A 56,070-nucleotide genomic window follows, 5' to 3' on the forward strand; every position below is an offset into this window, starting at 1 on the left:
GGCGAGTCCAGGTACGCGGGCAGCAGGTAGTCGTGCCCCGGGTACATCTCCCAGAGCACCGCCAGCAGCGCCTTGTTCGACAGCAGCAGCTTCCAGGCCGGCTCGATCCAGGTGGTGGGCGTGCCCGGGTCGAGCGCCGGCCGCCCGTACGGCTCGGCCAGCATCCACTCCCAGGGGTAGAGCTTGAAGCAGGTGGTGATCGGCCGGTCGTCGGCGTCGACGAAACGCCGCCCGTCCCAGCCGACCCGCTGGATCGGCATGAGCGTCACGTCCAGCCCGGCCTGGCGGGCCGTCTCGGCCAGGTAGCCGGCGGTGATCTGGTCCTCGCCCGACTCCTCCTCGGAGGACCAGAGCACGTGTGCCCTCGGCTCGTGCAGCCCGGCGCCGATCTTGGCCCACGCGCCGACCAGCCGTTCGTGCAGGCTGTTCCACTGGTCCGCGTCCGGGCGGGTGTGCTCCAGCCAGTACCACTGCACGATGCTCGCCTCGACCAGCGCGGTCGGGGTGTCGGCGTTGTACTCCAGCATCTTCGGCGGCCCGCTGCCGTCGTACCAGAGGTCGAACCGGCCGTAGAGCGTCGGCGGGGACTCCCGCAGCGAGCGGGCGACCGCCTCGGCGGCCCACTCGGGGATGCCGAACTCGGCGTACCGGCGGCGGGCCACCACGTGCTCGGCGGCGGCCACCGACATCCGGTGCAGTTCCTCCGTGGCCTCCTCCAGCCGGAGCACCTCGTCCAGCGTGAAGGAGTACGCCGCAGTCTCGTCCCAGTACGACATGATCTCGCCGTCGGGCAGCTCGGTGTCCACGTACACCAGGCCCTGGGCCCGGATGGTCTCGTCCCAGCCGGGGCGCGGCGTGCTCGCCTCGCGGCGCACGTCAGCCGCCGCAGGAGGCGAGGTGGGTGCCGAAGCCGCCGCGCTCGGGCAGCGCGGCGGTCGGGGCGGGTTCGCCGCGCGCGGCGGTGGCCGGCGCGGGCACGAGCAGGGCGACCGCGACGGTGTCGCCACCTCCGCCGGCCGGCCCGAGCGCGCAGTCGTCATCGTCGTCGTCGTAACCGTTGTTGCAGCCGGAGAGCGCGAGGGCCAGCGCGGTCAGCGCGCCGAGCTGCACGGAGGCCGAGCGGAGCCGGCGCCGGGGGTGTCGTCGATCCACGTGAACGTTGTAGCCGATCCCCGCCAGCCGGGGGTGCCCGGGCCGGTCGGAGGGCGGGAGGGAACGGGCCTCGGACGCACCCGGCGAGGGCCCGGTGGTGAGCGTTACGCTCGGCTCATGCTCCGTTCCGTCATCCTCGCCGCCTCCCGGTCTACCCAGGTGGAGCGGCTCGTCGCGACGGCCCCGTTCACCCGGGACGTCGTCCGCCGGTTCGTCGCCGGCGCCGCCACCGACGACGCGCTGCGCGCAACCCGCGAGCTGGTCGCCGACGGCCAAGCGGTCACCCTCGACTACCTGGGCGAGGACACCACCACCCCGGAACAGGCGAACGCCACCCGGGACGAGTACCTCACGCTGCTGAGCCGCCTCGCCGCCGCCGGGCTCACCCCGGCCGCCGAGGTCAGCGTGAAGCTGTCCGCGCTGGGCCAGATGTTCGACGAGCAGCTCGCGTACGACAACGCGCGGGCGATCTGCGCGGCGGCCGACGCGGCGGGCACCACTGTCACGCTCGACATGGAGGACCACACCACCACCGACTCGACGCTGGACATCCTGGCGAAGCTCCGCAAGGACCACCCGGGTACGGGCGCGGTGCTCCAGGCGTACCTGCGGCGGACCGAGTCGGACTGCCGGGAGCTGGCCTCGGCCGGGTCGCGGGTGCGGCTGTGCAAGGGCGCGTACAAGGAGCCGGAGTCGGTGGCGTACCAGTCTGCCCGCGAGGTGGACAAGTCGTACGTGCGCTGCATGAACGTGCTGATGTCCGGCGACGGCTACCCGATGCTGGCCACGCACGACCCGCGCCTGATCGCGATCGGCGAGGACCGGGCGCGCTGGTTCGACCGCGACCCGGGCCGGTTCGAGTTCCAGATGCTCTACGGCATCCGCCCGGAGGAGCAGCAGCGCCTGGTCGGCGAGGGCTACACGGTGCGGACGTACGTCCCCTACGGCGACCAGTGGTACGGCTACCTGATGCGCCGGCTCGCGGAGCGCCCGGCCAACCTGGCGTTCTTCGGCCGCGCGGTGCTGTCGAAGAAGTGAGTCAGTCGTTCGACCAGGCCCGGGTGCACAGCACGAGGCGGTAGCCGTCCGGGTCGGCGAACGTGACACCCCACCTGTCCCAGTACGGGCCGGCGGAGACCCTGGTCCCGCCGGCCCGTTCCAGTCTCGGGACCAGCTCGTCGTCGGCCGGGCCGTCGAGATAGAGCACTAACAGGTCCTCTCCGGTGGGACGCGGCTCGACCGCGAGCGTCGCGCCGCCGACCAGCTCCAGGTGCCAGCCCGCCCCGGGCAGCCCGAGCATCACCAGGTCGTGCTCGTCCGCGTGACCGCCCTCGCTCCGGTAGAGCACGTCCAGGCCCAGCCCCTGCGTCCAGAACCGTTCGGCGGCGGCGAGGTCGCGGCTCGGGCGGGCGAGGCGTACGTGGGTGTCGGCGGTGATCGGCATGCCCGGGATCGTGCGACCTCATCGGGGGTTGAGGTCAAGCTTGACGGTGGTTGGCTAATGCCATTAGCTTTACGGCTATGAAGGTTAGTCAAGTGGCGCGGGACGGCGGCACGATCGCGTACGAGGTGCACGGGTCGGGACCGCTCGTGGTCCTCTCGCACGGCATGGGGGAGAACCGGGCGGCCTTCCGCCACCTGACGCCCCGGCTGGTCGCGGCCGGTTACCGGGTCGCATCGGTCGACGTACGCGGGCACGGCGACTCCAGCCCGCACTGGCCCACGTACGCCCCCGAGCAGGTCGGCGGCGACCTGCTCGCCGTGGTGCGGGCGCTCGGCGGCGAGCCCGCCACCCTGGTCGGCAGCTCCTCCAGCGCCGCCGCCGTGGTCTTCGCCGCCGCCGAGGCACCGGACCTGGTGAGCGGCATCGTGCAGGTCAGCCCGTTCGTCGGCACGCCGAAGCCGAACCCGCTGATGCGTGTGGCGCAGGCGGCAGTGCTGCGCAGCCCTCGGCTGTTCGGGCTGTTCCACCGCACGCTGTTCCCCTGCGGGCGGCCGGCCGACGACGCCGCGTACCGCAAGGAGCTGGTCGCCAAGCTGCGCGGCCGGATGGCCGCGGTGCGCGGCGTGATCGCACCGGCCGACCCGCACTGGACCGCCCGCGCGCCCGAAGTGCGCCGGCCGGTGCTGGTGCTGATGGGTACGAAGGACCCGGACTTCCCCGACCCGGGCGCCGAGGCGCGGGCCGCGCGCCGGCTGTTCGCCGTCGCCGAGGCGCGCATGGTCGCCGACTCCGGGCACTACCCGCACGCCGACCAGCCCGACGCCACCGCCGCCGACCTGGTCGAGTTCCTGGCGGTGACCGCACGTGCCTAGGGCCGGTCTGACCCCGGCGACTGTCGTGCGGGAGGCCGCCGCGCTCGCCGACGAGGTCGGCTACGAGAAGCTGACCCTGGCCGCGCTCGCCGCCCGGCTCGGCGTCGCGCTGCCGAGCCTCTACAAGCACGTCCGGGGCGCGGACGCGCTGCACCAGAAGCTCGCGGTGCTCGCCACCGCCGAGATCGCCGACGTGCTCACGGCCGCCGCCGCGGGTCGCTCCGGCGGCGACGCGTTGCGCGCCGTCGCCGCCGCCTACCGGGAGTACGCGCGGCAGCACCCCGGCCGCTACCCGGCCGCCCAGCGGGCGCCCGACCCGGCCGACCCCGAACACCTCGCCGCCGGCCAGCGCGCGGTCGGCGCGGTCCGCGCCATCCTGCTCGGGTACGGCCTCGACGGCGACGCCGCGACCGACGCCATCCGGATGTTCCGGGCCGCCGTGCACGGCTTCGTCGCCCTGGAGGCGGCGGGCGGATTCGGGCTGCCCCGCGACACCGACCGTTCCTTCGGCGAACTCGTCGCCGGTCTGGACCGTGCCTACCTCTCCTGGGAGAACCGATGAAGGCGCTGCTGCTCGGCGCGATCTTCCTGCTGGAACTGGCCCTGCTGGGCTCGGCCGGGTACTGGGGCTTCACGCTCGGCACCGGCTGGCCGGTACGCCTGCTGGCCGGGCTCGGCACGCCGCTGGTGATCGCCGTGGTGTGGGGCCTGTTCTGCTCGCCGCGTGCCACAGTGGCGCTGCCCGACCCGGCCAAGCTCGCCGTCCAGGCCGCCTGCTTCCTCACCGGCGGCGTGCTGCTGACCCTGGCCGGCCACGCCGTACCCGGAGTGGCACTGGTGGCCCTGTGGGCAGCCGACAAGACGGCGTTGACGCTGACCGGCACCCCGATCTGAGAGATCTTGGTACGAAACGGCCCCCATCAGGGCGCTTCCGTACCAAGATCTCTCCGCGGGGCGGAACAGTGGCGGGACTCTTTCCCGGAACGCCCGATTGGTCGTACCCTTCGCCGGTGACCGACGGCGACGAGCAGCCTCCCGGCCGGACGACGGACGGCGACGAGCCTCGCCCCACCGTCGACGCCGACCGCGCCGCCGACGCGAGCGCTGCCAACCTCAGCGCCGCCGCCGACGCCAGCGCTGACGACACCCGCGCCGAAAACGCCGCCACTCCCGCCGGCGTGGACGCCGCCGTCGACACCATCGCACCGGCACCGGCACCGGCACCGGATGCGGCGTCGTTGCCGCACCCCGCCGCTGGTACGGCGTCGTACCCCGTACCCCTGGTGCAGCCGGACCCGACGCGGACGGTGCGGCAACGGCGGCGGTGGCCGCTCTGGACCGCGCTCGGACTCGCGCTCGGCCTGGTGGCGGGCGCCGTGCCCGGCGTTCTCCTGCGGGAGTCGGCGCCGGATGCGGCCGGGCGGTCGGCCGCGAACGCCGACCCGGGCACGGCGGCGCAGCGGCGGCTCGGCGAGCGGATGCTCGCGCTGCTGGACCGGCAGGCCGCCGCCCTCGTCGGCGCGGACCGGGCCGGCTTCCTCGCGGTCGTCGAGCCGGCGGCCCGGCCGGCGCTGAGCCGCCGGTACGCGGCGCTGCGGGCGCTGCGGGTCACCGTGTGGCGGCCGGCTGCGGACGGTGTGCCGGAGGCTGTCGAGGGGCGGCCGGGGGAGTGGCGGCAGACGGTGACTGTGGGCTACTGCTTCGTGGTGCCGGACTGTGCGCCGAGCACTGTGGAGCTGGGTGCGCGCTGGCGGCTGGCCGGGGAGGAACCCCGGCTGACCGCGCTGGAACCGTCCGGGGCGGACCCGGCCGGTGTACGGCCGTGGCAGATGAACGACCTGGCCGTGACGGTCGGCAAGCGGGTCGTGGTGGCCACCACGCCGGCCCAGCGGCGCAAGTTGCCCGGCCTGCTCGCCCAGGCCGAGACCGCCGCCCGGGCCGCGGACCGGTACGCGATCGGCGGCCGGCCGCCGGACCGGTACCTCGTCTACTACGCCGGGAAGGGCGAGTGGCAGCGCTGGTACGGAGGCGGGCGGCCGAAGTGGACAGCCGGTTACGCGGTGGGCGTCGGCGGTGGACGCCACGACGTGGTGCTCAACGCCCAGATCGTCACCCCGGCCGGCCTCGACGACCTGCTCCGGCACGAGCTGACCCACGCCGCCTCGCTGCCCGACCGGGGCTACGCCGACCGCGCGGACTGGTGGCTGGTGGAGGGGCTGGCCGAGTACGCCGGTGCCGACGGTCAGCCCGTACACCGCTACGACGGCCTGACCGAGGTGCGGGACCTGCTGCGCGGCGGCTGGTCCGGGCGGCTGGAGGCGGTGGCGCCCGCCGACGACGCGAGCGACGACCGGGTCGGCGGCGCGTACGGCGTCGGCTACCTGGCCGTACGCCATCTGGTCGACAGGTACGGCGAGCAGCGGATGCTGGACTTCTACCGGGCCGTGGTGCACCAGGGACGGACCCCGGAGCAGGCCGCCGACGAGGTGTTCGGCGACCCGTGGTCGATGCTGCACGACGACTGCGTGGCCTACGTGCGGGCCGTCGTCGGCTGAACGTCGACGCCTGTCGACGGGTCGTAGCATGGGCCGGGTGGCCCGCACTCCCTCGCCGCGGCTGCCCGCGGCCCGCCGCCCCCGTCTCGTCACAGCGGTGCTCGCCGTCGTCGCGCTGACCGGCACGACCGCCGCGTCCTGCGGCGACGACGCCCCGGCGGTCACAGTCGCCGAGGTGGGCCGCGCGCCGGTCAGCGAGGTGATCGACGCCCCGGCCACAGTCACCGCGCGGGCCGCCGCCACCCTCACCGCACCCGCCGACGGCACGCTCGCACGTCTGCGGGTGCAGCCGGGGCAGCGGGTGACCCGGGGGCAGGTGCTCGCGGTGATCGACTCGCCGTCGGCCCGGGACCGCCTGGCGAAGGCGCGGGACGCGCTGCGTGCGGCGAAGCGGGCCGGGCGGGGTACCGGCACCGGCGACCTGGGCGGCAGCCGGCGCGGCACCGACCGGGCTGCCGACGAGGCGTTCGCCGCCGCCCGCGCCGCCGCCGGCAAGGTCGGCGACCCGCAGGTACGCGCCGCGCTCCTGCTCCAGGTCCAGTCGGCGCAGCGGCAGTACGAGTCGGCCGCCCGCGCCGCCGACCGGGCCGTGGCCCAGGTGCAGCGCGGGGTCGCCGGCCTGAACAGCGCCGTCGGCGCGCTGTCGTCCGCGCAACGACTCCAGGCCCAGCAGGCGTACGACCTGGCGAAGGCGACAGTGGACGCGTTGACGTTGCGCGCGCCGATCGCCGGTGTGGTGCAGCCGGGCGGCACCCGGTCGGCGGCGCCGGCCGACCTGGCCGGGCTGCTCGGTGCGGCGGGTGGCACGGCGGTGCCCGGTCTCGACCCGTCGGCGCTCGGCACGGGCGGGCAGGGCGGCCCGCCGCCGGGGGTGGACGACGCGATCCCGGCCGGTGGCCGGGTCACCGCCGGCACGCCGGTGCTCACCGTGGTGGACATCGGCCGGCTCGGCCTGCTCGCCGAGGTGGACGAGACCGACGTGCTGCTGGTCCGGGCCGGGGTGCCCGCCTCGGTCGAGCTGGACGCGGTGACCGGCGCGACGTACGAGGCGACTGTGCGGTCGGTGGACGTGCTGCCGACCAGCTCGGCGCGGGGCGGCGTCACCTACCGGGTCCGCCTCGACCTGGGCGCCGGCCGCCTCGGTGAGGCCGAGGCCGCTCCGGCACCCCGCCCTGGCATGAACGCCGTGGTACGGCTGCGGGTGCGGGAGGCCGCCGACGCGGTGGCGGTGCCGGCGTCGGCGGTGTTCTCCACCGACGGGCGGGACGCGGTCTGGGTGCTGCGGGACGGCCGGGCCGACCGGGTGCCGGTGACGGTGGGCGTGCAGGGGCAGGACCTGGTGCAGATCGTCGACGGCGTACGGGCCGGTGACCGGGTGGTGGTGCGCGGCGCCGACCAGGTGCGCGACGGCCAGGAACTCCGGTGACCGTACCGGCGGTCGAGGCGGTCGACGTCTGGCGCACGTACGAGCTGGACGGTGTCTCGGTGTCCGCGCTGCGCGGGGTGTCGCTCACCATCGACCAGGGCGAGTACGTGGCGGTGATCGGGCCGTCCGGCTCGGGCAAGTCGACGCTCATGCACCTGCTCGGCGGGCTGGACCGGCCCAGCGGCGGCCGGCTGGTGATCGGCGGGCGGGACGTGACCACGCTCACCGCGCCGGAGCTGGCGACGCTGCGCAACGAGACCATCGGCTTCGTGTTCCAGGCGTTCCATCTGCTGGCCCGTACGTCGGCAGTGGACAACGTGGCGTTGCCGCTCGTCTACCGGGGTGTCGGGGCGCGGCAGCGGCGGGAGCGGGCGGCGGCGATGCTGGGCCGGGTGGGGCTCGGTCACCGGCTGCACCACCGGCCCAACCAGCTCTCCGGCGGTGAGCAGCAGCGGGTGGCTATCGCCCGGGCGCTGGTCACCGAACCGGCGGTGCTGCTCGCCGACGAGCCGACCGGCAACCTGGACAGCGCCACCGGCGAGGCGGTGCTGGAGCTGCTGGAACAGTTGAACGCCGAGTCCGGGGTGGCGCTGGTGATGGTGACCCACGACCAGGAGGTGGCCGCCCGGGCACACCGGCGCATCGCGGTACGGGACGGACTCATCCGGTCCGACAGCCTTCATGATCGACCGGCGTCGGACGGCTCCGGCGTACCTGCGACACTGGACCCCGCTCCCAGCGCGGAGCCCCGGTCCGCGTCCGGAAGCGGCCCGGGGCACCCGCCCGGTGGCCCCGGTGGCGCCACCGGGGCCACCGGGCGCCTTCCGCGCGCCGCAGGCGGCCGTCAGCGGGGCGACGCCGGATGAGGCTGGCCGAGGCGTGGCGGGTGGCGTCGGACGCGCTGCGGGCCAACCGGATGCGCAGCCTGCTGACCATGCTCGGGGTGATCATCGGGGTGGCCTCGGTGGTGATCCTGGTGGCCATCGGCACCGGCACGAAGCAGCAGGTCGAGCAGCAGGTCGAAGGGCTCGGCTCGAACCTGCTGCTGGTGGTGCCGGGCCGGATCGAGGTGGGCAACGCGCCTGTGGTCTCGCCGCTGGACCTCAGCGACGCCGACGCGGTCTCCCGGGTGGTCGGCGACCCCGGCCGGGTCGCCGTCACGGTGGCCTCCGGCGCTACCGCACGGGCCGGCAACCGGTCCGACTTCACCACTGTGCAGGGCGTCCTGGAGACCACCCCGTCGGTGTTCACCAGGTCGCTGTCGCGGGGCCGCTACCTCACCGGGGCGGACGTGGACACCAGCCGCCGGGTGGCGGTGCTCGGCGACTCGGTGGCCCGCGCGCTCTTCCCCGACCGGGATCCGCTCGGTCAGCAGGTCACGCTGGCCGGGGTGCGGTTCCGGGTGATCGGCGTCTTCGCCCCGCTCGGGCAGAGTCTCGGCGTGGACCGGGACGACGAGGTGCACGTACCGGTGACGGCGGCGCAACGGCTGTGGGGCACCCAGCGCATCGACGGCATCGCGGTGAAGGCGCCGGACCGGGAGCGGATCGACGAGCTCGGCGACCGGATCGTCGCGGAACTGTCCCGCCGGCACCCGGACACCGAGTTCAGCGCCGTCACCCAGCGGCAGATCCTCGGCGTGCTCGGCGACATCCTTGGTGTGCTGACCGGCGTGCTGGCCGCCATCGCGGGCATCTCGCTGCTCGTCGGCGGCGTCGGCGTCTCCAACATCATGCTGGTCTCGGTACGCGAGCGGACCCGCGAGATCGGCCTGCGCAAGGCGGTCGGCGCCCGCCCCCGGGACATCGGCGTGCAGTTCCTGCTGGAGGCGGTGCTGCTCACCTCGGTCGGCGGCCTGACCGGGATGGCGCTGGGCGTCGGCACCGCGCTGCTCGTGGACGCGTTCTCCCCGATCCCGGCGGCGATCACCTGGTGGTCGTTGGCGCTGGCGTTCGGCGTCTCCGCGGCGGTCGGCATCGTCTTCGGCGTGGTGCCGGCGCAGCGGGCCGGACGGCTCGACCCGGTGGTGGCGCTGCGCGCCGAGTAGACGGCGGTCGCCCGGATCGGACGAGACACCCGTCCGGGCGAAAAAGCCCTGGTGGACATCGGGTGAACGGCTGTCTCGCCATGATCAAAGGGTGGAAGGGATCGCGCAGGTCACAGCCGTCCCGCTACCGTACTGGTTACACGCGCGTCGCTCGTCGAGGCGGGAACACCTGCCCGGTGACACGCGCCGGGCACGGGAATGGGTCGGTGAGCCATGGCCGGGTCGCAGTCCGACGCACGGCTGTCGGATGTCAGGTTCCTGACCGTCGCCGAGGTGGCGACGGTCATGCGGGTCTCCAAGATGACCGTCTACCGCCTCGTGCACAGCGGTGAGCTGACCGCGGTACGGGTCGGCAGGTCGTTCCGGGTGCCCGAGCACGCCGTGCACGAATACCTCCGGGGCGCCTTCCAGGAGTCCGCCTGAGCCCTCGGCGCACCGTCCGCCGAGTGCGACGAAAAGGGGCATCGACGGGGGCGCGTTGGTCCTGCTGACGCACTCCGGTTAGGCTGGGCCACGACCGTGACCGCTCTCTGGTGTGCCCTGCCCACCACGCTGGTCCGGTCCGTTGTCCGCAAGCGGTCACGGCGCCACCCGTGGTGGTGCCGTCCGGTCCGCCCCGCACGTTGCATCGAAAGGCTGTCGTATGGGCTCGGTGGTCAAGAAGCGCCGCAAGCGCATGGCTAAGAAGAAGCACCGCAAGCTGCTGCGCAAGACCCGCGTCCAGCGTCGCCGTCTCGGCAAGTGACCGGTGCCGGGCAGCAGCCCGGCACCGGCACCACTTGCCAACTGTCGACCCTCGGAGGCTCAGGTGATCAGGCCGCGGACGTCCCGGCTCGATCCCGCCTGCCGCGCTAGGCGCACGACATGACCCCCGGTGACACCTCCGGTGCCCCGGGGGTCGTCGTCGTCACCGGGGTCGGGCGCTGGCTCGGCGCCCACGTGGCCGCCCGGCTCGCCGCCGACGAGCGGATCGAACGCGTCATCGGGGTCGACCCGGCACCACCCAACCCCGAGCTGACCGACCTGCTCTCCGACGTCGAACGCATCCGCCTGGACCTCGACTCGCTCGGCGGCCTCCTGCACGACCTCGACGTCGACACGGTGGTGCACCTGGCGCTCGTCACCGCCCCCGACCCGCAGCAGGGCGGCCGGGCGGGGATGAAGGAACAGAACGTCATCGGCACCATGCAGCTGCTCGCCGCCGCGCAACGCGCGCCCCGGCTGCGCAAGCTCGTGGTCCGCTCGTCCACCGCCGCGTACGGGGTGTCGTTCCGCGATCCGGCCGTCTTCACCGAGGAGACCGAGCCGCGCGAGGTGCCGCGTGGCGGTTTCGGCCGCGACATCCTCGACATCGAGGGGTACGTCCGCGGGTTCCGCCGCCGTAGGCCCGACGTCACCGCGACGGTGCTGCGCTTCGCGCCGTTCATCGGGTACGCCGCCGACACCACGCTCACCCGCTACTTCTCCCAGCCGGTGGTGCCCACCGTCTTCGGCCGCGATCCGCGCCTGCAGTTCGTGCACTTCGACGACGCGCTGGAGGTGCTGCACCGGTCCGTCGCCGAGGATCACCCGGGCACGTACAACGTCGCCGGGCCGGGGGTGCTGTCGCTGTCGCAGGCGATCCGCCGGGCCGGCCGGGTGGCGGTGCCGGTGCTGGAACCGGGCCTGGCCGGGGTCGCCGCGGTCGCCCGCAGTCTGGGCTTCGGCCGGTACGGCTTGGACCAGGTGGACCTCTTCGTGCACGGTCGGGTGGTGGACACCAGCCGACTGGAGCGGGAGTACGGCTTCACGCCCCGCTCGACAGCCGCCGCGTTCGAGGACTTCATCCGCGCCCACCACGGCGGAGTCGTGGTCACCCGGGACCAGCTCGCCGCCGCCGAGCAGTTGGTGCTGGAGAGCATCCGGCAGGTCCGCTCGACCGTACGGGAGCGTTCGTGAGCAGCCCCGACGAGCGGCGTGACGCGCGTTACGACGTACCGCTGGGTGTGCCGGATCCGGGCGCGGAGCCCGCGCGGCGCAACGGGCACCGCCGGGTGACCGCGCCGTCCGCCCGCCCGGCGGCGCCGCCGGACGAGCCGGACACCTCCGCCGACGAGCCGGGCGCCTCCGCCGACGCGGGCGTTCCGGCCACGCGGCACCAGCCGGCGAAGAAGACAGTGGCCAAGAAGACGGTCGCGAAGAAGGCCGTGGCGAAGAAGGCCGTCGCCAAGAAGGCCGTCGTGCAGCAGGCCCCCGCGGACGAGGCACCGACCGGGAACGCGCCGTCGGGTCCGGCCGTGGCCGACCGTCCGGGGGACCACTGGGACCGCAAGGTGGCCCAGGGGCTGGCGTTTCTGCGGCGGCGGCTCGCCGGTGACTACGAGGTCGACGAGTTCGGCTTCGACCCCGACCTGACCGACGCGGTGGTCCACCCGCTGGTCCGGCTGCTCTACCGGGACTGGTTCCGCACCGAGGTCAGCGGCATCGAGCACGTACCAGACGAGGGCGCCGGTCTCGTCGTCGGCAACCACTCCGGCACCGTGGCGCTCGACGCGCTGATCCTCTCCACCGCGCTGCACGACCGGCACCCGGCGCACCGCTACCTGCGGCTGCTCGGCGCCGACCTGGTCTTCCGGATGCCCGTCGTCTCCGAGATAGCCCGCAAGACCGGCGGCACCGTCGCGTGCAACCCGGACGCGGAGCGGCTGCTCGGCAACGGGGAACTGGTGGGCGTGTTCCCGGAGGGCTTCAAGGGCGTCGGCAAGCTCTACGCCGACCGCTACAAGCTCCAGCGCTTCGGCCGGGGCGGGTTCGTCTCCGCCGCGCTGCGCACCGGTACGCCGATCGTGCCGGTGGCGATCGTCGGCGGCGAGGAGATCTATCCGATGCTCGCCGACATCAAGCCGCTGGCCCGGCTGCTCAAACTGCCGTACTTCCCGGTCACGCCGACGTTCCCCTGGCTGGGGCCGCTGGGCATGGTGCCGCTGCCGAGCAAGTGGCTGATCGAGTTCTGCCCGCCGATCCCGACCGCGCACCTGCGTGACGCGGCGGACGACCCGCTCGTGGTGTTCAACCTCGCCGACCAGGTGCGGGAGACGATCCAGCAGACGCTGCACAAGCTGCTCGAACGCCGGCCGGACCCGTTCGGCCCCTGAGCCGGGCCGCGCCGGTCAGGCGTCGCGGTGGCGGCGCCGGTGCAGCGCCAGACCGGCCGTGACCGCGCCGGCGAGCAGCCCGGCCGCCGCGGTGGAGGGCACGGCGATGCGTACGGCCCGGCGCCCGGTGCGGAAGTCGCGCACGTCCCAGCCCTGCTCGCGGGCCTGCCGCAGCAGCGCCGGGTCGGGGTTGACCGCCACCGCGCGGCCGACCGCGCGGAGCATCGGCAGGTCGTTCGCCGAGTCGCTGTAGGCCGCGCACCGGGCCAGGTCCAGCCCTTCCACGGCGGCGAGCTGGGTGACCGCCTCGGCCTTCGCCGGCCCGTGCATCAGGTCACCGACCAGCCGCCCGGTGTACGCGCCGTCGACCACCTCGGCCACAGTGCCGATCGCGCCGGTCAGGCCGAGCCGGGTCGCGATCACCCGGCCGATCTCCACCGGGGCGGCGCTGACCAGCCAGACCCGCTCGCCCGCGTCGAGGTGGCGCTGCGCCAGGCGACGGGTGCCGGCCCAGATGCGCGGCGCCATCAGCTCGTCGAAGATCTCGTCGGTGAGGCGTTCCATGTCGTCGACCCGCCAGCCCTGGACGAAGGCGAGCGCGGCCTCCTTGGCCTGCGACATGTCGCCCGCGTGCTCGGTGGCGAGCAGCCGGAACCGTGCCTGCTGCCAGGCGAACCGGGCCAGGTCCCCGGTGGTGAAGTACTTCCGGGCGGCCAGCCCGCGGGCGAACCAGTAGATCGACGCGCCCTGCATCATCGTGTTGTCCACGTCGAAGAACGCGGCCGCGGTGGGGTCGGGCGTGACTGTGGTCGCCGGTGCCGAGGGGGTCTCCGACCAGCCCGCGGTGTGCCCGTGCGCGTCGGTGCTGACGGTCACCTTCCGGCTCCCGGCCACGGCGACCTCCCTGCCTCGACGACGGCGTACGCCCTCCTCGTCGAGCGTATCCGGCACGATGTGACGGCCGGGTGTCCGCCGGGAGAAGTGTGGCGCGGTAGGCGTCAGCGGTCGGCCGGGCAGGTGGCCGGAGCGGGCCCGAGCATGTCGCTGGCCTGCGGCGCGGGCAGCCCGCAGGCGATCGCCTCGCGGAGCGCGTCGGCGCGCTTGCCCGCCGCGTCGAGCAGGGACAGCGAGCGGCGGGTGCGGTCCCGGTCGGCGTGGTCGGGCCGGTCGAGCAGGCCGCTGACCACCCGGCGCTGGCCGGCGAGGAACGTGTCCACCGCGTCCAGCGCCGTCGGGTCCGAGCGCTGCGCGGCGACAGTGGTCAGCAGGCGTACGCCCTGGCGGGTGTCCGCGTCCATGTCGTCCAGGACGGCGCTGAAACCGATGCGGTCGTCGCGCACCGAGGCGGCCTCGTCGAGCCGGGTGCGGGCGAAGTCGAGGAAGAGCTGGCCTCGGCTGATGTCCGAGCTGGCGAGCGCGAGCTGGGCGCGCTCGGTGGAGCGCTTCATGCCGTACAGGGCGTCGCCGGGCAGCGCGTTCTCGCTGGCGGCGGAGATACCGGAGAGGGCGACCGCCCCGGCGGCCACGCCGACCAGGATCGCGCCCCGGGCTCGCGCCCGGCGGCCGGTGATGGCGGGGAGCAGCGCACCGCGTACGCCGGAGGTGGCGGTCCTGGCCGGAGCGCCGACGCCCTCGCGTTCGGCGGTGGCCACGAGCATCGCCCGCAGGCCGGTACGGAACTCGGCGTCCACCTCGACGTCGGGCCGCTCGGCGGTGAGCCGGCGGCTCACCTCGACGAGTGCGGTGAGCTCACCGTCCGCCTTGGACCGGACGTGGTGCCGGCGTCCGCCGTTGGCCTCGTCGAGGAGTTGCGCGAAGCGCTCGGCTCGCCGACGGGAGAAGAGGTCGCTGTCCACCGCGGCACCCCCTCTCGCTGGTCACGGCCGGGCGGCCGTCGTCGTCACCAGCGACCGGTGGCAGCGTGTGGCCCAGGGCCGACCGGAACGGCCGACCTGACCCGCCGGACCGGGTGGCCCGGGGGACGCCGGGACAACCACTGGTCGCACCCGGAGAAACGGACCGCGCCGGTCGCCGGTTACGGCTGGGGCGGCGGCGAAATCACCGGGAGTGAGGGGCGGGTGGGGGGTACGTCGGGCATGCGACACCGCCCGGCGTCGTGCGCCGGCCGGGTCGGGACCGTCAGGAGTGGAAGCCGTCGGGCAGCAGCCGGGCCAGCGCCCGGACCGCCCGGTACTGCAGGGCCTTGATGGCGCCCTCGTTCTTGCCCATGGAGCGGGCCGTCTCGGCCACCGAGAAGCCCTGGAGGAACCGCAGCACGATGCACTCCTGCTGCTCCGGGTTGAGCTGCTTGACGGCGGTGAGCAGGGCGACGTTCGTGATGTGCTCCACCACCGCCGCCTCGGGGCTGCCCTCGGGTCCGCGGTCCTCCCGGTCGGCGTCCAGGACGTCACCGGTGGTGACCTCCAGCCGGTAGCGCCCGGACTTGAAGTGGTCGGCGACCAGGTTGCGGGCGATGGTGACCAGCCAGGCGCCGAGGTCGCGCCCCTGCCAGGTGAAGCTGCCGATCCGCTTGAGCGCCCGCAGGAACGTGTCGGAGGTGAGGTCCTCGGCGAGCTGGCGGTTGCCGACGCGGAAGTAGACGAACCGGAAGACGGTGTCGACGTACCTGTCGTAGATCAGCCCGAACGCCTCGGACTCGCCCGCCTGTGCGCGCTCGACCAGCGTCCACACCTCGGTGGCCGGGTCGGACGGGTCGGGGCGGCTGGGGAAGCCGGTGGCGGGCGCGGCGGCCGGCACGGCGGGCAGGACGGCGGTGTCGCCGGTGGTCACCGCCGGCAGGACCGCGGTCTCGGCGGCGGACGGCTCGGCCCCGGTCGCCGCGTCGCCGCGTCGCGCCTGGGCCGGCATGGTCGGGCGGGTCGGACTGCCCAGGCGGCCGGTCGCGGGCTTCGCGTTGCCGCCCGGGGCCGCGGGGCGGGGCGGCGCCTCGTTCGTGTGGTGCGCGCGGCTGCGGACGCGCCGCCCGTCGCCGCGTACCGCGAGCTGGCCGTCGGTGCCCCGGGGGCCGGGGTCCGCGCGCTCGTTGAGCGGGTTGCGCTGGGCCGGGCCGGTGACACCGGCCGGTCGTTCGGCGTAACCGAAGGTGGTCACCGCGCCTCCCCAGGCTGAGCGGACAGTGACCGCGCCGGAGGACCGGGTAACACCCGGTCGGGCACGGCCGGGTCGGGACGTGCCGGCGGGCGGCAGATCCCCTTGAGGTGCTGGTCCAATGCGCTCACGGGCACGGGGGCCTCCTCGGGCTGAGGGGTGTCGACTCACGGCAAATGGGGTGAGCCGACCCGAGTGATGATAGGGCCAACGTCACCCACGCGTGGCAAGTCCGTTACACAGAGCGGAAGTATTTCCCGCCAGGTCGCACACATGGCGGACCCGTTGTCCGTCGTGTGTGGTTGACTTTCGCGCCGGAACCTGGTCCGCAGTGGAAAGTCCTGGTCGGAGCCGATTTTCTTTTCGCTCGGCGTGTCGCGGGAGCGGTGCGGCCGGGTCACGTCCGGCTTCCCGCCCGGGCACCGGTGGAGATCCTCATCCCGTGGCTAGGAATCCCACCGTACGGCAATTGCAGTCCCGTGCGGCGGACCCGGCGCCGTGTTCGGGCATGGCCTGTCGGACACCGCTGTGCCAGACTCAGCCACCGTGCAGGACGCCGCCGAAAGCTCCGCGCCGAACCTCGCCGACCGGCTCCGCCACGCCGCCGCGCAACGGGGCGACCGGGCCGCGCTGCACTGGCGCGACCGGACGCTGCTCTGGTCCGAGCTGGACGACGCGGTCACCGCCACCGCCCGCGCGCTGCTCGCCGACGCGCCACCGGCCGACGGAACCGGCCACCCGCCCCGGGTGGCGATCGCGTTCGGCAACACCCCCGACTTCGTGGTCACCTACCTCGCCGCGCTCCGGGCCGGGCTGGTGGCCGTACCGGTCAACCCGACGCTGACCGCCCGCGAGCTGCGGCACGTCCTCGCCGACTCCGGCGCGACCGTGCTCGTCGGCGCGCCCGAGGTGACCGCTCGGGTGGACCCCGCCGAGCTGCCCGCGCTGCGTGCCGTGCACACCGCGCCGCCGGTGTCCGGCGACGCCGCGCCGGCCCGGTTCCCGGCCCGCTCCGGCGACGACCTCGCCGTCCTGCTCTACACCTCCGGCACCGAGGGCCGGCCCAAGGGCGCGATGCTGTCGCACCGGGCGCTCGCCGCCAACCACGACCAGGTCGACCGCATCGAACCACCTGTGGTCGGCCCCGACGACGTCGTGCTGCTCGCCCTTCCGCTGTTCCACGCGTACGGGCTGAACTCCGCACTCGGCGCCGTCGTGCGGCACGGCGCGACCGGGGTGCTCGTCGACGAGCCCGGCCCGGCCGGCGCGCTGGACGACATCGCCCGGCACCGGGTCACAGTGCTCGTCGGCGTACCGCCGATGTTCCTGACCTGGGCCGAGGCGGAGCGTGACCCGGCCGCGGCGCTCGCCTCGGTACGCGTCGCGGTGTGCGGCGCGGCGCCGCTGCCGCTCGCAGCCGGCGCGCGCTTCACCGAGCTGACCGGGCACCCGGTGCACGTCGGCTACGGGCTCACCGAGACCGCGCCGGTGCTCACCTCGACGCTCGTCGGCGGCGAGCCGAAACCGGGTTCGATCGGCCGCCCGCTGCCCGGCGTCGGGCTGCGCCTCGTCGGGTCCGACGGCACCGAGCTGTGGCGCGACGGGGTGCCCGCCGACGCCCCCGACGAGGACGAGATGGACCTCTCCGACGAGCCGTCCGGCACCGACCCCGGGCAGATCGTGGTACGCGGCCCGAACCTGTTCGCCGGTTACTGGCCGGACGGGCGGGGTGGGCCGGACCCGGACGGCTGGTGGCCCACCGGCGACGTGGCGTACGCCGACGGCGACGGCGACCTGTTCCTGGTCGACCGGCTCGGCGAGCTGATCCTCGTCAACGGCTTCAACGTCTACCCGCACGAGGTGGAGCTGGTGCTCCAGGCGCACCCCGGGGTGGCCGAGTCGGCCGTCCTGGGCGTGCCGCACCCGCGGACCGGCGAGACTGTGCGGGCGTACGTGGTCCGGGCGGCCGGCCCGCCGGTGACGGCGGAGGACCTGCTCGCCCACTGCGCGCGTAACCTGGCCCGGTTCAAGTGCCCGACCGCCGTCGAGTTCGTCGACAGCCTGCCGTACTCGGCGATCGGGAAGGTACGCAAGACCGAGCTGCGCCCGGCGCCCGCGGTGCCGTCCCCGGCGACGCCGACCGAGATCCGCACGGAGGTATCCGATGTCCAGTGACCCGAGGCTCATCCTGATCACCCGGCCCGGCTGCCACCTGTGCGACGACGCCAAGGCCGCGCTCGACCGGGTGGTGGCGGTCACCGGCGACCGGTGGGTGGAGCGGGACGTCACAGGCGACCTGGAGATGGAGCGCGACTACGGCGACCGGCTGCCTGTGGTGCTGCTCGACGGCAAGGAGCACGGCTACTGGCGGGTCGAGGAGGACCGGCTGCTGCGCGATCTGACCACGCCGCAGCTCTAGCACTATGGTGCTCGGGTGACGGGTATGCGACGCCACCTCGTGTGGGACTGGAACGGAACGCTCCTCGACGACCTCGACCTGGTGGTCCAGGCCACTAACGTCGCCTTCGCCAGCGCCGGCGGGCCGGCGGTCACCGCGGCCGAGCACCGGGTCCGGTTCCGGCGGCCGATCGCCGACTACTACGCCGAGATGCTCGGCCGGGCCGTGGACGCCGAGGCGTTCGGGACGCTCGACCGGGTCTTCCACGACGCCTACCGGGCCGGGCTGACCACCTGCGCCCTGGCCGCCGACGCCACCACCGCGATCGAGTCCTGGGAGGGCAGCCAGTCGCTGCTGTCCATGTGGTTCCACGACGAGCTGGTGCCGACCGTGCACACGTACGGCCTGACCCCGCACTTCCGCCGGGTGGACGGGCTGCGCGCCACGGTCGGCGGCGGGCACAAGGCCGAGTGGCTGGAGAAGCACCTGGCCGAACTGGGGCTGGGCGGGCACGAGGTGGTGCTGATCGGCGACTCGCTCGACGACGCCGACGCGGCCGCCTCGGTCGGCGCCCGCTGCGTCCTCTACACCGGCGGCCTGTCCGACCCGGACCGGCTGCGCGGCAGCGGCCACCCGGCCGCCGACACGCTCACCGAGGCGGTGACGCTGGCCCGCACGCTCGCCTGACCCGCCCGGTCAGGCGCGCAGGTGGGCCAGGACGGCCAGGACGCGGCGGTGGTGGGTGGTCGCATCAGGGGGCAGGTCGAGCTTGGTGAAGATGTTGCGGACGTGCTTCTCCACCGCGCCGTCGCTGACCACGAGCGTCCGGGCGATGGCGGTGTTCGAGCGGCCCTCGGCCATCAGCGCCAGCACTTCGCGCTCGCGCGGGGTCAGCGACGCCAGCGGGTCGTCGCGCCGTCGCCGGACCAGCAACTGGCTGATCACCTCCGGGTCGAGCACGGTGCCGCCGGCCGCCACCCGGGCCAGGCCGTCGAGGAACTCGTCGATCGCGGCGACCCGGTCCTTGAGCAGGTAGCCGATCCCACCGCCGCCCCCGCCCGCGGTGTCCAGCAGGTCGTCGGCGTACGACACCTCGACGTACTGGGACAGCACCAGGATCGGTGTGCCCGGCACCCGGCGGCGGGCCTCCACCGCGGCGCGCAGTCCCTCGTCGGTGTGTGACGGCGGCATCCGCACGTCCACCACCGACACGTCGGGCCGGTGCGCCACCACCGCCTCGACCAGCGCGTCACCGTCACCGACGGCCGCCACCACCTCGTGCCCGTACTCGGTCAGCAGCCGGACCAGCCCCTCCCGGAGCAGTACGGCGTCGTCCGCGATCACCACCCGCATGGGTCCGGTGTCTATCACGCCCGGACCCGGTTGCCGCCCGGCGGCCCGGATGCCGGGCGCGCCGCGCCACCGCGCGACGGCCCGGAGCCCGGGCGAACCGGGTCACCTCGGCAGTTCGGCGTGGATCCGGGTCGGGCCGCCGGCCGGGCTGGCCACCTCCAGGGTGCCGCCCGCCGCCCGGACCCGGTCGGCGATGCCGCTGAGCCCGTGCCCCTTGGCCAGGTGCGCGCCGCCGGCGCCGTCGTCGGTGACGGTGATCTCCAGCCGGCCCACCTTCCGGGTGACCTCCACCCGGCAGATGTTCGCCCGGCTGTGCTTCGAGACGTTCGTCAGGGCCTCGGCCACCACGAAGTACGCGGTGCTCTCCAGCCCCGGGTCGAGCCGTCCGGCGGCGGTGCCCAGGTCGTCGTCCACGGCCAGCTCGGTGGGTACCAGGGCGCGGGCCGCGAGCGCGGCGAGCGCGCTGGGTAGGCCCCGGTCGACCAGGATCGGCGGGGCGATGCCCCGGGACAGGGCACGCAGCTCGTCCAGCGTCTCCCGGGTCTGCGCGACCGCCTCGTCGAGCGTCTGACGGGCCGCCTCCGGGTCGGCGGCGAGCTGGTGGCGGGCCCGGCCGAGGTCCATGGCGAGCCGGACCAGCCGCTGCTGCGGGCCGTCGTGGATGTCGCGCTCCAGCCGGCGCAGCGCGACCGCCTCGGCCGAGGCGGCGGCCCGCTTCTGCTCCTCCAGCGTGACGATCCGCTGCCGCATCTCGGCCACGCCGGTGAGCAGCGAGTACGCCAGCCCGGCCTGGAGCCGGGCGCACCCGCGCGCCACCAGCGGGAGGGTGAACAGGGCGAACAGCCCGATCGCGGTGTTCAGGGCGATCCGCGCGCCGGGGCCGTCGCCCATCCCGAGGAGCTGGCTCAGGTCCTGGTCGTCCGCGCCGCGCGGGATGGCCCAGTCGTACGCGATGTAGAGGGTGCCGCCCAGTGCGAGCACCCACCAGACCACGAGCAGCACGAACGTGGGCACCGCCACGAGCAGCCGGACGAAGGCGTGCAGCAGGTCGAGCCACGACTGCGCGTCCCGGATCGGGGTGAACACCCGGCGCCAGAACCCGGCACCCGGCTCCGGTCTGCGGTAGACCGGGCGTACCCGGGGCCGGTCCTGCACCCCGGCGAGCCGGAGCCGCTCGATGTCGGCCAGCCCGCGGGCCGCGTAGAGGAAGCCGGCGAGGATCGGCAGGCCGAGCGTGGTCACCAGCAGCCCGGCGCTGAGTGAGATCCCCACCACTGCCAGCACGAAGCTGACGATCGCCAGCGGGAGGCCCACGAGCACGTAGGTGGTGTCGCGGGCGAGGCGGCGCAGGAGCCCGTGGAAGGGGGACAGCGGAGCGGGCGCGGTGGCCAGTGGTGCTGCGGTCATGGTTCGAGGCTATGGGCGCGTGCCCCGCCGACCCATCCCGCACGCTGGCCTGTTCGGGGTGGGGTTCTCCCTACTCGAAACGTGAGACTCGCCTCGCCACGCCGGTCACGGAGCGCTACGGGCCCCGCGCGATTGGTCAGGGAAGTCTGGATTGAGCAATAATCGCCATGCGCCGCCGAGAGACGCGGTTGATCGATCTTGCGGGAATGGAGGGGCAGGTGAAGGCGCGTCGCGAGCTTTCAAGATCGCGATTTGTGCACCCCTTCACAAACACCTACTCTGTAGTTCCGACGCGCCCTGCTAGCACAGCCGGCAATCTCGGTCGCCAGCGGGAGTCCCGAAACGACCGGCCCCCGTCGCTGGTCGAGGATCGCACCGCACGGAGTCTCATGAGCCAGCACCGTCAACCAGGCGCGCCCGGTCGCACCGGTGCCGTACCGGCGCTTCCGGACCTGCCCGAGGCGACCGTGTCCCGGCTCCCGGAATACCTGCGTGCGCTGCACGCGCTCGCCGACGCCGGGCACGAGACGGTGTCCAGCGAGGGCCTCGCCAACGCCGCCGGCGTCAACTCCGCGAAGCTCCGCAAGGACCTGTCCCACCTCGGCTCGTACGGCACCCGCGGCGTCGGCTACGACGTGGCGCTGCTGGTCGACCAGATCTCCTCGGTGCTCGGGCTCACCCAGTGCCGGACCGTCGCGCTCGTCGGCGTGGGTAATCTCGGTCACGCCCTGGCCGGCTACGACGGCTTCGCCAACCGCGGATTCCGCATCGCCGCGCTGGTCGACGCCGACCGGTCCCGCGTCGGCGAAGTGATCAACGGCCTGGTCGTACGGCACGTCGACGAGCTGCCCCAGATCGTCGCCGAGGAGTCGATCTCGATCGGCGTCATCGCCACCCCCGCCCCGGCCGCCCAGGCGGTCGCCGACCAGTTGGTCGCCGTCGGCGTGACGAGCATCCTCAACTTCGCGCCCTGCGTACTCTCGGTTCCGGACGGGGTCGACGTGCGCAAGGTCGACCTCGCCATCGAGCTGCAGATCCTGTCCTTCCACGAGCACCGCAAGGCATCGCTGACCGCGCTCCCCGCCACCGGCGGGTCCGCCCTCACCGCCCTGCCCGGCGGACTCGCGGCAACCGACACCCAGGAGGCGATCGGCACGTGAAACTGCTCGTCGTCGGCGCGTCCTACCGCACCGCCCCGGTCGCCACCCTGGAACAGCTGGCCGTCCCGCCCGCCGACCTCACCCGCACGCTGGACCGCCTGATCGCCCAGCCGTACGTCGCCGAGGCCGTCCTGGTCTCCACCTGCAACCGGGTGGAGGTCTACGCCGCCGTCTCCGGGTTCCACGGCGGACTCGGTGACATCTGCGCGGTCCTGGCCGACCAGGCCGGCTGCCAGCCCGCGGCGCTCGCCCCGCACCTCTACGTCCACTACGACGCCGCCGCCGTGGACCACGTCTTCCGGGTGGCCGCCGGGCTCGACTCGATGGTGGTGGGCGAGGCGCAGATCCTCGGCCAGCTTCGCGACGCCTACCACTCCGCCGGTGGCGCCGACTCCGCCGGGCGGCTGCTGCACGAGCTGATGCAGCAGGCGCTGCGGGTCGGCAAGCGCGCGCACGCCGAGACCAACATCGACCGGGCCGGGCAGAGCGTCGTCACCGCCGCCCTCGATCTCGCCGCCGGGCTGCTCGACGGCGACCTGGCCGGCCGGCCCGCCATGGTGGTGGGCGCCGGCGCGATGGGCTCGCTGGGCGTGGCCACGCTGTCCCGGCTGGGCGCCGGCCCGCTCACAGTGACCAACCGGGGCGCCGCCCGTGCCGTCCGGCTCGCCGAGTCGTACGGCGCGTCCGCCGTGCCGATGGCCGAGCTGATCACCGCGCTCGCCGACGTCGACGTCGTGGTCGCCGCCACCGCCGCCACCGAGGCGGTGCTCACCCGCGACGTGGTGACCCGGGCGCTGGCCCGCCGGGACGCCGACCGCGGCCCGCTGGTCCTGCTCGACCTGGCCGTCCCGCGCGACGTCGAGCCCGGCGTCGCCGAGCTGCCCGGCGTCGAGGTGATCGACATCGACCGGATGGCCGCCGTCCTCGCCGACGGACCGGCCGCGGCCGACGCCGCCGAGGTGGCCCGGATCGTGACCGGCGAGGTCGAGGCGTTCCTGAGCTGGCTGCGCGGCGCCGACGTCGCACCGACGGTGGCCGCCCTGCGCGGCCGGGCCGAGGACGTCGTCACCACCGAGCTGCGCCGGCTCGGCCAGCGCCGCCCCGACCTCAGCGACGACCAGCGCGCCGAGGTCGCCCGCACCGTGCACCGGGTCGTGCAGCGGCTGCTGCACCAGCCGACCGTACGGGTCCGCCAGCTCGCCGCCGAGCCCGGCGGCGACCAGTACGCGGCGCTGCTGCGCGAACTGTTCGACCTGGACGTTCCGCAGACGTCCCCTGTCGACACCGTCCCCGACGTGGTCGCCACCGACCTCGACGGCCGGCCGTCGTTCGACGCCGCCGACGTCCCGCCCACCGGAGGTGCGCGATGACCGCCCCCCTTCGCCTCGGTACCCGGGGCAGCGCCCTGGCGATGGCCCAGTCCGGCCACGTCGCCGAGGCCCTCACCGCGGCCACCGGCCGCCCGGTCGAGCTGGTCGAGGTGGTGACCGCCGGCGACAGGTCCACCGCCCCGGTGCAGCGGCTCGGCGTCGGCGTGTTCGTCTCCGCGCTGCGCGACGCGCTGACCGCCGGCGAGATCGACTTCGCCGTCCACTCGTACAAGGACCTGCCCACCGCGGCGGCGCCCGGCCTGCATGTCGCGGCCGTACCGCCCCGGCAGGATCCGCGTGACGCGCTGGTGGCCACGAACGGCCGTACGCTCGCCGAGCTGCCGCCCGGCGCCCGCGTCGGCACCGGCGCGCTGCGCCGGATCGCCCAGTTGCACGCGCTGGGCATGCAGTTGGAGGTCAGCCCGATCCGGGGCAACGTCGACACCCGGCTCGGCCGCGTGCTCGGCCCGGACGCCGACCTCGACGCCGTCGTGCTCGCCCGCGCCGGGCTCAACCGGATCGGCCGCGCCGACGTCATCACCGAGACGCTCGACCCGATGCTCATGCTGCCCGCACCCGCCCAGGGTGCGCTCGCCGTCGAGTGCCGGGCCGACGACCAGGACGTGATCGAGCTGCTCGCGCTGCTCGACCACGCACCGTCCCGTGCCGCGATCACCGCGGAACGGGCGCTGCTGGCCACCCTGGAGGCAGGGTGCAGCGCGCCCGTGGCCGCGTACGCCGTTCTCGCCGAAGGCGAGCCCACCGACGAGGGCGACGTCAATCAGGAGATCTACCTGCGCGGTGCGGTGATCAGCCCGGACGGTACTCGTGACCTCCGGCTGTCCCGCACCGGAACGCCCGCCGACGCGGCGGAGATCGGCAAGGCACTCGCCGCCGAACTCCTCGAACTCGGCGCCGACTCGATCCTCGGCCAGGACGCACAGGCCGGCCCGGGGACCCAGCAACTTGGGAGCACAGAATGACCCGCACCCGTAAGCCCGTAGGCCAGATCGCATTCGTCGGGGCCGGTCCCGGCGACCCGGGCCTGCTGACCCGCCGGGCGCTGGACGCCCTGGTCGAGGCCGACCAGGTGGTCTACGACCGGGGCGTACCCGAGTCGCTCCTGGCGCACGTCCGCGCCCAGGCCCGGCCGGACGCCGAGTTCAGCCCCGCCGAGGGCGTGCCGGGGGACGTGGCGAAGGTGCTGATCTCCGCGGCCCGGTCCGGGCAGAACGCCGTGCACCTGGTCGCCGGTGACCCGTTCGGCCACGACTCGGTGGTCAAGGAGGTGCAGGCGGTCGCGCGTACCGCCGCGCACTTCGAGGTGGTCCCGGGCGTCGGCCAGGCCGAGGGCGTGGCCACGTACGCGGGTGTCCCGCTGCCGGGCGTACGCACCGCCGCCGACGTCGAGGACGTCACCGCGCTGGACTTCGAGGCGCTCGCCACCGCCGTCGGGCGGGGTTCGCTGGCGCTCGCCGTGGACGCCGGTGACCTGGCCGCCGTCCGGGACGGCCTGCTGGCCGCCGGGGTCGACGGCACCACAGCGGTCGGGGTGACCGGTGACGGCACCGGCGAGACGCAGTACACCACCACGTCGACAGTCGACTCCTTCGTCGCGGCGGCGCTCGGCTTCACCGGCCGGGTGGTGCTCACCGTCGGCGCGGCCGTCACCGACCGCGACAAGCTGAGCTGGTGGGAGAACCGCCCGCTGTACGGCTGGAAGGTGCTGGTGCCCCGCACCAAGGAGCAGGCCGGCGTGATGAGCGCGCGGCTGCGCGCGTACGGGGCGATCCCGTGCGAGGTGCCGACCATCGCGGTCGAGCCGCCGCGTACCCCGGCGCAGATGGAGCGGGCGGTGAAGGGCCTGGTCGACGGCCGGTACGCCTGGGTCATCTTCACCTCGGTGAACGCGGTCCGGGCGGTGTGGGAGAAGTTCGCCGAGCACGGCCTCGACGCCCGCCACTTCGGTGGCGTGAAGATCGCCTGCATCGGTGACGCCACCGCCGAGGCGGTCCGTGCCTTCGGCATCCAGCCCGAGCTGATCCCCTCCGGGGAGCAGTCCTCCGAGGGCCTGCTGGCCGAGTTCTCGCCGCACGACGAGATCCTCGACCCGGTCGGCCGGGTGCTGCTGCCGCGCGCCGACATCGCCACCGAGACCCTGGCCGCCGGCCTGACCGAGCGCGGCTGGGAGGTCGACGACGTGACCGCGTACCGGACCGTGCGCGCGGCGCCGCCGCCCGCCGAGATCCGCGACGCGATCAAGTCCGGCGGGTTCGACGCGGTGCTGTTCACCTCGTCGTCCACAGTGCGGAACCTCGTCGGTATCGCCGGGAAGCCGCACGCGCGGACCGTTGTTGCAGTGATCGGGCCCAAGACGGCGGAGACCGCCACCGAGTTCGGCCTGCGCGTCGACGTGCAGCCGCCGCACGCCTCGGTGCCCGACCTGGTGGAGGCGCTCGCCGCCTACGCCGTCGAGCTGCGGGAGAAGCTCGCCGCCATGCCGGCGAAGCAGCGCCGGGGCTCGAAGGTGCAGGGCCCGACCGCCCTGCGGTTCCGCTGACAGGAGGCCCGTCATGCCGTACCCCGAGATCCGGCCCCGCCGGCTGCGCCGCAACGCGGCCGTGCGGCGGCTGGTTTCCGAGACCCGCGTCGACCCGGCCGAGCTGGTCGTGCCGATGTTCGTCAAGGAGGGGCTGACCGAGCCGCGGGCCATCGCGTCGCTCCCGGGGGTGCTCCAGCACTCCCGGGACTCGCTGCGCAAGGCCGCCGCGGAGGCGGTCCAGGCCGGGGTCGGCGGGATCATGCTGTTCGGGGTGCCGGCGACGCGGGACGAGACCGGCTCCGGTGGCATCGACCCGGCCGGCGTGCTCAACACGGCGATCCGGGACGTGGTCGCCGAGGTCGGCGACTCGACTGCGGTGATGAGCGACCTGTGCCTGGACGAGTTCACCTCGCACGGGCACTGCGGCCTGCTCACCCCGGACGGCGGGGTCGACAACGACGCCACGCTCGCCGCGTACGCCGACATGGCGGTGGCCCAGGCCGCCGCCGGGGTCCACGTGGTCGGGCCGTCCGGGATGATGGACGGCCAGGTCGGCGTGGTCCGCAAGGCGCTCGACGCCGCCGGGCACCAGGACGTCTCGGTGCTCGCGTACGCGGTGAAGTACGCCTCCGCCTTCTACGGCCCGTTCCGCGACGCCGTGGAGTCGGCGCTGGAGGGGGACCGGCGCACCTACCAGCAGGACCCGGCGAACCTGCGCGAGTCGCTGCGCGAGGTCGAGCTGGACGTGGCCGAGGGCGCCGACATGGTGATGGTCAAGCCCGCGCTGCCCTACCTCGACGTGGTGTCGGCGGTCCGGGACGCGGTGAACGTCCCGGTCGCCGCCTACCAGGTCTCCGGCGAGTACGCGATGGTCGAGGCGGCCGCCGCGAACGGCTGGATCGACCGGGAGCGGGTGATGCTGGAGACGCTCACCTCGATCCGCCGGGCCGGTGCCCAGATCATCCTCACCTACTGGGCCGTCGAGGCCGCCCAGTTGCTGCGCGAGCGCTACTGACCTACTGACCGCTGCTCGGCCGACGTGGTCCGTCTGCTGCCGCCATGTGTGGCGGCAGGGCTCGGCTCGCCGTTCTCCGGGTTCGCCCTCCTCGTTGTGGTCGCCGCACGTTGTCCACAGCCCAAGGCGGTCACTCAGCGTATCTTTTCGGCCGGCGGGACACTTCACCCCTCGCCGACTTTGCTCTGCAGCCATGGGCGCAACTGTCACGAATCGTGAGCGCTGCCTCGGTGGCTGCAGAGCAAAGTCTGCTGAGATGGTTCTCCCTGCCGCGGCGCTCGCGAGGATTGTGTCCGCTTAAGTCGCGTTTGTGATGGCGTCGGGTCGCTCGCTTCGGCGGCAGCGCTTGACGCTGAGTGAGCGTCACCCTCTGTGTGTGCCGACGGCCGGTGCCGAACGGGCTCGGACGCCGAATCCCGGGTTTTCCACAGGGGCGGGCAGCGGGGTTGCCGGGCCGGTGCGGGAGACGGGACCGTGGGCGGCGTGACAGACATCGCCGACACCGAGCCGGAGGCGGGCGCCGCCACCGGCACCGCCACGGGCGCCCACAGCGGCACCGCCACCGCCGCTGCCACGGGCGCGGGGACGGGGACGGGGACGGGAGCCTGTGCCGCACCCGGCGTGCCTGGCGCACCCGGCGTGCCCACCGTGGCGGCGGGAGGCGACGGGCCGGCGCTGCTCACCGAGCCGTTCGACGTCCCGTTCCCGGCACCGGGGATCGTCCGGGCGGTGCGTCGCCGAGCCGACGCCAGCCAACGAGAGCTGGCCCGGTTCGCCCGGGTGCATCCGAGCACGATCGGGCGGATCGAGGCGGGGACGCTGACGCCGAGCCTGGCCATGCTGTCGCGCATCGTCGGCACGGCCGGCTTCCGGCTCGTGGTCGTCAACGAGGCCGGCCGGGTTCTGAAGCCGATGCGTGACCGGGCCGACCTGCGGGACGGCGCGGAGCGGCGGTACCCGTCCCACCTCGACGTCATCACCGACCCGGAGCCGGGGGAGTGGTGGGCCGACCGGTACGGGCTGGCCCGCCCGCCGGAGACGTTCTACCGCAACCGGGAGGTCCGGGACTGGCTGCGCCGCCGCAGCCAGTGGGAGGTGCGGGTGGCCAAGTACCGGAGCGTGCCGCCTCCGCCCGATCCGCAGCGGTGCGGATACCGCGGCGGCCCGCCGATCCGCCCATGAGGGGATCGACGGGCCGCCGCGCGGCACACCGCTCAGTCGTCGTTCAGGATCCTCCCGACGCCGGACGGGTCGGCGAGCCGCAGGCCCGGCACCCCGGCCACGTACAGCGTGAGCTTCTCGTCCGTCTCGCGCTTGCGGTCACCGCGCACGGTGACCGGGAACGTCAGCGAGGTCCGGCCCGCGGCCAGCACCCGGCAGCCCACGTACGGGTCGTAGTCCGACCCGGCCTGGGCGGTGGTGCCGTAGGTGGCCGCGCAGATCAGGGCCGGCTCGGAGAGCGGGCGGGACACGGTGACGGTGAACGTCATCGTGCTGGTGCCCTTGTCGCCCTCGGTGACCGAGGTGTCCGCGACCCGCAGCGAGGCGCGCGACCGGAACCGGGCCACCTGCGGGTCGTGGTCGCTGGCACCCCGGTCGCCCAACTCCGGCGCGTCGGTCGGGTAGTCGGCGTTGATGTGCGCCGTCCGTACCTGCACCAGGTCGTCGTGCATCGGGTCGTTCACGAAGAGGTTGTCCAGCGTCTGCGCCTGACCGCTGAATGTGTACGAGTACGCCGACGCCGGCGCGTCCTTCACCAGGTCGTCCCAGAGGTTGTGCAGCCCGGCCTCGTACAGCGGGGCGAGCTGGTCCGACGGGGTCGGGTTCTGGGCGGTGGCGATCGGGTCGTCCGGGCGGGGGAAGACGTTCAGGTCCCCGCCGTAGACCACGCGGGCGTTCGGGTCGCTCGCCTCGACCGCCTGGACGATCGCTGCCCCGTACGCGGCCTGCTCGCGGCGCTGCCCGACCCGGCTGTCCGGTCCGGACGAGAAGTGGTTGGCGACCGCCCAGAGCGTGAACCGCTCGGTCGATCCGGGGCCGGCCTTCACGGTGAACCGGGCCACCTGCGCCGCACGGGTGTAGACGTTGCTGCCGTCCACCCCGGTCGACCGGTCCACGTCGGCCGGCAGCACCGCGTTGAGCGCCTTGGGGTTCTGCACGTCTGCGTTGGACGGCAGCGCCGCCGAGCGGTACTGGACGGTCGGGGCGGAGCCCAGCAGCGGGTCCGCGGCGGTCGCCTCAGCGAGCGTCAGCCGGTCGGTCCGGTAGAGGAACGCCGAGGCGATGCCCCGGGCGTCCGCGCCGGTCCGGTCGTACGCGGCGGCGTACGCCGGGCCGCCGTTGGCCGCGATGGCGAGTGCCAGCTCCTGCACGGTGTCCGGCGCGCCGTCGGCGTTGTTGGTGTCGCCGCAGGCCAGAGCGCCGTCGACCACCGAGCAGATGTCCTGGTCCTCGGCCTCCTGCACCAGGATCAGATCCGGGCTGTGCAGCGACTGGACGATCTGCCGGGCCTGCACGGCCAGCTTGGCCGCGTACGCCTCCGGGCTCGCCGGCACGTAGTCGAACGGCGGGCTGACGCCGGGGCAGCCGGTGTTGCCGGCGAAGTCGCAGCCGTCGAACGGGTCGTCGCGGTAGTCGTACAGGTTCTCCACGTTGTAGGTGGCGATCGCGACCTCGCTGCCGCGGTCGGCCGGCTGCGGCGGGTGGTTGGCGGCCGGGTCGGCGCCACCGGTCAGCGTGAGCTGCTCCGGCTGCACGCTGTACTTGCTGAACGCGTACGAGACGGAGCCGTAGGCGTCCTCGGTGAGCGTGTCGAACGTGCGTGCCTCGGGCAGCAGCGCCCGGGAGTCACCGGCGGTCGCCTTCACACCCCCCGCACCCAGCAGGATGCGCTGGTTGTTGTCGTTGTCGAACAGCGTGCCGGGGATGTCGTCGAGCGGGTGCGCGTCCCGGAACACCCGCCGGGCGTACGGGTCGGACCGCTTCATCACCGGGTCCTCGCGGTCCAGCACGTAGATCTCGGAGTCGGCGGTGGAGGAGTAGATGTGCCGGGGCGCGGAGACGCCGCTGCCGGCGCGTACCCGCATCCGCTCGCCCTCGTGCCGCTCCCAGAACAGGTCGGCGGCGGCCGCCTCGGCCGGCGGGACCGCGTCGTCGACCCGGACCACGGTGTCCACGTCGAGGCCGGAGTCGAGCTTGCGGACCAGCGAGGCGCTGGACAGCTGGGTCTGGCTGAAGTACTCGGAGACCCGGCCGCGCAGCACGACCTCGTCACCGACGGTCGGGGCGTACCCGCCGATCAGCGTGGTGAACGAGCCCATGAAGACGAACAGGCCGTCGGAGGTCAGCGGGTCGCCGTCCTCGCTGCCGAGCCGGCTCTGGAGGTAGAAGCCCCACTGGTCGGCCCCGGCCGAACTGCGGGTCAGGGACATGCCGGTGATGACGCCGCGTACGTCGTACAGCGTGGAGCTGGTGCCGTTGCCGCTGGCCGGCGCGAGCGGCGACCGGTCGGTGCGGCCGTCCTCGTCGTCGGCGGTGCGGCCCTGCACCTCGCCGACCGACAGCACGCTCGTGGCCTGCACGGTGAGCGTGCAGGTGGCGCTGTCGCCGTCGGTGTCGGTGGAGGTCACGGTGACCGCGTAGCCGCCGGCCGGCAGGCCGGTGGCGGTCAGCGTCGCGGTCGCCGTGCCGCCGTCGGCGGTCGCCGGGGTGAACGCGGTACGGCTGATCGAGCCGCTCGCCGGCACCGGCACGACCGAGGTGACCGCCAGGTCGGTGATCGTGTCGTCGGCGTCGGTCGCGGTCACCTCGCGGGTCGCGGTGGCGCCCGCCGACAGCGTCAGCGCGCCGCCGCAGGCCACTGTGGGCGGCTGGTCGACCGGTCCGCCGCCGCCGACGGTGTGGCTGCCCAGGCCGTCGAACGTGTCGGTGGCGAAGCCGGCCCACTGCGCGGCCGGGTCGAACGCGTCCGCCGGGTCGGTGTCGCCGGCGGTCACCGAGGGCAGCCGGCGCAGCGTGTTGTCCGCAGTGCTGGTGAGGCCGCTGCCCCACTCGCTGCCCGGGTCGACGCCGACCTGGCCCAGGGAGTCGACCACCGTGCCGCCCTTGCGCAGCACGATCGCGTCGTCGCCGTTGAACAGCGAACCGGAGTACGTCTGGTCGGCTTGGGCGAGGATCGCCGGCGCGGCCGCCGCGGCGGCGAAGACGAACACGTCACCGGCGGCGACGGTCCCGGTGAGGGCCACGTTCGTCGAGGTGGTGGCGCCGTTGAAGAAGAGCTGGAGCTGGTAGCCGCCGGCTCCCAGGTCGATCGGGGCGCCGGTGCCGTTGTACAGCTCGACGGCCTTGTTGTTGGACGACCCCTCGACGTACTCCGAGATGAACAGGTCGGTGGGCGCGGCGCTGGCCGCGGTGGGTGCGACAGCGATCGCCGTGAGGGTGACGGCGGCGGTGGTCGCGAGCGCGGCGAGGGTGCGGCGCGGGCGCATGGGGCCTCCACGATGGGTGGACAGGAACTAACGAACGTTAAGGCTCTCGTGGGTACACCGTCCAGCCCTTCGATGGCCGGACGGTGAACGGTCAGCGGTGACTGTCCAGCCGGTGCACCAGTTCGGCCACGTCCACACCGTATTCGCACCAGTCGCGGTCGGGGCGGTAGCCCAGCTCGGCGTTGACCTTCAGCATCGACTCGTTGTCCTGCGCGTTCCAGGTCTGCACCTCGGCCACCTCGGGCTCGGCCGAACGCAGCTCCAGCAGCATCCGCGCCTTGATGGCCCGGTCGATGCCGTAGCCGCGGTGGTCGTGGACGACGATCGTGTCGTACTGGTCGGCCCGGGTCGGGTGCTGCGCCGGCACCACCACCTCGGTCAACCCGGCCACCTCGCCGGTCTGCTCGTGCAGCGCCAGCACGATGTACGGCTTCATGCCGCGCCGGTGCAGCGTGGCGAGGCTGTCGCGCAGCCGGTCCGGGTCGTAGGAGCTGGGCCGCAGCTCCACGTCGTCGGAGTCGCGCACCTCGGCCTTGGCCCGCGCGTACGCCTCGATCAGCTCGTCCGGCGGGCCACCCGGCCAGAACTCCACGCGGTAGCCCGCGCCGACCTCGGCGGCCATCTCGGTGAGCGCCGGCCAGTCCACCGAGCGCAGGTCGAGCACGCTGCGGGTCTCCACGTAGTCGCGGGTGAAGCCCAGCGACTCGTAGAACCCCACGGCCGGGGTGTCGCCGACCACCTCCACACCGATCGACTGGAAGCCCTCGTCCCAGACCCGGCGGGCGGCCACCCGCACCAGCTCGCGGCCGACGCCGCTGCGCCGGATCGCCGGGTGCACCAGCACCTCGAGCACGCCGATCCCGCCGAGCAGCAGCACGTGCACATGCCCGAGGATCGCCCCGGGCGTGCCGTCCGGGGCGGCGTCCTCCTGCGCGACCCACGAGATCCGCCGCTCGCCGGGCATCACCTCGGAGAGATACTCCCGCATGGAGCTCTCCCGCCATGGCGGATCCTGCGGCAGATCGGCCGCCAGGACCGCGTTCAGCGTGTCCAGCAGGGACGCGATCTCGGCGGACGACGCGGTCCTGGGATCCCACTCGCGCACCATCACCCGTCTAGCTTGCCGTCAACGGCAGCCGGGGGGAAGGGTTGAGTCCGCGAATGTACGCGAGCCGTCACCTCACGTTGCGGCTGAGCCTGCCGTACTCGTCGGCCTTGTCGAAGACGGCCTGGGCGTACCGACGCACATCGTTGTAGGAAAGGATGGCGCCCCACCAGTCACCCGGGATGGTCATGTTCCGGCCGCCCTTGCACAGGTAGAGCCCGGCGGCCAGCGCCGCGTCGTCGATGTCGTGCGGGTTCTTCACGCCGTCGCCGTCCGCGTCCGCGCCGATCTCCTGCCAGGTGGTCGGGATGAACTGCATCGGGCCGAGCGCCCGGTCGTGGACCCGGTCGCCGTCGAGCAGCCCCTGGTCGGTGTCGAGGATCCGGGACCGGCCGCCCTGCCCGTCGAGTGGCTCTCCCTTGATCTCCGGCAGGGCCCGCCCGTCGGCTTGCAGCGTGGCGCCGTTGGCCGCGCCGTGGCGCGACTCGACGTAACCGATCGCGGCCAGCGTGGTCCAGCTCAGCTGGCACCCACGGTTGGTCTGGGCGAGCACCAGCTCGGCGTAGGCGTACGCCTGGAGCGCCACCACGGGGACGCCGGTCAATGCGCCGACCCGCTGCGCCCAGCCGGTGAGCGCGTCGGCGGGACGCCCGGCGGGCAGCACCGGCGCGGTGGTCGCACCGGGCAGCGGCGTGCCGGTGGGCGCGGCGGTTCCGGGCAGGCCGGTCAGCTCCGGCAACGGCGGCGTTGCGGGCGCCGCTGCGGTCTGCGGCACGCTCTGCGACGGCGTGGCCTCGGCGACCGGCTTCGGCCGGCCGACCGCCGCCGGCACGACCACCGCACCGGCAGTGGCGGCGGCGGCGACCAGCGCGAGCAGGAACAGCGCGGGCAGCGTGGTGCGGCCGCCGGGCCGCCGGGACCAGGCGCGGGTGGCCCGGGCCGCGCCGACTGTGAGTTGCCTCGGGCGCGTCCGGACGGCGTGCGCGAACGGCATCCGCCGACGCCGCCCGCCGCTCTCGGCTGCCGCCTCGGCCTTCGTCTCCGGCCCGGAATCCGGCTGCTCGTCCCCGCCCGACCCGGGCTCGGCGTCCGCCTTCGCGCCCGGACCGAGCTGCGGCTTCTCGACAGGATCGGAGCCGGCTCTGCGGGGCCGCGGGATGGGCGGGGTGCCGTCGTCGGGTGGCGCGGCGGGTCGCAGGGGCCGGGCCGTCGCTCGCCGTTCGCCGTCCACCACCCGTCGAGTATCACCCATCCGGGTGACGACGTCAGGCCCGGCCGTACGCTTGGGACATGCCCCGGTACGAGTTCCGTTGCCGCGCCTGCGGCGACACCTTCGAGGTCAACCGCCCGATGGCCGAGGCCGGACGGCCGGCCACCTGCCCGCAGGGCCACGCCGACACGGTGAAACTGCTGTCCACGGTGGCCGTCACCGGCCGGGGCGGCTCCGCTCCGAGCGGTGGGATTCCCAGCGGCGGCGGTTGCTGCGGCGGCTCCTGCGGCTGCTGACTTTCCGCCGTCCGTCCCGCGGGTCGATCGGGGTCTTGCCGCCGGTGTGATCCTTTGGCACCTTGGGGCGGAATCTGCCCAGCCGTTCTCACGATGCGTGACGGCACGACCATAGGGCAGCATGAACCCGACGTCACCGGGCGGAGGTTCGACGTATGTCGCAAGGACACCACCTCCCCAGCGGGTGGGTGACCTTCGTGTTCACCGACATCGAGGGCTCGACGCGGCTGGCCCGGATGCTCGGCCCGGTCTACCGCCCGGTCCTGCACGAGCACCGGCGGCTGCTGCGCGACACCCTGGCCGGCACCGACGGCGCGGAGCTGCTGACCGAGGGGGACTCGTTCTTCCTCGCGTTCCCCGACGCCGCCGCCGCGGTCCGCGCCTGCCTGACCGCGCAGCGCGCGCTCGCCGGCCACGAGTGGCCCAACCCGGACGCCACCCCCCGGGTACGGATGGGACTGCACACCGGGTACGCCGAGCCCCGCGACGGCGAGTACGCCAGCCCCGAGGTGCACCGGGCCGCCCGGGTGGCCGCCGCCGCGCACGGGGGGCAGGTGCTCTGCTCCGCCGCCACCGCCCGGCACGCCGACCCGCTGCCGGACGGGGTGTCCCTGCTGGACCTCGGACTGCACCGGCTGCGCGGCTTCGACGACCGGGAGCGGCTGTTCCAGCTCGTCGCACCCGGGCTGGAGCGGCGGTTCCCGCGTCCGCGTACCGCCGACGCGACAGCACACAACCTGCCCACCCAGGTCACCTCGTTCGTCGGCCGGCAGGCCGAGCGCGCCGAGCTGGGGCGGCTGGTCGAGGCGTACCGCCTGGTGACGGTGCTCGGCGCGGGCGGCGCCGGCAAGACCCGGCTGGCGGTGGAGCTGGCCTCCGGGATCGTCGAGGACTACCCCGACGGCGTCTGGTTCGTCGACATCGCCGCGGTGACCGACCCGGGGCTGGTGGCGTTCGAGATCGCCGCCGTGCTCGGCCTGCGCCCGGAGCCCGGCCGGCCGATGGTCGACACCCTCGTGGAGTACGCGGCGCCGCGCCGGATGCTCGTGCTGCTGGACACCTGCGACGCCCAGACCGCCGCGTCGGCCGAGGTGATCGGCCGGTTGCTCGCCGGTGGCCGGGGTGTGCGGGTGCTGGCGACCAGCCGGGAGTCGTTCGGCGTACCCGGCGAGGTGGTGTGGCGGATACCGCCGCTGTCGGTGGACGAGGGCCCCGACGGCGGGGGGAGCGACGCGGTGGCGCTGCTGCTGGACCGTACCGCCGTGGCCCGCGGCGGCCGGGCGCCGGAGCCGGCCGAGCAGGCCGACCTGCACCGGGTGGTACGCCGCCTGGACGGGTTGCCGCTGGCCATCGAGCTTGCCGCGGCCCGGCTGCGGGTGCTCTCGGCCGGGCAACTGGCCGAGCGGCTGGACGACATGCTGGGCACGCTCGACGCCGGGCGGGAGACGGCGGAGCCGCCGCCGGTGGAGGCCGGCTGGAGCGGCAACCAGCAGGACACGGTGGACCTGGTGGCCGCCGCGACCGGCGCCGCACCGCCCACCCCGGCGACCCGGGCGGTGCAGCGGTCGGCGAGCGAGCGGCACCTGACCATCCAGGCCACAGTGACCTGGTCGTACCGGACGCTCGGCGCGCGCTCGGCCCGGCTGCTGCGCTGGATGGCGGTGTTCGCCGGCCCGGTGGACCTGCCCACCGTGCAGTGGCTGCTCGACGAGGACCCGCTCGACCCGCTCTCGGTGCTGGTGGACAAGTCGATGGTGCTGGCCGAGCCGCACGCCTCCGGCAGCACCTACCGGATGCTCGACCCGATCCGGGCGTACGCGGCCCGGCGGCTGGTCGAGGCGGGCGAGGAGCAGAGCGCCCGGGACCGGCACGTCGCCTGGTGCCGGCACGCGCTGGACCGGGCGCACCTGGGGCCGGACGGCCGCCCGGTGACGCTCTCCCTGTACGCGCTCGACCCGCTGGCGAACGAGTTGCGGGCCGCGTTGCGCTGGTGCGCCACAGGTGGCAGCGCCCGGTCGGGACTGTCGCTGGCGGGTGACCTGGACCAGTGGTGGCGGGAGCGCGGGCTGGCCCGGGAGGGGCGGCTCTGGCTGTTCCGGCTCTACGGCCGGCTTGCCGAGACCGGCGAGGTGATGCCGGACGCCGAGCTGGCCGCCGCGTACCACATGCACTCGCTGCACGCGGGCGCGGACGGCGAGTTCGGCGAGGAGCTGCGGTACTCGCAGCGGGCCGAGGCGGCCGCCCGGCAGTCCGGTGACCGAGGGCTGCTGGCCCGGGTGCTGGCCGGTCGTGCGGCGCCGCTGGTCGACATGGGGCAGTTCGCCGAGGCGGAGCGGGTCTGCCGTGAGGTGATCGACTGGGCGTACGCGCAGGACGTGGTGGGCGACGCGCTCCTGGCCGTCTACAACCTCGCCGAGCTGCTCTGGCGCCGGGGCGCGCTGGACGAGGCGGCCGATCTGCTCGCCGCGGCCCGCCCGGTCGAGGCGGCCCGGCCGGCCGAGCGGGGCGGCCGGTCGGTGGACATGCTGCTCGGCATGGTGGCCCTGGCCCGGGGCGACCTGGTCGCCGCGCACGAGCACCTGCTGGTGGCGTTGCGGTCCCGGATGAGTCACGGCTACCTGGGCCGGGCCTGCGATACGATCAACGCGATAGCGGTTCGCTGCGCGCTCGCCGGGGACGCGCTGGCGGCGGCCCGGCTGTTCGGGGCGGCGCAGGCCACCCGGGCGAACCTGCGGGCCACACCGGGGATATACGGCCCGTACTGGTCGGCACGGCAGACGGAGCTGCGGCGGGTGCTGGGCGACGAGGCGTTCGACGCCGCTTACGGCGCCGGGACGGGGCTGCGGCTGGACGAGGTGGCGGCGCTGGCGCTGCACGTCGAGCACCCGGACCTGGCCGCCGACTCGCCCCGGTTCGGCAAGCAGACGCCGGGTTCGTGGCCGGCGTTCGAGCCGCGCAGCACAACGGGCTGAGCCGGGCGGCCGACGAGGGCGGGGAGCCCGCCGGGTGGCGGACTCCCCGCGCGGTACGTCAGGCGGTCGCGGCGGCGCGACGCTGGGCGTCGGCCTTCATCCGGGCGGCGCGGTCGAGGTCGGCCTGCGACACGGCGGCGACCGAGCCGAAGACGCTCACCGCCTGGTAGTACGTCCAGGCGAGGCTGTAGCAGGCGGGCCGGACCACCGCGTTGTACGTGGCGCAGACCCGCTTCAGGTCGGCGTAGAAGGCGCTGTCCAGGCGGGACTTGCTGGACGAGAAGACGCCCATCGCCTTGTGGTTGCGGTAGCCGAAGTCGTGCCGGTAGCAGGAGAGCTTGAAGTTGAACCCGATCGGGTTGTCCGGGCTGGACGAGCAGTAGTCGGTGGACCAGTCGAAGCCGTACTCCGTCCAGGGTGCCCGGTTCTGCCGGGCGCTGTTCCAGGCGTTGTAGCTGGACGCGCTGGTCTGCGTCCAGCTGGTCAGGACGGACAGCTTCTGCTGGGTGCTCACCGCGGCGGCGGCCGGTGTGGCCAGGCCGAGCATGGTGAGCAGGGCGAGTGTTCCGGCGGCGAGGATGGTGGTGAGGCGACGGGACACGGGAACCTCCGCGGGTGGTGGCCGGGATCTCCGGATGTCGGCAAGTGTCGATCAAGTGGGCGACCTGGGGCGATGCTCCGGGGAACGGCTCGCTGACATCCGCTCAAACAGACGAATGCCCCCGGGCCGGCGAGGCGGCCCGGGGGCATTCGACGGGGGTCAGCGCACGAAGCGCGGCGGGCTCGCCGGGCTCTCGTTCGCCAGCCGGTCCAGCGCGGTCACGTAGTACGTGTACCGGGCGCCGTCGGCCGCCGTCGTGTCCACCCAGGACTGCACCGCGCCGTCCGTGGCCCGGACGGTGCCGACCAGGTGGGAGGCGTCGGCGAAGTCGCAGCGCCCGGCCAGGCCGTGCCCGTCGAACCGGTAGATCGCGTACGACGCGGCGGTGCCGAGCGGGCCCATGCCGTCGGCCGGCTGACGCCAGCTCAGGCGTACCCCGTCCGCCTCCCGCTGGGCCTTGGTGACCACCGGGAACAGCAGCGGCTTGCGCGGCAGGTGCGTCATGGTGGGCACCAGCGCCGGGCGGGAGTAGTGCTCGGCGGCGTAGATGTCGGTGGCGCCGAGCCGGTTCGCCCGCACCTGCACCGCGGAGAAGTGCACGTTGCCGAGCACCTCCGGGTACGACCGGTTGAGCGTCAGGTGGTTCGACAGCTCCTGCGGGTTCATCCAGAACGACCCGTACGCCGGGTCACCGCTCTTGTAGTCGGCCTGGCCGATGTAGAGCTGCACCCGCGTGCCGCGCACCTGCTCGGCCCACCACGGCACCAGCCGGGCGTAGTCGGCGGCCGGGTACTGGCCGATGTACCAGTAGAGCTGCGGCACGATGTAGTCGATCCACTCCTCCTTGACCCACTTGCGGGAGTCGGCGGAGATGATGTCGTACGACTGCGAGCCGGTGGTGTCCGAGCCGTTCGGGTCGGCCGACGCGTTGCGCCAGATGCCGAACGGGCTGACGCCGAACTTCACATACGGCTTGACCGCCTTGATCTTGGCGTTCATCTCCTGGATCAGCAGGTTGATGTTGTCCCGCCGCCAGTCGGCCTTGTCGGTGAAGCCCCTGTTGTACGCCGCGAACGTGGCGTCGTCGGGCACCTGGTGGGTGCCGCTCGGGTACGGGTAGAAGTAGTCGTCGAAGTGCACGCCGTCGATGTCGTACCGCTTGACCGCGTCCATCATCGCGGTCTGGACGAACTCGCGGACCTCGGGGACGCCGGGGTTGTAGTAGAGCCGGCTGCCGGCGACGCCGGCCGGCGGGTAGGCGAAGACCCAGTCGGGGTGCTGGCGGGCCGGGCTGTCCGGGGCCAGTTGCGACAGGTCGGCGCCGGCGCCGCCGGGCGCGGGCATGGAGACGCGGTACGGGTTGAACCAGGCGTGGAACTCCAGGTTGCGCTTGTGCGACTCGGCGACCAGGAAGTCCAGCGGATCCCAGCCGGGGTTCTTGCCGCGTACGCCGGTCAGGTACTCCGACCACGGCTCGTACGGCGAGGGCCAGAACGCGTCCGCGGTCGGGCGGACCTGGACCACGACGGCGTTGTGGTTGAGCTTCTGGGCCAGGTCGAGCCAGGCCAGGTATTCGGCCTTCTGCTTGGCCACCTGGTCCGGCGCGGTCCAGGAACCCTTGCTGGGCCAGTCGATGTTCGTCACCGAGGCGATCCACATGGCCCGGAACTGGCGCTTGGGGGTGGCCGGGTCGGTGACGCAGTCGGTGGAGGGGGAAGTGGCGGTGCCTGTGTTGTCGCCGGGGGCGGCCTGCGCCGGTGTGCCGGCGACCAGCGTGCCGAGCAGCGCCGCGGCCAGCGCGGCGGCTCCGAGCCGAGTTGCCTTCATGCGGTGCGGTCCCTTCGTCGGGTCCGGGGGGACGGTCGGCGGCGGGGCGTCACGGCAAGATTCGCCGCGATACCCATACCTCCGGTAGAAAACTTTCATCTATCCGTGCCCGGCGCAAGACCCTGAGGGCCGATCGATGTCCGGCGTCGTCCGATCGGCCGGATCGTGACGATTCCGAGACACACCGTGCGGGATTGGAGCGCAAAACGGCTGGGTAGCTTGCCCGGTCACGGACCGCCACCGTGGCGGCCGCACGGCGGGGGAGGTGATCAGATGTCGGTCCTGCGTACCAAGCCGATCGGCGACGTGCTCGCCCAGGGCGACGCCGACGGCGAGGACGGCAAACCGGGCCTGCGGCGCCGGCTCGGCGCGGTCGACCTGATGGGCTTCGGCATCGGCATCGTGATCGGCACCGGCATCTTCACCCTCACCGGTGTCGAGGCGCGCAACAGCGCCGGGCCGGGTGTGGTGATCTCGTTCGGCATCGCCGGCCTGGTCGCGCTGCTCGCCGCGCTCTGCTACGCCGAACTCGCCAGCAGCGTGCCGACCGCCGGCAGCGCCTACACCTACGCGTACGCGACGATGGGCGAGATCGTCGCCTGGATCATCGGCTGGGACCTGCTGCTGGAGTTCGCGCTCGGCGCGGCGGTGGTCGCCCGTGGCTGGTCCGGCTACCTCGCCGACCTGTTCGGCCTGCCCAGCGCCTGGTTCGCCGAGGAGGGCAGCGTCGTCAACCTCGGCGCGATCGGCATCGTGCTGGTGCTCGGCGTGGTCGCCGTCGTCGGCATCCGCGAGTCGGCCCGGGTCACCAACCTGCTGGTGCTGGTCAAGGTGGCGATCTGTGCCTTCGTCATCATCGCCGGGCTGTTCTTCGTCAAGGCGGCCAACCTCAGCCCGTTCATCCCGTCCGCCGAGCCGGCCGGGGCCGGAGACGACGGCGTCAAGCAGCCGGTCACCCAGGCGATCTTCGGGTTGGAGCCGTCCGTCTTCGGCTTCGCCGGGGTGCTCACCGCCGCCGCAGTGGTGTTCTTCGCGTACACCGGGTTCGAGGCCGTGGCGAACCTGGGTGAGGAGACCCGCAAGCCCAAGCGGGACCTGCCGCTGGGTCTGCTCGGCACGCTGCTCATCTCCACGGTGCTCTACATCGGTGTCTCGCTCGTCGTTGTCGGCATGGTCAAGTACACCGAGATCGACGAGGGCGCGCCCATCGCGTCCGCGTTCCGGGCGGTCGGCGCCGGCTGGGCCGCGGTGCTCGTCTCCATCGCCGCCGTCGCCGGGCTCACCAGCGTGATCCTGGTCGACCTGGTGGCGATGGGCCGGATCGGCTTCGCCATCGCCCGCGACGGGCTCATCCCGCCCGCCATCGCCAAGGTGCACCCGCGCTGGGGCACCCCGTACCGGATCGCCGGGATCATGACCGTCGCGGTGGCGCTGCTCGCCGGTTTCCTGCCGCTGTCCGCGCTGGCCGACCTGGTCAGCATCGGCGCGCTCTGCGCGTTCACGCTGGTCGCGATCGCGGTGCCGATCCTGCGCAGGCGCCGCCCCGACCTGGAGCGGCCGTTCAAGGTGCCGTTCTCGCCGGTGCTGCCGATCGTCACCGCAGTGGCCTGTCTCTACCTGAGCCTGAACCTGTCGGTGGAGACCTGGCTGCGGTTCCTCGCCTGGATGCTGCTCGGCGCGGTCATCTACTTCGGGTACGGCCACCGCAAGAACCGGCTCGCCCGTCGCGAGCACTCGGACACCCCCGAGCCCGCCCCCACCCCCTGAGGCGGGCCCCCCGAAGGAAGGGCCCCTTCTTAACGCCTGGCGTTAAGAAGGGGCCCTTCTGCTACCGGAGGCGTTAAGAAGGGGCCCTTCCTTACCCGCTCACCCCTTCAGGCCGCTGCGGGAGACACCCTGGATGACGTGCCGTTGGGCGAACACGAACAGGATCAGCACCGGTACGCTCGCCAGCACCGCGCCCGCCATGATGACCGGATAGTCGGTCACGTACGCGCCCTGGAGCAGGCCCAGGCCCGCCGGCAGCGTCAGCCGTTCCGGGCTGAACAGCACGTACACCGGCCAGAGGAAGTCGTTCCAGTTGGTCAGGAACGACAGCACCGCCAGCGTCGCCAGGGCCGGCTTCGACAGCGGCAGCAGCACCCGGCGGAAGACCTGCCAGTGGTTCGCGCCGTCCAGCACCGCCGCCTCCTCCAGCTCGGCCGGGATGGACAGGAAGAACTGGCGCAGGAAGAACACCCCGAACGCGCTCGCCGCGCCCGGCACGATCACCACTGTGAGCGTGTCGATCCAGTTCAGCCGCTCGGCGATGATGAAGTTCGGGATGATCAGCGAGGTGGGCGGCAGGAACAGCGTGCCCACGATCAGCGCGAACAGCACCTTGCGGCCGCGGAACCGCATCCGGGCCAGCGCGTACGCGGCCATCGACGCGGTCACCAGCACCAGCAGCGTGTGCAGGGTGGCCGCCAGCATGCTGTTGACGAACCAGCGCAGCACCGGGTTCGCCGCGTTGTCGACGATCTGCTGATAGCCGTAGGTGGAGAACGGGTTCGGCAGCCAGCCGGGCGGCACCCGCTGCGCGTCGTCGTACGTCTTCACCGAGGTCAGCAGCATCCAGACCAGCGGGGTCACGAAGATCGCGGTGATCAGCAGCAGTACGCCGTACCGCGCCACCGCGCGCATGTTCCTCATGTCGTCCCCTCAGTCTTCCCGGTAGCGGAACAGCCGGAAGTTGACGACGCTCACCACTGCGAGCATCAGCGCGAAGAACACGCTCATCGCGGCGGCCCGCCCGGCGTCGTAGTCCCGCAGCCCTTCGTCGACGATCCGCCAGACCACGGTCCGGGTCTGTTCGCCGGGCGCGCCCTGGGTGATCAGGAACGCCTGCCCGAACACGTTCGCCGAGGCGAGGATCGTGGTGGTGAAGACGAACAGCATCACCGGCCGCAGGCCGGGGATCGTGACGTGGCGGAACCGGTCCCACGCGCCCGCGCCGTCCACCTTGGCCGCCTCGTACAGCTCGGCCGGGATGTCCTGGAGGCCGGCCAGGTAGATCACCGCGTTGAAGCCGCACGTCCACCACACGGTCACGCCGACGAGTGACACCCAGGCCCACGGCACGTCGGTCACCCAGGGCGTGTCCGAGGGGAGCCCGAGCACGCCGAGCAGCCGGTTGACCAGGCCCAGGTTGGCGTCGAGCAGGAACCGCCAGAGCAGGCCGATCACCGCCACGCCCAGCACGTACGGCGCGAAGAACGCGGCCCGGAAGAACGTCCGGCCGGGGAACGAGCGGTTGAGCAGCAGCGCCAGCCCGAGCGGGACGACCACGAGCAGCGGTACGGAGAACAGCGTGAAGATCCCTGTCGCCCGGACGCTCGACCACCAATCCCCGTAGATCGCCGAGTCGCTGGAGAACAGGTCCCGGTAGTTGCCGAGCCCGACGAACGGCCGGTTGGGCAGTTGCAGGTCCCACTGGTGCAGGCTGATCCAGACCCCGAACAGGATCGGCGCCAGGCCGAAGACGCCGAACAGGATCAGGTACGGCGCGAGGAAGAGGTACGGCGTCGTCCGGTTGCCGCGTTCCGTCGCGCCCCGGCGGCGGGTGCGCGCCGGGGGCGGCGCGCCGTCACGCGCCGCCCCGACCTCGATCACGTCCGCCACGGCGGATCAGTTCCCGTACTTCTTGCGGTTGTCCTCCAGCTGCTTGTTCGCCTTGGCCACGCCGTCGTCGAGCGCCTGCTTCGGCGACTTCTTGCCCAGCGCCGCCTCGTTGAAGGCGCTGAGAAGGTCAGGATGACCTCGCCCAGGCCGGGCGCGGCGGGCGGGAACGCGGCGTACTCCAGTTCCGGGGCGAGCGCGTTGACCTCGGTGAGCGCGGTGAACTCGCTGCTCTCGCGGACCGCCTTGCGGGCCGGCACCTGGCCGCCCTTGGCCCAGTCCAGCGAGTGCTGGCTCAGCCAGTTGATGAACACCTTCGCCCCGGCGGTCTTGTCGGCGTTCGCGGAGCGCTGCTTGACGATTGTGAAGTTGTGCGAGTTCGCCCAGGCGGCCTTCTGGCTGCCGATCTGCGGCAGCGGCGCGACGCCCCACTGCACGTTCGGACTCTTCTTCAGGTCGTTGATCTGCCAGATGCCGTTCCAGGTGAACGCGTTCTTGCCGCTCTTGAACGCCAGGTAGTCGGCGTCCTGGCCGACGTTCGCGGGGGAGTGGCCCTGCTTGATCAGGTCGACCAGCCAGGTGCACGCCTCGACAGCCGGGTCGGAGTTGAACGTCGCCTTCGCCACCTCGGCGTCGAAGACGGTGCCGCCCCACTGGTGCAGCAGGCTGTAGTACGTCATGCCGCCGGTGAACTGGAACGGGCTGACCCAGAAGCCCTGCACGCCGGACTTCTTCAGCTCGGTGAGCGCGGCTGTGTACTCGTCCCTGGTGGCCGGCGGCTTCTCCGGGTCCAGGCCGGCCTTCTGCATGACCGCCTTGTTGTAGTAGAAGCCCAGCGGGTGCATGTCCAGCGGGATGCCGTACCGCTTGTCGTTGTAGAGGCCGCCCTTCCACACAGTCGGGGCGAAGTCGCCCTCGCTCAGCTCCAGCGCCTTCGCAACGTCGTCCAGTTCGGTGATCACGCCGCGGGCGGCGAACGTGGCGAGCTGGTCCATGTGCATGACCGCGATGTCCGGGCCGTTACCGCTGGAGACCGCGCCGGGGAGCTTGCTGTAGTAGTCCTCCCACTGGTACGTGATCACGCTGACCGCGATGTTCTGGTGCTCGCTGTTGAACTGCTGGACGAGCGTCTTGAAGATGTCGCCGTCGCCGCCGGTGAAGCCGTTCCACAGCTTCAGGTCGACTTTCGGGCCGGTGTAGTCCTTGCCGCCGTTGCCGGACGCGCCGGAGCTGTCGGAGCTGCTGCCGCCGCCGCAGCCGCTGAGTGTCAGCGTGGCCGCCGCGCCGAGCCCGACGCCGAGCCCGAGCAGGCGCCGCCGGCTCATCTCGTTCTGGATCATGGGTACTCCTTGGGGGACGGGATGGAGTATTTGCTGGTCACAGCGCCGGCACGAAGCGCAGCAGGTTCCAGGAGGTGGCCGGCAGCAGCACGGAGGCCCGGCCGCCGTCGACAGTGGGTGTGGTGAGGTTCCGGGGCGTGACCCGCTCCGGGGCCGCTTCGGTGTTCGTGGCGTCCGGGTCGGTTCCGGCCGCCACCGTGGTGTGCGCCTCGGCCCGCAGGCCGGGCAGGCCGCGCAGGTCCAGGTCGAGCGGGAGGTCCTGCGGGCCGCGGTTGACCGCGAAGACGGCCAGCTCGCCGGTCTCCTCGTCGTGCACGGCGACGGTGTCCAGCGCCGGCACGTCGCCGTACCGCGAGGTCTCGTAGGTGGGGCCGGTGGGCTCGGTCCGCAGCACGGTGCCGCGGGCGTACCGGGCGGTCAGCGCGAACGGGTGGAAGATGCTCTGCCGCCAGGCCGGGCCGCCGTTGCGGGTACGGATCGGGGCGATCACGTTCGCGAGCTGAGCCTGGCAGGCCACGCCGATGCGGTCGGCGTGCCGGAGCAGGGTGATCAGCAGGTCGCCCACCACCACCGCGTCGACGGCTGTGTAGTCGTCCTCGATCAGCGCGGGCGCCTCGACCCAGCCGCGCCGGTCCAGGTCGGACTGGAGGCGGGACTGGTACCAGACGTTCCACTCGTCGAACGAGATCTTCAGCTTGCGCTTCTGCCGCAGCTTGGCGCCGACGTGGTCGGCGGTGGCGACGACCTCGGTGATGAAGGCGTCCATGTCGACGGCGGAGGCGAGCAGGCTGGCCCGGTCGCCGTCGGACGGGTCGTAGTAGGTGTGGGCGGAGATGTAGTCGACGTGCTCGTAGGTGTGCTCCAGCACGGTCGCCTCCCACGAGGCGAACGTGGGCATGCCCCGGTTGGAGCTTCCGCAGGCGACCAGGCTGATCGAGGGGTCGATCATCTTCATCGCGCGGGCGGTCTCGGCGGCGAGGCGGCCGTACTCGTCGGCGGTCTTGTGCCCGACCTGCCACGGCCCGTCCATCTCGTTGCCGAGGCACCACAGCCGCACCCCGTACGGCTTCTCGGCGCCGTGCTTGCGGCGCAGGTCGGACAGCTGGCTGCCGCCCGGGTGGTTGGTGTACTCCAGCAGTTCGAGCGCCTCGGTGACGCCGCGGGTGCCGAGGTTGACAGCCATCATCGGCTCGACCCCGGCCTCCGCCGCCCAGGTCATGAACTCGTCCAGCCCGAACTCGTTGGTCTCGATGGTCTTCCAGGCCAGGTCGAGCCGGCGCGGGCGGTCACCGACCGGGCCGATGCCGTCCTCCCAGCGGTAGCTGGAGACGAAGTTGCCGCCCGGGTAGCGGACCACCGAGACGCCCAGCTCACGGGTCAGGTCCAGCACGTCGCGCCGCAGCCCTCGCCGATCGGCTGTGGGGTGGCCCGGTTCGTACACCCCGCCGTAGACGCAGCGCCCCATGTGCTCGACGAAGGAACCGAAGATCCGGCGGTCCGCCGGCGCGACCCGGAACGCCGGATCGATCGTGAGCTGCGCGTTCGGCACGATGCCAACCTCTCCCTCGCTGCTGGTGCGGGTGACCGCGGTCACTCCGCTGTCAGTGGTTTCTACAACGTTGTAAGCGCTCGTGTAAAGAGGCAGTCGCGTCGTCGTGGCGCGGTACAGTGCGGCCAGCGTTCACCGGAAGGAAGTGCAGTGCGGCACAGGCTCAAGGACGTCGCGGAGCGCGCCGGAGTGTCGGTGAAGACCGTCTCCAACGTCGTCAACGGCTACCAGCACGTGCGCGCCGACACCCGGGCCCGCGTCGAGGAGGCCATCGCCGCGCTCAACTACCGGCCCAACCTGTCGGCCCGCAACCTGCGCAAGGGGCGCACCGGTGTGATCGCGCTGGCCGTACCCGAACTGGACATCCCCTACTTCGCCGAGCTGGCCCGGCACGTCGTCACCGCCGCCGCCGACCACGGCTGGACGGTGCTCATCGACCAGACCGGCGGCCGCTCCGAGCAGGAGCGCAAGGCCGCCAGCGGTATCGGCGACCACATGATCGACGGCCTGATCCTGAGCCCGCTCGCGCTCACCGCCGACGACCTCGCCGCGCTGGCCGGTCTGCCCATGGTGCTGCTCGGCGAACGCGTCGACCACGGCCCCGCCGACCACGTGATGATCGACAACGTGGCCGCCGCCCGCGAGATCACCGCCCACCTGATCGGGCTCGGCCGCCGCCGGATCGCCGCGATCGGCTCCCAGCGCACCCCCGAGGGCGCCAGCGCCCGGCTCCGCCTGGCCGGCTACACCGCCGCGCTGACCGAGGCCGGCATCGCCTACGACGACCGCCTGGTGGCGCCCGCGCCGGCCTGGCACCGCGCGGACGGCGCCGCCGCCATGCGGCACCTGCTCACCACGGGGGTACGCCCCGACGCCGTCTTCTGCTTCAACGACACCCTTGCGCTCGGCGCGCTGCGTGCCCTGCACGAGACGGGCCTGCGCGTGCCCGAGGACGTCGCGGTGGCCGGCTTCGACGACATCGAGGACGGTCGCTTCTCGATCCCGACGCTGACCACAGTCGTCCCCGACAAGGAGCGCATCGCCCGCCTCGCGGTCGAGCTGCTGGCGGGCCGCCTGGGCCCCGATCGCGAGTCCCCACCGCGCGAGCTGGTGGCACCCCACCACGTAGCCCTCCGCGAATCCGCCTAGCCCTGTTCTTGGCCCCGTCGATCATGAAGTTGACGGCGAAGTCGATCTCCTTGAGTGCCGTCAACTTCATGATCGACGGGGTGGTCCCTCGGGTCGGCCGGCGCGGCTTCAGTCGAAGAAGCGGGCCAGGTGGGAGGAGGGCGGGGCGGGGGCGTCCGGTGGCAGCGGGGTGAGGTCGGCGAAGATCGAGGCGCCGTCGCAGCCGACGTGCAGCGGATACCAGCGCGGCGTACCCGGTGGGCGCTGACCGCAGATGCCCTTGAACGTCTGCACGTCGAGCAGGCGTACGTGCGTCGGGTCGGCCACCGCGTTGACGTGCCGCCACCAGGGGCTCATCACGTGCAGCACCCCGCCCGGCCGCAGCGCCCGGTGGCACTCGTCGAACAGCGGCAGGAAGTCGATCAGGTGCTCGACGATGTGCACCGCGAAGAACACGTCCACCGAGTCGTCGCGCAGCGGCAGCGAGCCGGCCAGGTTGGCGACCGCGTTCACCCCCGGCGCCGGATAGATGTCCAGTCCCAGGTTGCCCGGCCACTGCTTGGTCGCACCGCAGCCCAGGTCGACCACCACCGGCGCCCGCCCGGCCACGCTGACCCGGCACCAGACGCCGAGTACGCCGGACAGCCGGCCGATCAGCTCCCGTACCAGCCGTAGCTGGTCCGGGTCGGCGACCTCGCCGGTCAGGTGCGCCACCCCACGGTCGAAGCGCACCTCGACAGCCGTTCCGCGCAGCCGCTCGTCGTGCCGGACCATGTCGGCCCACGCCTCGGCGAGGAAGCCGTCGGTCTGCCGGAGTCGCTCACCCGAGAGCGCGGTCTGCCCCATCGCCACCATGCGCCACCTCCGGCGGCCCGTTACCCCCGATTCACCCCAATATGCCCCCAGGCGCCGAGCCCGCCCCCCGTCACAAATTGATCAAGGAGTTCGTGTCCTGCCAGAGTCGCCCCGCCGACCTCGATGATCAAGGAGTTCGTGTCCTGTTTCGAGCACGAGGTTGACGCAAACTCCTTGATCACCGGGGCGGCGGTCGGGGTGTGCGCGCCGATGCCGGCTCCCGTGCCTCCGCCGCCGTCGATCTTGCACTTGCGGCCCGGACCAAGCTCGCAAAAGGGGCACCTGAGGGGCGGCAACTGCAAGATCGACGGGAACAGGGGGACAGGGGGAACAGGGGGGCAGGGCGGGGGCGGTCAGGGGGAGAGGGTTCGGCGGACTGTGCGGGAGCCTCGCATGCGCTGACGGGGCTGGGCGGCTGCTGCCTTCGGGCGCTTGAGGTGGTAGCGGTGCAACTCGTTGTTGCCCGGCAGCGACGGGTCCTCGCTCATCGCGACCAGTTCCCAGCCCTGGTCACCGGCCCGGTTCAGGTGGGCCAGCGCGGTGTCGCCGTACGGCGTCACGTCGATCATGGAGCCGTCCGGGCCGTACCAGATGAAGACGACTTCCCACCCGGCGTCGGTGGCGGCGGCCTGGCGGCGGCGGACCAGCAGCGCGTACTCCCACTTGAGCATGCGCTCATTGTGGACCCGCGCGCGCGGGTCGGCACGGATCAGTGTTCGGCGATCCGTCCGTCCGCCACGCGCAGCCGCCGGTTCACGCTCACCGCGTCGAGCATCCGCCGGTCGTGGGTCACCAGCAGCAGCGTTCCCGGGTAGCTCGCCAGCGCCGACTCCAACTGCTCGATCGCGGCCAGGTCGAGGTGGTTCGTCGGCTCGTCGAGCACCAGCAGGTTGACGCCCCGGCCCTGGAGCAGGGCCAGCGCGGCCCGGGTCCGCTCGCCGGGTGACAGCGTCGCCGCCGGCCGCAGCACATGCTCGGCGCGCAACCCGAACTTGGCCAGCAGCGTCCGCACGTCCGCCGGGGCGAGATCGGGTACGGCGGCGCCGAACGCCTCCAGCAGCGGCTGGTCGCCGAGGAACAGTCCCCGGGCCTGGTCGACCTCGCCGACCACCACACCGGGGCCGAGTGCGGCGTGTCCCTCGTCCAGCGGCAGCCGCCCGAGCAGCGCGGCGAGCAGGGTGCTCTTGCCGGAGCCGTTCGCCCCGGTGATCGCCACCCGGTCGGCCCAGTCGATCTGCAGGTCCACCGGGCCGAGCGTGAAGCCGCCTCGGCGTACCACCGCTTGCCGGAGCGAGGCCACGACGGCGCCGGCGCGGGGCGCGGCGGCGATCTCCATCCGCAGTTCCCACTCCTTGCGCGGCTCCTCGACCACGTCCAGCCGCTCGATCAGCCGGGCGGTCTGCTTGGCCTTCGCGGCCTGCTTCTCGGTCGACTCGGCGCGGTACTTGCGGCCGATCTTGTCGTTGTCGGTGGCCTTGCGGCGGGCGTTCTTGACGCCCTTCTCCATCCACGCCCGCTGGGTGCGGGCGCGCGCCTCCAGGTCGGCCTTCGTGTCGGCGTACTCCTCGTACTCCTCGCGGGCGTGCCGGCGCGCCACCGCGCGCTCCTCCAGGTAGGCCGCGTAGCCACCGCCGTAGTGCTTGACCTGCCGCTGGTGCAGGTCAAGCTCGACGATCCGGTTGACGGTGCGGGTGAGGAACTCCCGGTCGTGGCTGACCAGCACGGTCCCGGCGCGCAGGCCGGTGACGAAGCGTTCCAGCCGGTCCAGCCCGGCCAGGTCGAGATCGTTCGTGGGCTCGTCGAGCAGGAAGACGTCGTACCGGCTGAGCAGCAGCGACGCGAGCCCGGCGCGGGCGGCCTGCCCGCCGGACAGTCCGGTCATCGGGTGGTCCAGGTCGACGTCGAGACCCAGCTCCGCCGCGACCTGCTCGGCCCGCTCGTCCAGATCCGCGCCGCCGAGGTCGAGCCAGCGTTCCAAGGCGTTCGCGTACGCGTCGTCGGCGCCCGCTGACCCGGCGGTGAGCGCCTCGGTGGCGGCATCAAGCGCGGCCTGCGCGGCGGTCACCCCGGTCCGCCGGGCCAGGAAGCCGCGGACCGTCTCGCCGGGCCGGCGCTCCGGCTCCTGCGGCAGGTAGCCGACAGTCGCCGTGGGCGGGCTCAGCGAGACCGAGCCCTGCTCGCGGGGGGCAAGACCGGCGAGGGTACGCAGCAGCGTGGACTTGCCCGCGCCGTTGACCCCGACCAGCCCCACCACGTCGCCGGGTGCGACGACGAGGTCGAGGTCTTCGAAGAGGAGGCGGTCACCGTGGCCGGCGGTGAGGTCCTTGGCGATCAACGTGGCGCTCATCAGGTGATCGAGCCTACCGGCGGGCGTATCCGGATTACCGTGACCCGCGCTCGCGGCGGCACCGGTGTGAGGGAGACTCACAGCCGTGGTGACCACACTGGCGATCGACTGTGGTGGCGGCGGGATCAAGGCCTCCGTACTGGATGCCGCCGGAACCATGCGCGCGCGGCCGCTGCGCGTGCCCACGCCGTACCCGTTGCCGCCCGGCCTGTTCGTCAAGACGCTGCTGGATCTCGGCGCCCGCCTGCCCACGGCGGACCGGCTCACCGTCGGCATGCCCGGCATGATCCGGCACGGCGTCGTGGTGGCGACGCCGCACTACGTGACCCGTTCCGGGCCGCGCAGCCGCGTCGACCCCGAGTTGCTGGCCGAGTGGTCCGGTTACGACGCGCGCACCGCGCTGGCCGGGGCGTTCGGCGTGCCGGCGCTGGTGCTGAACGACGCCGAGGTGCACGGCGCGGGCGTGGTCGCCGGGACCGGCTGCGAGCTGGTGCTGACGCTCGGCACCGGGCTGGGCAGCGCGTTGTTCGACGGCGGGATGCTGGCACCGCACCTGGAGCTGTCGCACGCGCCGGTGCGGTGGAACACCACGTACGACACGTACGTGGGGGAGCCGGAACGACGGCGGCTCGGCGACGCGTTCTGGTCCCGGCGGATCCGGCAGGTGGTGGACGGCCTGCGGCCGGTGTTCCGCTGGGACCGGCTGTACCTCGGCGGCGGCAACTCCCGGCTGATCCGGCCCGAGCAGGTGGCCCGGATGGGCGACGACGTGGTGATCGTCCCGAACACGGCCGGAATCGTCGGTGGTGTCCGGGCCTGGGACCTGATCGGCGGCCGGTACGACCCGACCACCTGATCTTCGCCCGCAGGAACACTCGCGCTTGCTCCGGTGTTGTGCCAGCGTCGGACCAAGGCCTGGCGCGACACGAGGAGGTGGGTCGAGTGGATCTTCTGGCGGAGTACCGGCGGGCGACCATGTTCTTCGAAGCGGGTGACCCGACCGGAGCGGCCCGGCTGCTCGAACCGATCATCGAGGCCGAGCCGGACAACTCTTCGGTCCGGCAGCTGCTGGCCCGCGCGTACTTCCAGTCGGCCCAGCTCAACCGGGCCGAGGAGCAGCTGCGCGCGCTGGTCGACCGCGACCCGAGCGACCACTACGCGCACCACGTGCTCGGCCGCACGCTGGAGCGGATGAACCGGCCCGTGGACGCGCTGCGGCACCTGCGCATCGCGGCCGCGATGTACTCGACGAACACCGACTACGCCACCGCGCTGCGCCGGGTGGAGGGCAAGGTCGGTCGTTGACTGATCACGCGGAAGGGCAGCCCGGGCGGGCTGCCCTTCCGCGTACCTAGGATGGGACCGTGAAGCTCAAGCTCGACCTCCACGACATCTACAACAAGGGCCACGACATCGACCGCGCGCTGCGCGGGATCATGGATGAGGCGGTGGCGAAGAAGGCCACGCTCGTGGAGATCATCCCGGGTAAGGGGTCGGGCGCGCTGAAGAAGAAGGTGCTGCGCTTCCTCGACCAGAAGGACGTGAAGCAGCTCTACCACCGGGTCGAGAAGGACTCGAAGAACTTCGGCCGGCTGTTCGTGCACTTCCGCTGGAAGTAGCGGTATACGAGCCACTTCAACCCGATCGACAATGTGAGGTGCAGAGGATGGACGAGCATGCCGGCAAGCAGGAGGGGCCGTCCGCAGAAGAACTCGCGAGCCGCACCAGGTGGTTTGAGCAGTACGTCGAGGCGTTGAACCAGCGATCTGTAGTGGCTGAAGCGGGTGGCGAACCCTACGCGTGTCCCTGCTGCCGGCACCCGACGCTCGAAGGGCGAGGTCAGTTCGAGATCTGCTTCGCCTGCGGTTGGGAGGACGACGGGCAGGACGACGAGGACGCTGACACGGTGCGGGGTGGCCCCAACGGTTCGCTCAGTCTGACGGATGCACGTCGTGCCTACGCCGAACGGCCGGTCAGTCTGTCGGATGCGCGGCGTGCCTATGCCGAGCGACGAGCCCGTTGGGAGCGCAGACGCCGTCGATCAACGCCCGGGACGGCTTGACGTGCTCGGACGGCACAGCCGGTCACTTCCGCGCTCTCGCCGAGAGTCACCCAGGTCCTGATACCGATTTGTCATGTGGATCCCGAGACCGGACAACGCTCAGGCGCTCTGGGGTGGTGGCGCCATCGCGTCTGCTCACCTCGGTCAGGCCGCGGTGAGCACCGTTATGGGGAGGCCGAAGGTGGTTGTTCCGGGACCGTGCCCGATGCCGATCAGGACCCGGTTGCCGAGCGGAGCGGCCAGGCGCACCACCACCTCGCGCTCCTCGGCGTAGGCCAGCCGATAGCCGTCTCCGTCGCGGGCGACCTCCACCGGTTCGACGAGCACCGCCGTGTCCGTCTCGAACACCACGGCGTCTGGGTAGTCGGCATATTGCGCGGGCGTTCCGATGAACCGGAACGTCAGAGTGCGCCCATCGTGCGCGAGCACGGCCTCCTCGTGATGAGCGGCTCCTACGCCGGGTGGCCGCCACGTCATCCGACGTTCGAAGTCCGGGTCCAGAGCGATGAACGGCCATCGCCGGTCGTCGGGGTGCATCATCCACGCCGGGAGTTCGCGAGTGCCTCGGTCGGTGGCGAACGGTCCGTTCGCCCGGATGATGTTCGCCAGCGGTCTCTGCGCCCCGCTCTGCACGTCACGGCAGTAGTCGACGGCGGCCGGCGCGATCTCCGGCGGCAACTCGGACTCCGGGACGCCGGGGGCGTCGAACAACGACCGCCACTGCGTGTCCACCATGAGTCGGTCGAGCGCCGTGACGCCCATCGCTGTCAGCACGATCGGGCGCGGCTCGCGGTGAACGGGGAAACCGTCCCACATCGCCAGCGCCTGCCGTACACGCTCCGGATCGCTTGGCACGTCGCCAGCCTAGCCACGTGGATACTTGGCGGCGTGTCCCAGTCGGCGAATCGCCCCCGCCGGCGAGTTGCTGCGCCTTCAGTTCACCGAGCCGTACGCCGCCTACGACATGGGGGAATTCGGTGAGACGCGCGTCGGACCGGCGCAGCGTCCTGATCTGCTGGCGCTGCTGCCGGGGCATCGGCTGCTGAACGCCGCGCCCATCCACGGCGGCACGACGCAGCCCGCAGGTCTCCTGCTGCGGTTGGCAGACCACGAGTAGCCGGTTACGCCGGGCGGCCACCGAACACCCAGTGGTGCACCTCCACCTCGGCGTATCGGTCGGCGTCCAGCGCCGCGCGCGCCTCGTCCGGCCCGGTCGCCCGCACCAGCGCCGCCGTACCGAGCCACCTCGCGCCGTCGTCGGACAGCAGCGGCCCGTACGCGATCAGCTCGTCCTGCCGCTGCGGCAGCACCGGACCTGCACTCTGCTCCGGACCGAGGCCGAGCACCAGGTAGCGGTTGCCGCCGGTCCGGCCGCCGGGGAACTCCCACATGGTGCGGCCCAGCATGTTGCGCCACCGGCGCAGCATCACGTCCCGGTACGCGCCGGCCTGGTAGTTGGGCTCGTCGAAGGCGAACGTCCGGGCGGCGGCGGCGGGGCCGGGCAGGGCCAGGATGTGCACGCTGCCGGTCGGTGAACCGTCGTCGGCGAGGGTCGGGCCGCGAGCGATCATCTGCTCCGCGTACCCGTCCATGTAGGACCAGTGCTCCTCGATCAGCGCCTGGCGCAGAGTTGCCGAGTCGAGCCGATCGCGGTGGTAGCAGAAGAATTCCATGACCCGAGTCTCGCGGTCGATCGACAGGCGTAGCCACTTTTTTGTGGGTACTTGTCGGCGTGCCCGACCGCGACGAACCTGGTTGTGGGCGGAGGCGGAAAAGGGTGGTCAGGAGGCGGTGCGGGCTTCGGCGAGTTTGTCCAGGCGGCGGTGGCCCCAGTCGGAGAGGGGAGCCAGCGCCTCGGCGAGGTCGCGGCCGAACGGGGTCAGCGAGTACTCGGTCTTCAACGGCAGCACCTCGTACGCCTCCCGGTGCACCAGTCCGTCGCCCTCCATCTCCCGTAACGCCTGAGTCAGCACCTTCTCGGTGAGGCCCGGAAGCTGCCGGCGCAGCTCTCCGGGGCGGCGCGGGCCGGATTCCAGCAGCCAGAGCAGGGCTGTCTTCCACTTGCCGTCGATCACGGCGATCGCGGCCGTCACTCCACAGACGTTCAGATCCTGGGCCCGGCTGCGCGTCATCTGCGTCCCGTTCGACAAGAGGAGTCTGCGTGAACATCAATCCCGACAAGTCTGTCACGGTGCTCGGTCTGGGACCGATGGGTCGTGCGCTGGCCGGCGCCTTCCTGAGCGCCGGAGTGCCGACGACGGTCTGGAATCGCACGCCCGGCAAGGATCGTGAGCTGGTCGAGCGGGGCGCGACGAGCGCCCGGACCGCTGAGGAGGCGGTCGCCGCGAGCGAGCTGACTGTGGTCTGCGTGGTGAACTACGACGCGTCGGACGCCATCCTGCGACGCGAGGCGGTGGCCGCCGCACTCACGGGCCGAACGGTCGTCAGCCTGACGGCCGACACCCCGGACCGGGCCCGGGACACCGCGCGGTGGGCGGCCGGACACGCCATCCGGTACCTGGACGGCGCGATCATGACGCCGACCACCACCATCGGCACCCCGGACGCGGTGCTCATCTACAGCGGTCCGGCCGGCCTCTACCAGGAGCACCAGCCGGTGCTCGACGCGCTGGGCGGCACCCACACGCACCTCGGCGAGGAGATCGGGCGCGCGGCGGCGTACGACATCGCGCTGCTCGACATCTTCTGGACCGCGATGGCGGGTTATGCGCACGCGCTGGCGGTGGCCAAGGCGGAGGGCGTGACGGCGCGGGAACTCGTGCCGTTCGCCGCCGGCATCGCCGCGATCCTGCCGCCGATCTTCGAGGAGGGTGCGGCGGAGATGGACACGGGGATCTTCCCCGGCGACGGCAACCCGATCACCTCCGCCGTGTCCTCCATGGCCCACATCGTCCACACGTCCGAGGCGCACGGCATCGACGCCGGGGTGATGCGCGCGGCCGAGGGCATGGCCCGCCGGGCCGTCGGGCTGGGCCACGGCGCGGACGGTTTCCTGCGGGTCGCCGAGGTGCTGGGGCGGCGCTGACCCACAACCAGTACGCCGAGGTGGCGGTATCCCGGCGCGCGGATACCGCCACTCCGGCGAGGTGGTGTCGATCAAACGGTGGTCAGAGCGGGTACGTGCGCGCCACCGCCAGCATCTCCGAGCTGTGCGAGCCGACCACCCCCACGCCCGCCGGCCGCTCCCGGAACCCGGGCACCCCGGACAGTCCGTCACTGGCGTCCATGGCCCGCACCGACACCGCACCGCCGCGCGGCACGAGCGTCAGCGTCACCTCGACGCCCTCCGGCGGCGGGGCGTGGAACACGACCCCGAATCCCCACTTCCCGTCGCCCGGCTCGACCGGCACGTTCCGCCCGGCCACGGTGGCGGACCGCACCGTCGCGGTGCTGGTGTCGACGTGCATCGTGAGCAGGCGTACCTGCCGCTGCGGCACCACCCGTACCCGCAGCACACGCTGGCCGCCGTTGCGGGTGTCGGAGAGCGTCTCCACCTTCGGCGCGGGCAGCGGCGCGGCGGTGGCCGGTCCGGCGCGCATCTCGCCGTTGCCCAGCCCGGGGAACTCGTCGGCCACCGCGATGCTCCGGTCGACGTAGCCGTCGGTCCAGGGCTGCGGCTTCTCCTCGCGA

General features: G+C 73.0%; 55 protein-coding genes (2 of these 55 cut by a window edge). 31 read left to right on the forward strand and 24 right to left on the reverse strand.

The genetic code is table 11. From position 1 onward, the window contains the following. Together FHX31_RS00545 and FHX31_RS00550 are read right to left on the reverse strand one after the other, a co-directional pair. Positions 1-875 carry the 5' portion of a glutathionylspermidine synthase family protein gene (locus tag FHX31_RS00545; RefSeq protein WP_013288769.1) on the reverse strand. Its footprint begins 292 nt before the window's first position, so 875 of the gene's 1,167 nt are visible here — the first part of the coding sequence; the start codon lies at positions 873-875; the stop codon falls past the left edge of the window. A 1-nt stretch (position 876) separates the two neighbouring features. After that, the gene (locus FHX31_RS00550) at positions 877-1,152 is read right to left on the reverse strand and encodes a hypothetical protein (RefSeq protein WP_225319763.1); all 276 of its coding nucleotides are present in this window, start codon (positions 1,150-1,152) and stop codon (positions 877-879) included. A 117-nt stretch (positions 1,153-1,269) separates the two neighbouring features. Between FHX31_RS00550 and FHX31_RS00555 the strand changes: the two genes are divergently transcribed. Continuing rightward, on the forward strand, positions 1,270-2,190 hold the full coding sequence (locus FHX31_RS00555; protein ID WP_013288767.1) for a proline dehydrogenase family protein: 921 nt from the start codon (positions 1,270-1,272) through the stop codon (positions 2,188-2,190). A 1-nt stretch (position 2,191) separates the two neighbouring features. On the opposite strand, the gene FHX31_RS00560 is transcribed toward FHX31_RS00555, so the two are convergent. Further along, positions 2,192-2,596, reverse strand: coding sequence for a VOC family protein (locus FHX31_RS00560; RefSeq protein ID WP_013288766.1), 405 nt, complete (start codon positions 2,594-2,596; stop codon positions 2,192-2,194). A 77-nt stretch (positions 2,597-2,673) separates the two neighbouring features. Here FHX31_RS00560 and FHX31_RS00565 point away from each other — a divergent pair, with 77 nt between their 5' ends. The 11 genes from FHX31_RS00565 (at position 2,674) to FHX31_RS00615 (ending at position 12,630) form a co-directional block, all read left to right on the forward strand. Next, positions 2,674-3,468: an alpha/beta fold hydrolase gene (locus FHX31_RS00565; RefSeq protein WP_184974551.1), complete on the forward strand. Its 795-nt coding sequence runs from the start codon at positions 2,674-2,676 to the stop codon at positions 3,466-3,468. Further along, positions 3,461-4,030, forward strand: a complete 570-nt coding sequence (locus FHX31_RS00570) for a TetR/AcrR family transcriptional regulator (RefSeq protein WP_030269185.1) — start codon at positions 3,461-3,463, stop codon at positions 4,028-4,030. Before FHX31_RS00565 ends, FHX31_RS00570 begins: the two co-directional genes overlap by 8 nt. After that, on the forward strand, positions 4,027-4,362 hold the full coding sequence (locus FHX31_RS00575; RefSeq protein WP_091330727.1) for a YrdB family protein: 336 nt from the start codon (positions 4,027-4,029) through the stop codon (positions 4,360-4,362). Before FHX31_RS00570 ends, FHX31_RS00575 begins: the two co-directional genes overlap by 4 nt. Before the next feature lie 116 nt (positions 4,363-4,478). Further along, entirely contained in the window at positions 4,479-6,023 is a 1,545-nt protein-coding gene (locus tag FHX31_RS00580) for a hypothetical protein (RefSeq protein WP_184974554.1), read from the forward strand. A 28-nt stretch (positions 6,024-6,051) separates the two neighbouring features. Continuing rightward, positions 6,052-7,449 carry an efflux RND transporter periplasmic adaptor subunit gene (locus tag FHX31_RS00585; protein ID WP_091330729.1) on the forward strand — a complete coding sequence of 466 codons (1,398 nt, stop codon included), beginning with the start codon at positions 6,052-6,054 and terminating at the stop codon, positions 7,447-7,449. Then, positions 7,446-8,315, forward strand: coding sequence for an ABC transporter ATP-binding protein (locus FHX31_RS00590; RefSeq protein WP_013475149.1), 870 nt, complete (start codon positions 7,446-7,448; stop codon positions 8,313-8,315). Before FHX31_RS00585 ends, FHX31_RS00590 begins: the two co-directional genes overlap by 4 nt. Beyond that, a complete protein-coding gene (locus tag FHX31_RS00595) occupies positions 8,312-9,496 on the forward strand; it encodes an ABC transporter permease (RefSeq protein ID WP_013288760.1) in 1,185 nt (394 codons plus the stop codon). The genes FHX31_RS00590 and FHX31_RS00595 overlap by 4 nt, the downstream gene beginning before the upstream one ends. A 213-nt stretch (positions 9,497-9,709) precedes the next feature. Further along, positions 9,710-9,919 (forward strand): helix-turn-helix domain-containing protein, encoded by a 210-nt coding sequence (locus FHX31_RS00600; RefSeq protein ID WP_013288759.1) that lies wholly within the window; start codon positions 9,710-9,712, stop codon positions 9,917-9,919. A 220-nt stretch (positions 9,920-10,139) separates the two neighbouring features. Next, positions 10,140-10,241 (forward strand): 30S ribosomal protein bS22, encoded by a 102-nt coding sequence (locus tag FHX31_RS00605; RefSeq protein WP_007465623.1) that lies wholly within the window; start codon positions 10,140-10,142, stop codon positions 10,239-10,241. A gap of 119 nt (positions 10,242-10,360) precedes the next feature. Next, the gene (locus FHX31_RS00610) at positions 10,361-11,434 is read left to right on the forward strand and encodes an NAD-dependent epimerase/dehydratase family protein (protein ID WP_013288758.1); all 1,074 of its coding nucleotides are present in this window, start codon (positions 10,361-10,363) and stop codon (positions 11,432-11,434) included. A gap of 338 nt (positions 11,435-11,772) precedes the next feature. Next, positions 11,773-12,630 (forward strand): lysophospholipid acyltransferase family protein, encoded by an 858-nt coding sequence (locus FHX31_RS00615; RefSeq protein WP_030269196.1) that lies wholly within the window; start codon positions 11,773-11,775, stop codon positions 12,628-12,630. A 15-nt stretch (positions 12,631-12,645) separates the two neighbouring features. Here FHX31_RS00615 and FHX31_RS00620 read toward each other — a convergent pair whose 3' ends face one another. The 3 genes from FHX31_RS00620 to FHX31_RS00630 all read right to left on the reverse strand — a co-directional run bounded on the left by FHX31_RS00620 (position 12,646) and on the right by FHX31_RS00630 (position 15,741). Continuing rightward, entirely contained in the window at positions 12,646-13,524 is an 879-nt protein-coding gene (locus FHX31_RS00620) for an HAD family hydrolase (protein ID WP_013288756.1), read from the reverse strand. 104 nt (positions 13,525-13,628) lie between these two features. Further along, complete coding sequence (locus FHX31_RS00625) at positions 13,629-14,486, reverse strand: DUF5667 domain-containing protein (RefSeq protein WP_013288755.1); 858 nt, start codon at positions 14,484-14,486, stop codon at positions 13,629-13,631. A gap of 283 nt (positions 14,487-14,769) precedes the next feature. After that, positions 14,770-15,741 (reverse strand): ECF subfamily RNA polymerase sigma factor, BldN family, encoded by a 972-nt coding sequence (locus FHX31_RS00630; RefSeq protein WP_047893138.1) that lies wholly within the window; start codon positions 15,739-15,741, stop codon positions 14,770-14,772. A 495-nt stretch (positions 15,742-16,236) separates the two neighbouring features. Here FHX31_RS00630 and FHX31_RS00635 point away from each other — a divergent pair, with 495 nt between their 5' ends. The 3 genes from FHX31_RS00635 to FHX31_RS00645 are packed head-to-tail and all read left to right on the forward strand — an operon-like array spanning position 16,237 to position 18,823. Next, on the forward strand, positions 16,237-17,913 hold the full coding sequence (locus FHX31_RS00635; RefSeq protein ID WP_013475151.1) for an AMP-binding protein: 1,677 nt from the start codon (positions 16,237-16,239) through the stop codon (positions 17,911-17,913). Further along, positions 17,903-18,157, forward strand: a complete 255-nt coding sequence (locus FHX31_RS00640) for a glutaredoxin family protein (protein ID WP_013288752.1) — start codon at positions 17,903-17,905, stop codon at positions 18,155-18,157. Before FHX31_RS00635 ends, FHX31_RS00640 begins: the two co-directional genes overlap by 11 nt. Before the next feature lie 24 nt (positions 18,158-18,181). After that, positions 18,182-18,823 carry an HAD family hydrolase gene (locus tag FHX31_RS00645; protein WP_013475152.1) on the forward strand — a complete coding sequence of 214 codons (642 nt, stop codon included), beginning with the start codon at positions 18,182-18,184 and terminating at the stop codon, positions 18,821-18,823. A 9-nt stretch (positions 18,824-18,832) separates the two neighbouring features. Here FHX31_RS00645 and FHX31_RS00650 read toward each other — a convergent pair whose 3' ends face one another. Both FHX31_RS00650 and FHX31_RS00655 read right to left on the reverse strand, forming a co-directional pair. Next, positions 18,833-19,489 (reverse strand): LuxR C-terminal-related transcriptional regulator, encoded by a 657-nt coding sequence (locus FHX31_RS00650; protein ID WP_013475153.1) that lies wholly within the window; start codon positions 19,487-19,489, stop codon positions 18,833-18,835. A 102-nt stretch (positions 19,490-19,591) separates the two neighbouring features. Beyond that, positions 19,592-20,896, reverse strand: coding sequence for a sensor histidine kinase (locus FHX31_RS00655; protein ID WP_184974558.1), 1,305 nt, complete (start codon positions 20,894-20,896; stop codon positions 19,592-19,594). A gap of 389 nt (positions 20,897-21,285) precedes the next feature. Here FHX31_RS00655 and FHX31_RS00660 point away from each other — a divergent pair, with 389 nt between their 5' ends. The 6 genes from FHX31_RS00660 to FHX31_RS00685 all read left to right on the forward strand — a co-directional run bounded on the left by FHX31_RS00660 (position 21,286) and on the right by FHX31_RS00685 (position 28,165). Then, positions 21,286-22,056, forward strand: coding sequence for a redox-sensing transcriptional repressor Rex (locus FHX31_RS00660; RefSeq protein WP_013288748.1), 771 nt, complete (start codon positions 21,286-21,288; stop codon positions 22,054-22,056). After that, entirely contained in the window at positions 22,053-23,426 is a 1,374-nt protein-coding gene (locus FHX31_RS00665) for a glutamyl-tRNA reductase (protein ID WP_013288747.1), read from the forward strand. The genes FHX31_RS00660 and FHX31_RS00665 overlap by 4 nt, the downstream gene beginning before the upstream one ends. After that, positions 23,423-24,409 carry a hydroxymethylbilane synthase gene (gene hemC / locus FHX31_RS00670; protein WP_013288746.1) on the forward strand — a complete coding sequence of 329 codons (987 nt, stop codon included), beginning with the start codon at positions 23,423-23,425 and terminating at the stop codon, positions 24,407-24,409. Before FHX31_RS00665 ends, hemC begins: the two co-directional genes overlap by 4 nt. Further along, positions 24,406-25,986 carry a bifunctional uroporphyrinogen-III C-methyltransferase/uroporphyrinogen-III synthase gene (locus FHX31_RS00675; protein WP_013475156.1) on the forward strand — a complete coding sequence of 527 codons (1,581 nt, stop codon included), beginning with the start codon at positions 24,406-24,408 and terminating at the stop codon, positions 25,984-25,986. Before hemC ends, FHX31_RS00675 begins: the two co-directional genes overlap by 4 nt. A gap of 13 nt (positions 25,987-25,999) precedes the next feature. Further along, positions 26,000-26,983: a porphobilinogen synthase gene (gene hemB / locus FHX31_RS00680; protein WP_184974561.1), complete on the forward strand. Its 984-nt coding sequence runs from the start codon at positions 26,000-26,002 to the stop codon at positions 26,981-26,983. Between the two features lie 483 nt (positions 26,984-27,466). Further along, on the forward strand, positions 27,467-28,165 hold the full coding sequence (locus FHX31_RS00685) for a helix-turn-helix domain-containing protein (RefSeq protein WP_486481644.1): 699 nt from the start codon (positions 27,467-27,469) through the stop codon (positions 28,163-28,165). A gap of 32 nt (positions 28,166-28,197) precedes the next feature. Here FHX31_RS00685 and FHX31_RS00690 read toward each other — a convergent pair whose 3' ends face one another. The 3 genes from FHX31_RS00690 to FHX31_RS00700 form a co-directional block, all read right to left on the reverse strand. After that, entirely contained in the window at positions 28,198-31,470 is a 3,273-nt protein-coding gene (locus tag FHX31_RS00690) for a lamin tail domain-containing protein (RefSeq protein WP_184974567.1), read from the reverse strand. 91 nt (positions 31,471-31,561) lie between these two features. Then, on the reverse strand, positions 31,562-32,578 hold the full coding sequence (locus FHX31_RS00695; RefSeq protein WP_091330738.1) for a GNAT family N-acetyltransferase: 1,017 nt from the start codon (positions 32,576-32,578) through the stop codon (positions 31,562-31,564). Between the two features lie 67 nt (positions 32,579-32,645). Beyond that, positions 32,646-33,809: a lytic transglycosylase domain-containing protein gene (locus tag FHX31_RS00700; RefSeq protein WP_486481718.1), complete on the reverse strand. Its 1,164-nt coding sequence runs from the start codon at positions 33,807-33,809 to the stop codon at positions 32,646-32,648. 56 nt (positions 33,810-33,865) lie between these two features. Here FHX31_RS00700 and FHX31_RS00705 point away from each other — a divergent pair, with 56 nt between their 5' ends. Next, the gene (locus tag FHX31_RS00705) at positions 33,866-34,081 is read left to right on the forward strand and encodes an FmdB family zinc ribbon protein (RefSeq protein WP_013288739.1); all 216 of its coding nucleotides are present in this window, start codon (positions 33,866-33,868) and stop codon (positions 34,079-34,081) included. Between the two features lie 155 nt (positions 34,082-34,236). Continuing rightward, positions 34,237-37,053 carry an ATP-binding protein gene (locus tag FHX31_RS00710; protein WP_013475161.1) on the forward strand — a complete coding sequence of 939 codons (2,817 nt, stop codon included), beginning with the start codon at positions 34,237-34,239 and terminating at the stop codon, positions 37,051-37,053. Between the two features lie 58 nt (positions 37,054-37,111). Here the strand turns inward: FHX31_RS00710 and FHX31_RS00715 are convergent, their stop codons facing one another. Both FHX31_RS00715 and FHX31_RS00720 read right to left on the reverse strand, forming a co-directional pair. Next, positions 37,112-37,654, reverse strand: coding sequence for a phospholipase (locus FHX31_RS00715; protein ID WP_184974572.1), 543 nt, complete (start codon positions 37,652-37,654; stop codon positions 37,112-37,114). A gap of 159 nt (positions 37,655-37,813) precedes the next feature. Beyond that, a complete protein-coding gene (locus tag FHX31_RS00720; protein ID WP_013288736.1) occupies positions 37,814-39,481 on the reverse strand; it encodes a glycoside hydrolase family 10-like protein in 1,668 nt (555 codons plus the stop codon). A gap of 273 nt (positions 39,482-39,754) precedes the next feature. Here FHX31_RS00720 and FHX31_RS00725 point away from each other — a divergent pair, with 273 nt between their 5' ends. Continuing rightward, positions 39,755-41,248 (forward strand): amino acid permease, encoded by a 1,494-nt coding sequence (locus tag FHX31_RS00725; RefSeq protein ID WP_013288735.1) that lies wholly within the window; start codon positions 39,755-39,757, stop codon positions 41,246-41,248. A gap of 99 nt (positions 41,249-41,347) precedes the next feature. On the opposite strand, the gene FHX31_RS00730 is transcribed toward FHX31_RS00725, so the two are convergent. The 4 genes from FHX31_RS00730 to arfA are packed head-to-tail and all read right to left on the reverse strand — an operon-like array spanning position 41,348 to position 46,027. Beyond that, positions 41,348-42,172, reverse strand: a complete 825-nt coding sequence (locus FHX31_RS00730) for a carbohydrate ABC transporter permease (protein WP_030269210.1) — start codon at positions 42,170-42,172, stop codon at positions 41,348-41,350. Positions 42,173-42,181: 9 nt separating this feature from the next. Next, positions 42,182-43,141: a carbohydrate ABC transporter permease gene (locus FHX31_RS00735; RefSeq protein ID WP_184974574.1), complete on the reverse strand. Its 960-nt coding sequence runs from the start codon at positions 43,139-43,141 to the stop codon at positions 42,182-42,184. Continuing rightward, the gene (locus FHX31_RS00740; RefSeq protein WP_387029984.1) at positions 43,129-44,478 is read right to left on the reverse strand and encodes an ABC transporter substrate-binding protein; all 1,350 of its coding nucleotides are present in this window, start codon (positions 44,476-44,478) and stop codon (positions 43,129-43,131) included. Before FHX31_RS00740 ends, FHX31_RS00735 begins: the two co-directional genes overlap by 13 nt. A gap of 37 nt (positions 44,479-44,515) precedes the next feature. After that, positions 44,516-46,027, reverse strand: coding sequence for an arabinosylfuranosidase ArfA (gene arfA / locus FHX31_RS00745; RefSeq protein WP_184974579.1), 1,512 nt, complete (start codon positions 46,025-46,027; stop codon positions 44,516-44,518). A gap of 150 nt (positions 46,028-46,177) precedes the next feature. On the opposite strand from arfA, the gene FHX31_RS00750 reads away from it, so the two are divergent. Then, positions 46,178-47,176 carry a LacI family DNA-binding transcriptional regulator gene (locus tag FHX31_RS00750; RefSeq protein ID WP_091330742.1) on the forward strand — a complete coding sequence of 333 codons (999 nt, stop codon included), beginning with the start codon at positions 46,178-46,180 and terminating at the stop codon, positions 47,174-47,176. A gap of 108 nt (positions 47,177-47,284) precedes the next feature. On the opposite strand, the gene FHX31_RS00755 is transcribed toward FHX31_RS00750, so the two are convergent. The 3 genes from FHX31_RS00755 to FHX31_RS00765 form a co-directional block, all read right to left on the reverse strand. Then, complete coding sequence (locus FHX31_RS00755) at positions 47,285-48,010, reverse strand: BON domain-containing class I SAM-dependent methyltransferase (RefSeq protein WP_123110762.1); 726 nt, start codon at positions 48,008-48,010, stop codon at positions 47,285-47,287. A 353-nt stretch (positions 48,011-48,363) separates the two neighbouring features. Continuing rightward, positions 48,364-48,681 carry a hypothetical protein gene (locus FHX31_RS00760; RefSeq protein ID WP_013288728.1) on the reverse strand — a complete coding sequence of 106 codons (318 nt, stop codon included), beginning with the start codon at positions 48,679-48,681 and terminating at the stop codon, positions 48,364-48,366. Positions 48,682-48,719: 38 nt separating this feature from the next. Further along, positions 48,720-50,357: an ABC-F family ATP-binding cassette domain-containing protein gene (locus FHX31_RS00765; RefSeq protein WP_184974582.1), complete on the reverse strand. Its 1,638-nt coding sequence runs from the start codon at positions 50,355-50,357 to the stop codon at positions 48,720-48,722. An 85-nt stretch (positions 50,358-50,442) separates the two neighbouring features. Between FHX31_RS00765 and FHX31_RS00770 the strand changes: the two genes are divergently transcribed. The 4 genes from FHX31_RS00770 to FHX31_RS00785 all read left to right on the forward strand — a co-directional run bounded on the left by FHX31_RS00770 (position 50,443) and on the right by FHX31_RS00785 (position 52,419). Further along, positions 50,443-51,213 carry an ROK family protein gene (locus tag FHX31_RS00770; protein WP_071097668.1) on the forward strand — a complete coding sequence of 257 codons (771 nt, stop codon included), beginning with the start codon at positions 50,443-50,445 and terminating at the stop codon, positions 51,211-51,213. Between the two features lie 86 nt (positions 51,214-51,299). Next, positions 51,300-51,662, forward strand: coding sequence for a tetratricopeptide repeat protein (locus FHX31_RS00775; RefSeq protein WP_013288725.1), 363 nt, complete (start codon positions 51,300-51,302; stop codon positions 51,660-51,662). Between the two features lie 59 nt (positions 51,663-51,721). Next, positions 51,722-51,976, forward strand: a complete 255-nt coding sequence (locus FHX31_RS00780; RefSeq protein ID WP_013288724.1) for a Smr/MutS family protein — start codon at positions 51,722-51,724, stop codon at positions 51,974-51,976. A gap of 47 nt (positions 51,977-52,023) precedes the next feature. Continuing rightward, positions 52,024-52,419: a CPCC family cysteine-rich protein gene (locus FHX31_RS00785; RefSeq protein ID WP_083395376.1), complete on the forward strand. Its 396-nt coding sequence runs from the start codon at positions 52,024-52,026 to the stop codon at positions 52,417-52,419. Between the two features lie 144 nt (positions 52,420-52,563). Here FHX31_RS00785 and FHX31_RS00790 read toward each other — a convergent pair whose 3' ends face one another. Beyond that, positions 52,564-53,181, reverse strand: coding sequence for a hypothetical protein (locus tag FHX31_RS00790; RefSeq protein WP_402883487.1), 618 nt, complete (start codon positions 53,179-53,181; stop codon positions 52,564-52,566). 160 nt (positions 53,182-53,341) lie between these two features. Between FHX31_RS00790 and FHX31_RS00795 the strand changes: the two genes are divergently transcribed. Then, positions 53,342-53,536 carry a hypothetical protein gene (locus FHX31_RS00795; RefSeq protein ID WP_356997722.1) on the forward strand — a complete coding sequence of 65 codons (195 nt, stop codon included), beginning with the start codon at positions 53,342-53,344 and terminating at the stop codon, positions 53,534-53,536. A gap of 4 nt (positions 53,537-53,540) precedes the next feature. Here the strand turns inward: FHX31_RS00795 and FHX31_RS00800 are convergent, their stop codons facing one another. Both FHX31_RS00800 and FHX31_RS00805 read right to left on the reverse strand, forming a co-directional pair. Then, positions 53,541-54,092, reverse strand: coding sequence for a YciI family protein (locus FHX31_RS00800; protein ID WP_184974584.1), 552 nt, complete (start codon positions 54,090-54,092; stop codon positions 53,541-53,543). Positions 54,093-54,200: 108 nt separating this feature from the next. Next, the gene (locus FHX31_RS00805) at positions 54,201-54,512 is read right to left on the reverse strand and encodes a winged helix-turn-helix transcriptional regulator (RefSeq protein WP_387029970.1); all 312 of its coding nucleotides are present in this window, start codon (positions 54,510-54,512) and stop codon (positions 54,201-54,203) included. A gap of 68 nt (positions 54,513-54,580) precedes the next feature. Here FHX31_RS00805 and FHX31_RS00810 point away from each other — a divergent pair, with 68 nt between their 5' ends. Next, on the forward strand, positions 54,581-55,465 hold the full coding sequence (locus FHX31_RS00810; RefSeq protein ID WP_145753889.1) for an NAD(P)-dependent oxidoreductase: 885 nt from the start codon (positions 54,581-54,583) through the stop codon (positions 55,463-55,465). An 82-nt stretch (positions 55,466-55,547) separates the two neighbouring features. Here FHX31_RS00810 and FHX31_RS00815 read toward each other — a convergent pair whose 3' ends face one another. Beyond that, on the reverse strand, positions 55,548-56,070 hold the final stretch of the coding sequence (locus tag FHX31_RS00815; protein ID WP_184974589.1) for a M28 family peptidase. Its footprint extends 1,856 nt past the window's final position; the window shows 523 of its 2,379 coding nt (coding positions 1,857-2,379); the start codon falls outside the window, past its right edge; it ends in the stop codon at positions 55,548-55,550.

It is taken from the genome of Micromonospora sp. CNZ286 (genome assembly GCF_014207755.1).

Coding starts and splice junctions, on each gene's coding strand:
- FHX31_RS00785 (WP_083395376.1), top strand. CDS start 52,024: ATGGACGAGCATGCCGGCAAGCAGGAGGGGCCGTCCGCAGAAGAACTC.
- FHX31_RS00645 (WP_013475152.1), top strand. CDS start 18,182: ATGCGACGCCACCTCGTGTGGGACTGGAACGGAACGCTCCTCGACGAC.
- FHX31_RS00650 (WP_013475153.1), bottom strand. CDS start 19,489: ATGCGGGTGGTGATCGCGGACGACGCCGTACTGCTCCGGGAGGGGCTG.
- FHX31_RS00565 (WP_184974551.1), top strand. CDS start 2,674: ATGAAGGTTAGTCAAGTGGCGCGGGACGGCGGCACGATCGCGTACGAG.
- FHX31_RS00555 (WP_013288767.1), top strand. CDS start 1,270: ATGCTCCGTTCCGTCATCCTCGCCGCCTCCCGGTCTACCCAGGTGGAG.
- FHX31_RS00560 (WP_013288766.1), bottom strand. CDS start 2,596: ATGCCGATCACCGCCGACACCCACGTACGCCTCGCCCGCCCGAGCCGC.
- FHX31_RS00660 (WP_013288748.1), top strand. CDS start 21,286: ATGAGCCAGCACCGTCAACCAGGCGCGCCCGGTCGCACCGGTGCCGTA.
- FHX31_RS00705 (WP_013288739.1), top strand. CDS start 33,866: ATGCCCCGGTACGAGTTCCGTTGCCGCGCCTGCGGCGACACCTTCGAG.
- hemC (WP_013288746.1), top strand. CDS start 23,423: ATGACCGCCCCCCTTCGCCTCGGTACCCGGGGCAGCGCCCTGGCGATG.
- FHX31_RS00760 (WP_013288728.1), bottom strand. CDS start 48,681: ATGCTCAAGTGGGAGTACGCGCTGCTGGTCCGCCGCCGCCAGGCCGCC.
- FHX31_RS00710 (WP_013475161.1), top strand. CDS start 34,237: ATGTCGCAAGGACACCACCTCCCCAGCGGGTGGGTGACCTTCGTGTTC.
- FHX31_RS00730 (WP_030269210.1), bottom strand. CDS start 42,172: ATGAGGAACATGCGCGCGGTGGCGCGGTACGGCGTACTGCTGCTGATC.
- FHX31_RS00690 (WP_184974567.1), bottom strand. CDS start 31,470: ATGCGCCCGCGCCGCACCCTCGCCGCGCTCGCGACCACCGCCGCCGTC.
- FHX31_RS00605 (WP_007465623.1), top strand. CDS start 10,140: ATGGGCTCGGTGGTCAAGAAGCGCCGCAAGCGCATGGCTAAGAAGAAG.
- FHX31_RS00755 (WP_123110762.1), bottom strand. CDS start 48,010: ATGGTGGCGATGGGGCAGACCGCGCTCTCGGGTGAGCGACTCCGGCAG.
- FHX31_RS00600 (WP_013288759.1), top strand. CDS start 9,710: ATGGCCGGGTCGCAGTCCGACGCACGGCTGTCGGATGTCAGGTTCCTG.
- FHX31_RS00575 (WP_091330727.1), top strand. CDS start 4,027: ATGAAGGCGCTGCTGCTCGGCGCGATCTTCCTGCTGGAACTGGCCCTG.
- FHX31_RS00595 (WP_013288760.1), top strand. CDS start 8,312: ATGAGGCTGGCCGAGGCGTGGCGGGTGGCGTCGGACGCGCTGCGGGCC.
- FHX31_RS00740 (WP_387029984.1), bottom strand. CDS start 44,478: ATGATCCAGAACGAGATGAGCCGGCGGCGCCTGCTCGGGCTCGGCGTC.
- FHX31_RS00790 (WP_402883487.1), bottom strand. CDS start 53,181: ATGGGCGTCACGGCGCTCGACCGACTCATGGTGGACACGCAGTGGCGG.
- FHX31_RS00720 (WP_013288736.1), bottom strand. CDS start 39,481: ATGAAGGCAACTCGGCTCGGAGCCGCCGCGCTGGCCGCGGCGCTGCTC.
- FHX31_RS00765 (WP_184974582.1), bottom strand. CDS start 50,357: ATGAGCGCCACGTTGATCGCCAAGGACCTCACCGCCGGCCACGGTGAC.
- FHX31_RS00800 (WP_184974584.1), bottom strand. CDS start 54,092: ATGGAATTCTTCTGCTACCACCGCGATCGGCTCGACTCGGCAACTCTG.
- hemB (WP_184974561.1), top strand. CDS start 26,000: ATGCCGTACCCCGAGATCCGGCCCCGCCGGCTGCGCCGCAACGCGGCC.
- FHX31_RS00725 (WP_013288735.1), top strand. CDS start 39,755: ATGTCGGTCCTGCGTACCAAGCCGATCGGCGACGTGCTCGCCCAGGGC.
- FHX31_RS00675 (WP_013475156.1), top strand. CDS start 24,406: ATGACCCGCACCCGTAAGCCCGTAGGCCAGATCGCATTCGTCGGGGCC.
- FHX31_RS00640 (WP_013288752.1), top strand. CDS start 17,903: ATGTCCAGTGACCCGAGGCTCATCCTGATCACCCGGCCCGGCTGCCAC.
- FHX31_RS00695 (WP_091330738.1), bottom strand. CDS start 32,578: ATGGTGCGCGAGTGGGATCCCAGGACCGCGTCGTCCGCCGAGATCGCG.
- FHX31_RS00655 (WP_184974558.1), bottom strand. CDS start 20,896: ATGACCGCAGCACCACTGGCCACCGCGCCCGCTCCGCTGTCCCCCTTC.
- FHX31_RS00585 (WP_091330729.1), top strand. CDS start 6,052: ATGGGCCGGGTGGCCCGCACTCCCTCGCCGCGGCTGCCCGCGGCCCGC.
- FHX31_RS00610 (WP_013288758.1), top strand. CDS start 10,361: ATGACCCCCGGTGACACCTCCGGTGCCCCGGGGGTCGTCGTCGTCACC.